This window comes from Paenarthrobacter sp. PPS72 (genome assembly GCF_048537125.1).
In the GTDB taxonomy this organism is placed as follows: Bacteria; Actinomycetota; Actinomycetes; order Actinomycetales; family Micrococcaceae; genus Arthrobacter; species Arthrobacter nitroguajacolicus_E.
Genome location: NZ_JBLYIE010000026.1, coordinates 1 through 57,671, shown reverse-complemented (window position 1 = coordinate 57,671; position 57,671 = coordinate 1). Strand labels below are relative to the sequence as shown.

At 62.1% G+C, this 57,671-nt stretch carries 48 protein-coding genes, 3 tRNA genes and 1 riboswitch (1 of these 52 running past the window's edge); of the genes, 37 read left to right on the top strand and 14 right to left on the bottom strand.

Annotated features, from left to right (window positions below; all coding sequences use genetic code 11):
• A protein-coding gene (locus ACLRGI_RS13555) for an MFS transporter (RefSeq protein WP_419202163.1) crosses the window boundary here: on the top strand, positions 1 to 109 show its 3' portion. Its footprint begins 1,322 nt before the window's first position; 109 of the gene's 1,431 nt are visible here — the last part of the coding sequence; its start codon lies off the left edge, out of view; its stop codon occupies positions 107 to 109.
• Between the two features lie 38 nt (positions 110 to 147).
• On the opposite strand, the gene ACLRGI_RS13550 is transcribed toward ACLRGI_RS13555, so the two are convergent.
• Together ACLRGI_RS13550 and ACLRGI_RS13545 are read right to left on the bottom strand one after the other, a co-directional pair.
• Positions 148 to 235, bottom strand: a tRNA-Ser gene (locus ACLRGI_RS13550).
• 65 nt (positions 236 to 300) lie between these two features.
• Positions 301 to 2,511 (bottom strand): prolyl oligopeptidase family serine peptidase, encoded by a 2,211-nt coding sequence (locus tag ACLRGI_RS13545; RefSeq protein WP_419202162.1) that lies wholly within the window; start codon positions 2,509 to 2,511, stop codon positions 301 to 303.
• Between the two features lie 59 nt (positions 2,512 to 2,570).
• Between ACLRGI_RS13545 and ACLRGI_RS13540 the strand changes: the two genes are divergently transcribed.
• Both ACLRGI_RS13540 and cycA read left to right on the top strand, forming a co-directional pair.
• Complete coding sequence (locus ACLRGI_RS13540; protein WP_419202161.1) at positions 2,571 to 4,520, top strand: FAD/NAD(P)-binding protein; 1,950 nt, start codon at positions 2,571 to 2,573, stop codon at positions 4,518 to 4,520.
• A 74-nt stretch (positions 4,521 to 4,594) separates the two neighbouring features.
• Positions 4,595 to 4,693, top strand: a riboswitch (glycine riboswitch).
• Between the two features lie 152 nt (positions 4,694 to 4,845).
• Positions 4,846 to 6,312, top strand: coding sequence for a D-serine/D-alanine/glycine transporter (cycA, locus tag ACLRGI_RS13535; RefSeq protein ID WP_419202160.1), 1,467 nt, complete (start codon positions 4,846 to 4,848; stop codon positions 6,310 to 6,312).
• A 102-nt stretch (positions 6,313 to 6,414) separates the two neighbouring features.
• Here cycA and ACLRGI_RS13530 read toward each other — a convergent pair whose 3' ends face one another.
• The 3 genes from ACLRGI_RS13530 to ACLRGI_RS13520 all read right to left on the bottom strand — a co-directional run bounded on the left by ACLRGI_RS13530 (position 6,415) and on the right by ACLRGI_RS13520 (position 12,232).
• On the bottom strand, positions 6,415 to 10,935 hold the full coding sequence (locus tag ACLRGI_RS13530; RefSeq protein WP_419202159.1) for an ExeM/NucH family extracellular endonuclease: 4,521 nt from the start codon (positions 10,933 to 10,935) through the stop codon (positions 6,415 to 6,417).
• A gap of 187 nt (positions 10,936 to 11,122) precedes the next feature.
• On the bottom strand, positions 11,123 to 11,920 hold the full coding sequence (locus ACLRGI_RS13525; RefSeq protein WP_419202158.1) for a VOC family protein: 798 nt from the start codon (positions 11,918 to 11,920) through the stop codon (positions 11,123 to 11,125).
• A gap of 224 nt (positions 11,921 to 12,144) precedes the next feature.
• Positions 12,145 to 12,232, bottom strand: a tRNA-Ser gene (locus tag ACLRGI_RS13520).
• Positions 12,233 to 12,333: 101 nt separating this feature from the next.
• Here ACLRGI_RS13520 and ACLRGI_RS13515 point away from each other — a divergent pair.
• The 10 genes from ACLRGI_RS13515 to ACLRGI_RS13470 all read left to right on the top strand — a co-directional run bounded on the left by ACLRGI_RS13515 (position 12,334) and on the right by ACLRGI_RS13470 (position 21,058).
• Positions 12,334 to 13,317: an NAD(P)H-quinone oxidoreductase gene (locus ACLRGI_RS13515; protein WP_419202157.1), complete on the top strand. Its 984-nt coding sequence runs from the start codon at positions 12,334 to 12,336 to the stop codon at positions 13,315 to 13,317.
• A 47-nt stretch (positions 13,318 to 13,364) separates the two neighbouring features.
• Positions 13,365 to 13,913, top strand: a complete 549-nt coding sequence (locus ACLRGI_RS13510; RefSeq protein ID WP_419202156.1) for a PadR family transcriptional regulator — start codon at positions 13,365 to 13,367, stop codon at positions 13,911 to 13,913.
• A gap of 147 nt (positions 13,914 to 14,060) precedes the next feature.
• Complete coding sequence (locus tag ACLRGI_RS13505; protein ID WP_419202155.1) at positions 14,061 to 16,334, top strand: carbon starvation CstA family protein; 2,274 nt, start codon at positions 14,061 to 14,063, stop codon at positions 16,332 to 16,334.
• A complete protein-coding gene (locus tag ACLRGI_RS13500; protein WP_419202154.1) occupies positions 16,331 to 16,522 on the top strand; it encodes a YbdD/YjiX family protein in 192 nt (63 codons plus the stop codon). The genes ACLRGI_RS13505 and ACLRGI_RS13500 overlap by 4 nt, the downstream gene beginning before the upstream one ends.
• A 91-nt stretch (positions 16,523 to 16,613) precedes the next feature.
• A complete protein-coding gene (locus tag ACLRGI_RS13495; RefSeq protein ID WP_419202153.1) occupies positions 16,614 to 17,267 on the top strand; it encodes a bacterial proteasome activator family protein in 654 nt (217 codons plus the stop codon).
• Between the two features lie 8 nt (positions 17,268 to 17,275).
• Complete coding sequence (locus ACLRGI_RS13490) at positions 17,276 to 17,716, top strand: hypothetical protein (RefSeq protein ID WP_419202152.1); 441 nt, start codon at positions 17,276 to 17,278, stop codon at positions 17,714 to 17,716.
• Between the two features lie 138 nt (positions 17,717 to 17,854).
• Positions 17,855 to 18,694: an aldo/keto reductase gene (locus tag ACLRGI_RS13485; protein ID WP_419202151.1), complete on the top strand. Its 840-nt coding sequence runs from the start codon at positions 17,855 to 17,857 to the stop codon at positions 18,692 to 18,694.
• A 104-nt stretch (positions 18,695 to 18,798) separates the two neighbouring features.
• The gene (locus tag ACLRGI_RS13480; protein ID WP_419202150.1) at positions 18,799 to 19,605 is read left to right on the top strand and encodes a formylglycine-generating enzyme family protein; all 807 of its coding nucleotides are present in this window, start codon (positions 18,799 to 18,801) and stop codon (positions 19,603 to 19,605) included.
• A gap of 62 nt (positions 19,606 to 19,667) precedes the next feature.
• Positions 19,668 to 20,600, top strand: coding sequence for a DUF6226 family protein (locus tag ACLRGI_RS13475; protein ID WP_419202149.1), 933 nt, complete (start codon positions 19,668 to 19,670; stop codon positions 20,598 to 20,600).
• Entirely contained in the window at positions 20,558 to 21,058 is a 501-nt protein-coding gene (locus ACLRGI_RS13470) for a DUF3592 domain-containing protein (protein WP_419202148.1), read from the top strand. Before ACLRGI_RS13475 ends, ACLRGI_RS13470 begins: the two co-directional genes overlap by 43 nt.
• Positions 21,059 to 21,113: 55 nt before the next feature.
• Here the strand turns inward: ACLRGI_RS13470 and ACLRGI_RS13465 are convergent.
• A tRNA-Thr gene (locus ACLRGI_RS13465) sits at positions 21,114 to 21,186 on the bottom strand.
• 215 nt (positions 21,187 to 21,401) lie between these two features.
• On the opposite strand from ACLRGI_RS13465, the gene ACLRGI_RS13460 reads away from it, so the two are divergent.
• The gene (locus tag ACLRGI_RS13460) at positions 21,402 to 22,148 is read left to right on the top strand and encodes an HAD family hydrolase (protein ID WP_419202147.1); all 747 of its coding nucleotides are present in this window, start codon (positions 21,402 to 21,404) and stop codon (positions 22,146 to 22,148) included.
• On the opposite strand, the gene ACLRGI_RS13455 is transcribed toward ACLRGI_RS13460, so the two are convergent.
• Genes ACLRGI_RS13455 through tmk form a run of 3 tightly spaced genes read right to left on the bottom strand, consistent with a single transcriptional unit; the run spans position 22,145 to position 25,622 of the window.
• On the bottom strand, positions 22,145 to 23,782 hold the full coding sequence (locus tag ACLRGI_RS13455; RefSeq protein ID WP_419202146.1) for an alpha/beta hydrolase: 1,638 nt from the start codon (positions 23,780 to 23,782) through the stop codon (positions 22,145 to 22,147). The two genes, ACLRGI_RS13460 and ACLRGI_RS13455, sit on opposite strands and share 4 nt — an antisense overlap.
• Positions 23,783 to 23,790: 8 nt before the next feature.
• Entirely contained in the window at positions 23,791 to 24,942 is a 1,152-nt protein-coding gene (locus ACLRGI_RS13450) for a DNA polymerase III subunit delta' (RefSeq protein WP_419202145.1), read from the bottom strand.
• Complete coding sequence (tmk, locus tag ACLRGI_RS13445) at positions 24,939 to 25,622, bottom strand: dTMP kinase (RefSeq protein ID WP_419202144.1); 684 nt, start codon at positions 25,620 to 25,622, stop codon at positions 24,939 to 24,941. The genes ACLRGI_RS13450 and tmk overlap by 4 nt, the downstream gene beginning before the upstream one ends.
• A gap of 73 nt (positions 25,623 to 25,695) precedes the next feature.
• On the opposite strand from tmk, the gene ACLRGI_RS13440 reads away from it, so the two are divergent.
• A complete protein-coding gene (locus ACLRGI_RS13440; RefSeq protein WP_419202143.1) occupies positions 25,696 to 26,880 on the top strand; it encodes a trans-sulfuration enzyme family protein in 1,185 nt (394 codons plus the stop codon).
• A 10-nt stretch (positions 26,881 to 26,890) separates the two neighbouring features.
• Positions 26,891 to 27,232 carry a DUF2516 family protein gene (locus ACLRGI_RS13435; protein WP_419202142.1) on the top strand — a complete coding sequence of 114 codons (342 nt, stop codon included), beginning with the start codon at positions 26,891 to 26,893 and terminating at the stop codon, positions 27,230 to 27,232.
• Between the two features lie 6 nt (positions 27,233 to 27,238).
• Here the strand turns inward: ACLRGI_RS13435 and ACLRGI_RS13430 are convergent, their stop codons facing one another.
• The gene (locus ACLRGI_RS13430) at positions 27,239 to 28,060 is read right to left on the bottom strand and encodes a class I SAM-dependent methyltransferase (RefSeq protein ID WP_419202141.1); all 822 of its coding nucleotides are present in this window, start codon (positions 28,058 to 28,060) and stop codon (positions 27,239 to 27,241) included.
• 132 nt (positions 28,061 to 28,192) lie between these two features.
• On the opposite strand from ACLRGI_RS13430, the gene ACLRGI_RS13425 reads away from it, so the two are divergent.
• A complete protein-coding gene (locus ACLRGI_RS13425; protein WP_419202140.1) occupies positions 28,193 to 28,939 on the top strand; it encodes a phosphoglyceromutase in 747 nt (248 codons plus the stop codon).
• 101 nt (positions 28,940 to 29,040) lie between these two features.
• Here the strand turns inward: ACLRGI_RS13425 and phoU are convergent, their stop codons facing one another.
• Positions 29,041 to 29,694: a phosphate signaling complex protein PhoU gene (phoU, locus tag ACLRGI_RS13420; protein ID WP_419202139.1), complete on the bottom strand. Its 654-nt coding sequence runs from the start codon at positions 29,692 to 29,694 to the stop codon at positions 29,041 to 29,043.
• 199 nt (positions 29,695 to 29,893) lie between these two features.
• Between phoU and ACLRGI_RS13415 the strand changes: the two genes are divergently transcribed.
• Together ACLRGI_RS13415 and ACLRGI_RS13410 are read left to right on the top strand one after the other, a co-directional pair.
• Complete coding sequence (locus ACLRGI_RS13415; protein WP_419202203.1) at positions 29,894 to 31,165, top strand: sensor histidine kinase; 1,272 nt, start codon at positions 29,894 to 29,896, stop codon at positions 31,163 to 31,165.
• Positions 31,162 to 31,842, top strand: coding sequence for a winged helix-turn-helix domain-containing protein (locus ACLRGI_RS13410; protein ID WP_020608526.1), 681 nt, complete (start codon positions 31,162 to 31,164; stop codon positions 31,840 to 31,842). Before ACLRGI_RS13415 ends, ACLRGI_RS13410 begins: the two co-directional genes overlap by 4 nt.
• A 118-nt stretch (positions 31,843 to 31,960) precedes the next feature.
• Here the strand turns inward: ACLRGI_RS13410 and ACLRGI_RS13405 are convergent, their stop codons facing one another.
• Positions 31,961 to 32,503, bottom strand: a complete 543-nt coding sequence (locus ACLRGI_RS13405; RefSeq protein ID WP_419202202.1) for a hypothetical protein — start codon at positions 32,501 to 32,503, stop codon at positions 31,961 to 31,963.
• Positions 32,504 to 32,796: 293 nt separating this feature from the next.
• On the opposite strand from ACLRGI_RS13405, the gene ACLRGI_RS13400 reads away from it, so the two are divergent.
• The 6 genes from ACLRGI_RS13400 to rlmB all read left to right on the top strand — a co-directional run bounded on the left by ACLRGI_RS13400 (position 32,797) and on the right by rlmB (position 37,642).
• On the top strand, positions 32,797 to 33,279 hold the full coding sequence (locus ACLRGI_RS13400; RefSeq protein ID WP_011690592.1) for a CarD family transcriptional regulator: 483 nt from the start codon (positions 32,797 to 32,799) through the stop codon (positions 33,277 to 33,279).
• 120 nt (positions 33,280 to 33,399) lie between these two features.
• The gene (gene ispD, locus ACLRGI_RS13395) at positions 33,400 to 34,182 is read left to right on the top strand and encodes a 2-C-methyl-D-erythritol 4-phosphate cytidylyltransferase (RefSeq protein WP_419202138.1); all 783 of its coding nucleotides are present in this window, start codon (positions 33,400 to 33,402) and stop codon (positions 34,180 to 34,182) included.
• On the top strand, positions 34,182 to 34,733 hold the full coding sequence (gene ispF / locus ACLRGI_RS13390; RefSeq protein ID WP_419202137.1) for a 2-C-methyl-D-erythritol 2,4-cyclodiphosphate synthase: 552 nt from the start codon (positions 34,182 to 34,184) through the stop codon (positions 34,731 to 34,733). The genes ispD and ispF overlap by 1 nt, the downstream gene beginning before the upstream one ends.
• Positions 34,726 to 35,079: a hypothetical protein gene (locus tag ACLRGI_RS13385; protein WP_419202136.1), complete on the top strand. Its 354-nt coding sequence runs from the start codon at positions 34,726 to 34,728 to the stop codon at positions 35,077 to 35,079. Before ispF ends, ACLRGI_RS13385 begins: the two co-directional genes overlap by 8 nt.
• Positions 35,080 to 35,114: 35 nt before the next feature.
• A complete protein-coding gene (cysS, locus tag ACLRGI_RS13380) occupies positions 35,115 to 36,569 on the top strand; it encodes a cysteine--tRNA ligase (protein WP_419202135.1) in 1,455 nt (484 codons plus the stop codon).
• Positions 36,570 to 36,649: 80 nt separating this feature from the next.
• Positions 36,650 to 37,642, top strand: coding sequence for a 23S rRNA (guanosine(2251)-2'-O)-methyltransferase RlmB (rlmB, locus tag ACLRGI_RS13375; protein ID WP_419202134.1), 993 nt, complete (start codon positions 36,650 to 36,652; stop codon positions 37,640 to 37,642).
• A gap of 276 nt (positions 37,643 to 37,918) precedes the next feature.
• Here rlmB and ACLRGI_RS13370 read toward each other — a convergent pair whose 3' ends face one another.
• Positions 37,919 to 38,728 (bottom strand): carbon-nitrogen hydrolase family protein, encoded by an 810-nt coding sequence (locus ACLRGI_RS13370; RefSeq protein WP_419202133.1) that lies wholly within the window; start codon positions 38,726 to 38,728, stop codon positions 37,919 to 37,921.
• A gap of 239 nt (positions 38,729 to 38,967) precedes the next feature.
• On the opposite strand from ACLRGI_RS13370, the gene glgX reads away from it, so the two are divergent.
• From glgX to ACLRGI_RS13325, 9 genes are all read left to right on the top strand, one after another.
• Positions 38,968 to 41,082 (top strand): glycogen debranching protein GlgX, encoded by a 2,115-nt coding sequence (glgX, locus tag ACLRGI_RS13365; RefSeq protein ID WP_419202132.1) that lies wholly within the window; start codon positions 38,968 to 38,970, stop codon positions 41,080 to 41,082.
• A gap of 29 nt (positions 41,083 to 41,111) precedes the next feature.
• Positions 41,112 to 41,600, top strand: a complete 489-nt coding sequence (locus ACLRGI_RS13360) for a guanyl-specific ribonuclease (RefSeq protein ID WP_419202131.1) — start codon at positions 41,112 to 41,114, stop codon at positions 41,598 to 41,600.
• Positions 41,601 to 41,622: 22 nt separating this feature from the next.
• Positions 41,623 to 41,982 (top strand): barstar family protein, encoded by a 360-nt coding sequence (locus ACLRGI_RS13355; protein ID WP_419202130.1) that lies wholly within the window; start codon positions 41,623 to 41,625, stop codon positions 41,980 to 41,982.
• Positions 41,983 to 42,474: 492 nt separating this feature from the next.
• A complete protein-coding gene (locus ACLRGI_RS13350; RefSeq protein WP_419202129.1) occupies positions 42,475 to 42,657 on the top strand; it encodes a hypothetical protein in 183 nt (60 codons plus the stop codon).
• 140 nt (positions 42,658 to 42,797) lie between these two features.
• A complete protein-coding gene (locus tag ACLRGI_RS13345; protein WP_419202128.1) occupies positions 42,798 to 43,694 on the top strand; it encodes a hypothetical protein in 897 nt (298 codons plus the stop codon).
• The gene (locus ACLRGI_RS13340; protein WP_419202127.1) at positions 43,691 to 44,230 is read left to right on the top strand and encodes a peptidoglycan-binding domain-containing protein; all 540 of its coding nucleotides are present in this window, start codon (positions 43,691 to 43,693) and stop codon (positions 44,228 to 44,230) included. The genes ACLRGI_RS13345 and ACLRGI_RS13340 overlap by 4 nt, the downstream gene beginning before the upstream one ends.
• The gene (locus ACLRGI_RS13335; RefSeq protein ID WP_419202126.1) at positions 44,187 to 44,897 is read left to right on the top strand and encodes an efflux RND transporter periplasmic adaptor subunit; all 711 of its coding nucleotides are present in this window, start codon (positions 44,187 to 44,189) and stop codon (positions 44,895 to 44,897) included. The genes ACLRGI_RS13340 and ACLRGI_RS13335 overlap by 44 nt, the downstream gene beginning before the upstream one ends.
• Positions 44,898 to 44,956: 59 nt before the next feature.
• Positions 44,957 to 46,438 (top strand): ABC transporter ATP-binding protein/permease, encoded by a 1,482-nt coding sequence (locus tag ACLRGI_RS13330; protein ID WP_419202125.1) that lies wholly within the window; start codon positions 44,957 to 44,959, stop codon positions 46,436 to 46,438.
• A 110-nt stretch (positions 46,439 to 46,548) separates the two neighbouring features.
• Complete coding sequence (locus tag ACLRGI_RS13325) at positions 46,549 to 46,911, top strand: ABC transporter permease (RefSeq protein WP_419202124.1); 363 nt, start codon at positions 46,549 to 46,551, stop codon at positions 46,909 to 46,911.
• 129 nt (positions 46,912 to 47,040) lie between these two features.
• Here the strand turns inward: ACLRGI_RS13325 and glgP are convergent, their stop codons facing one another.
• Positions 47,041 to 49,665, bottom strand: a complete 2,625-nt coding sequence (glgP, locus tag ACLRGI_RS13320; protein ID WP_419202123.1) for an alpha-glucan family phosphorylase — start codon at positions 49,663 to 49,665, stop codon at positions 47,041 to 47,043.
• Between the two features lie 125 nt (positions 49,666 to 49,790).
• Here glgP and ACLRGI_RS13315 point away from each other — a divergent pair, with 125 nt between their 5' ends.
• From ACLRGI_RS13315 to ACLRGI_RS13305, 3 genes are read left to right on the top strand one after another with little or no spacing between them, the layout of a single operon-like run.
• Positions 49,791 to 51,875, top strand: coding sequence for an alpha-1,4-glucan--maltose-1-phosphate maltosyltransferase (locus tag ACLRGI_RS13315; protein WP_419202201.1), 2,085 nt, complete (start codon positions 49,791 to 49,793; stop codon positions 51,873 to 51,875).
• Complete coding sequence (gene treS, locus ACLRGI_RS13310; RefSeq protein WP_419202122.1) at positions 51,875 to 53,671, top strand: maltose alpha-D-glucosyltransferase; 1,797 nt, start codon at positions 51,875 to 51,877, stop codon at positions 53,669 to 53,671. The genes ACLRGI_RS13315 and treS overlap by 1 nt, the downstream gene beginning before the upstream one ends.
• Before the next feature lies 1 nt (position 53,672).
• A complete protein-coding gene (locus tag ACLRGI_RS13305) occupies positions 53,673 to 57,353 on the top strand; it encodes a 1,4-alpha-glucan branching enzyme (protein ID WP_419202121.1) in 3,681 nt (1,226 codons plus the stop codon).
• Positions 57,354 to 57,671 lie beyond the last annotated feature (318 nt).

Here is a 57,671-nt window from a genome sequence, read left to right as displayed (position 1 = left end):
GGGTGCCTTCCTGGCCATGGCCGTTTTGATGCTGATCAGCACAGTGGACAGCCTCACCCTCCACCGTCACGCGGGAGCTGAAGTCAGCGGCGGAGCGAAGCGGGCTTAAACGCAAAAGGTCCCGGTTCGAAAACCGGGACCAATTCGCGGAGACGGGGGGATTTGAACCCCCGGTGGAGTTGTGCCCCACACTTCATTAGCAGTGAAGCCCATTCGGCCGCTCTGGCACGTCTCCCTTTGCTATTGCTAGCCCACCAAGGATACGCAGAACGTGCCGTCCAGCGCAAAACAGACGGAGTTTCAGTTGCTTCCGGCCAGCGAACGCCACAGGAAGTGATTGCTCCGAGCCTGCAACGCCGCCGACTGCCGGTTGTCTGATGCGCCGGCGTGGCCACCTTCCAAGGCTTCGTGGAACCAGACGTTCGGGATGCCCATGGCCTGCATGCGCGCCGCCATTTTGCGGGCTTGGACAGGTCCCACACGATCATCGGAGGTGGCAGTCCAGATGAAAGTCTCCGGATATTCCACACCGTCGTGAAGCAAGTGGTATGGCGAGAAGGTGCGGATGAACTCCCATTGCGCCGGGACATCAGGGTCACCATATTCTGCGATCCACGAGTATCCGGCGGAGAGCTTGGTGTAGCGGCGCATATCCAGCAGCGGCACCCCGCAGGAGACAGCCCCGAACAGTTCCGGGTACTGGGTCAGCATGTTGCCCACCAGGAGGCCACCGTTGGAGCCGCCCACGCAACCGAGCCGACGCCGGCTGGTGACGCCTCGCGAGATGAGGTCCTTCGCCACGGCGGCGAAGTCCTCGTAGGCGCGGTGCCGGTTTTCCTGGAGCGCCGCACGGTGCCAGGAGGGACCGTACTCGCCGCCGCCACGGATGTTGGCTACAACGTAGACGCCACCGCGTGAGTGCGCGGCAGCACCGTCGTCGGAGGATGCGCCCGTGGTGCGGCGCTCAAGCCAGGCCCGGCCAATAGTTCCGCTGTACGCCGGAGTCCGCGAAATTTCGAACCCGCCATAACCGGACAGCTGGGTGGGGTTTTGCCCATCCAGCACAAGATCCTTCGATGCGACCTGGAAGTAGGGAACCTTGGTCCCATCGTCAGAAACCGCAAAGTGCTGCTCCACCTTATATTCGGCGTCGTTGAAGAACGACGGCGACCGCTTCACTTGGGCGTGCCGGCTCGCCACACCATCAACGAGCGTCCCCCTCGTCAACGTTGTGGGCGTGGTGAAGCCGGTGGCCACCAGCCAGAAGTCGTTGCCTTCAGCGCCCGTGTCTTCGTCATCCACAGCGTAGGCATTGACGTCATGCAGCGGAGGGCAGGTGTCCAGGACGGTGGAAGCCCAGCCGCCCCCGGAATCGGGACGGGACGGATCCAACACGCGGATTTCGGAGGACACATCACGCAGAAGGTTCAGCAGGAGGTAGTCCTTGGTCCAACTCCAGGACTGCAGGGATGTGTGGGCATCCGGAGTGAACAGGACCAGCAATGAACGGGAACCCGCCAGATAAGACTCGAAGCCGGCAGCCAGCAAGGAACCGGCAGGGTAGAGGACACCGGCCACCTCCCAGTCCTTCTGAGGACGGAACAGCAGCCAGTCCCGATGGGCGCTGATGTTCACATCGGTGGGAACGTCGATGACCAGCCAGGAGTCGCCTCGCAACAGCGAGGTTCTCCGGTTGTAGAAGTCGATGTAGTCCACGGCGAACGTCCGCTCATAGCCCGGGGTTGAATCGTGGGCCACCATGGCCAGCATGTGGTCCTCCGGGATTTCGAAGAGCCGCTCAGCATGGGCCAGGGACTGGCCGCGACGAAGCTTCACACCGGTTCGGGCATAGGAGGACGTCGTTGCGGGAAGCCCGTCGGCAGTACTGGAGACGAGCAAAGTGTCGGCGTCCAGCCAACTGACATTGCCCTTTGCCGTCGGCAGGTCAAAGCCACCCTCCACGAAGGTGCGGGATTCGACGTCGAACTCGCGGTGGCGGTTAGCGTCACCACCGTCAGGGGAGAGCGAGACCATGGCCAGCCGGTACTCGGAGCCTTCGGCCGGTCGGAGGAAACCGGCTCCATGGAAGACCCACTCGACACCTTCGGCAGCGGCAAGGGCATCAATATCCAGCAGGACGTCCCACTCGGGTTCCTCAGTGAGATAGCTCTCCCACGTAGTGCGGCGCCACAGTCCCTTGGGGTGTTCCTGGTCTTTCCAGAAGTTGTAGTAGAAATCGCCGCGTTTGGAGACCATGGCGATGCGGTCTGTGGAGTCGAGGACCTCCAGGATTCCTGCCTCAACCGCCGCGTATTCGGCGTCCTCCAGCAGTTCCTCGGTGCGGGCGTTCTGCTCGCGGACCCACGCCAGCTGCTCTTCGCCGTGGATGTCTTCCAGCCAAACGTTCTCATCCGTGGGTTCAGGCGCGACGTCCGCTGCGTGGCGCGGGCCGGGGGCCGGCGCGGTCTCATTCTCGGAAAGTGGCGACTGATCAGCTTCTGTGGTGGTCATGGCCCCATCCAAACAACACTATTCAACGGTAAGCAAGTCATAGGAAGTTAGGCTTGAGCGTGGCTAAATCGCAAAGCAACCGTGTTGCCCTGGTCGGGGCCGGTCCCAGGGGCACCAGTGTCCTCGAGAGGTTGCTCGCGAATTGGGCTGCGGAAACCCCGGAAGGCAGCACTCTTCGCGTTGATGTCGTGGACCCTTACCCGGCCGGTTCGGGGCATGTGTGGCAACCGGAGCAGTCGCGCCTGTACTTGATGAACACCCAATCGTTCTATCCCACCCTCATCCCCGAGGACCCCGAGCTCGCACCTCCGCTCACGGGCACCTCGTTCGATCAGTGGCGGGAGGCCCGGCGTCGTGATGGCCAAGGACTGAACGACGCCGAAAAGGCAGAGTTGGCCACGCTCGAATCGCACGACTTCCCCAGCCGCGCGCTGTACGGGCGGTACCTTCGCCAGACCTTAAAGGCGTTGCTGGGACAACTGCCCGACGGCGTCGAGGTCACCTTTCATGAGGCGCTCGCTGTTGCGGCCCGCCCTGTGAAACACGAAGGGAAGGACGGGTTCGACGTCGAACTCGACAACGGTGAGACGCTCACGGTCGGTTCCGTGGTCCTCGCGCTGGGTCACATCGGGTCCCGACTGAATCCCGAGCAGCGGTCTTTCAAGAGCGCCGCGGAGGAACAGGGACTGACGTATTTCCCGCCCGCGCCGCCCGCCGACGTTGATTGGCAGGCAGTGCCGGACAATGAGCCTGTCCTGGTACGCGGAATGGGTCTGAACTTTTTTGACGTCATGGGCCAATTGACGGAGGGGCGCGGCGGCAAGTTCGTGGAGGGTGGTTCTCCGGGCGCAGGGGTCCTCGAGTACCGCGCTTCGGGCAGGGAGCCCAAGATCATTGCTGCCTCCCGCAGGGGCACGCCGTATCGCGCCAAGGCCGGGCTGGCAGGCTATTACCCGAGCAGCATCACTATGCGTTACCTGACAGAAGATGCCGTGGATCGGTTCCGTGCGGCCGGTATCCAGCCGGGGTTCGATCATGACCTCTGGCCGTTGCTTCACCGGGATGCGCTTTGGGCCTATTACTCAACGCTTGCCCGATCCCAGCCCGCCGCGATCAAGGACCCCGCACAGTTTCTGGCCGACCTTGAGGATGCGCTCCAGCCACACGCGCACACCACTGCGAACTGGGAAATCGAGGTGGGAAATGTCGTGGAAAAACACGTCGTTACCTCCCGCCGGCTGAATTTGAGGGGGCTCGCAGCGCCGCTCGCTGGCCGGACGTTCGCCTCCAGGGGTGAACTGGATGCCGTCATCACGGCCTACCTCGATGACGATGCCCGACGATCTGCGCTGGGTGAAGCTGACCCCGTCAAGATGGCCATCGGTGCCCTCCATACCGGCCGGGCGATCCTGAAGTCCGTAGTGGCGGATGGCGGAATCACCGACGAATCCTGGCTGGCGGGGTTGCGCGGCTGGTTCGAATCATTTGTCGAAGGTTTGGCCAGTGGTGCCCCTGCCCTGCGGTCGGAGCAGCTGGCCGCTTTGGCGCGTGCCGGCGTCGTAAGTTTCGTTGGACCGGACCCGAAGTTCAGCGTGGACCGGAGCGCCAAGGTGTTTCGGGCGGTGTCGCCGTGGGTACACGATGCTCCGGTTGAAGCGCGGACCCTGATCGAGGCGATGTCTCCGGCAAACAGAGTGGGCATCAACCTCTCGCCCCTGCTGGAGCAACTCATGGCCGACGGGCTGGTGCGCACCAAGATCATGATGAGCGTTGAGGGCACTCCCATGCAGACCACAGGCCTGGACGTGGAACCGCATCCTTACAGGCCGCTGGCGGCCAACGGGTCCATCACCGGGAACCTGTACGTCCTGGGCCTCCAACTCTCAGCATCGCAGTGGGGGACAGCCATCGCCGCGGAAGCGAGGCCGCGCACCGGACCGGCCTATGCGAGCGGCCAACGCACCCTTCGCGATGCCGATGAGATTGCGCGTAGCATTCTGGGGCGTTAGTGACATGGGCTTGCGGGCGCGCTCACGCTTGACTATGGTGTGAGCTGCATCACCGAATTGGTGGTGCGCGCTTTTGATCCGCGGCGGGAGAGTCCTGCCGGTACATCCCGTCAGGCGCCGTAGGAGCAAACCCTCCCCAGGAATCTCTCAGGCCCATGTACCGCCGCGGCGAGGCAACTCTGGAAAGCAGTCCGGTCACCCGGGCTCACCGAAGGTGCAAGCCTTCCTGCCCTGCAGGAAGGCGGAAACTCTCAGGTCCACGTACAGAGCGGGGAGGAACCCGAATCAACGTGGCACCCTGTGCCGCCTGAACGATGGAGTTCCTTTGACGATTCAGCGCCCGCCTTCCACTGGTCCCGATTCACCCCACCTGGAGCGACAGCTCAGCAACCGCCACATCCAGCTCATAGCCATCGGCGGAGCCATTGGCACAGGCCTCTTCATGGGCTCCGGCAAGACCATTTCTGCTGCCGGTCCGTCCGTCATCTTCGTGTACATGATCATCGGATTCATGCTCTTCTTCGTCATGCGTGCCATGGGCGAACTGCTGCTGAGCAACCTCAACTACAAGTCCTTCAGCGACTTCGCGGCCGACCTGCTGGGGCCGTGGGCGGGCTTCTTCACCGGCTGGACGTATTGGTTTTGCTGGGTCATCACCGGGATCGCGGACGTGATCGCCATCGCCGGATACTCGCAGGAACTTTGGCCGTCCCTGCCGCTCTGGGTGCCGGGACTGATCACCATCGGCATCCTGCTGCTCCTGAACCTCGCCACCGTCAAAGCGTTCGGTGAGACTGAGTTCTGGTTCGCCCTCATCAAGATTGTGGCCATCGCAGCGCTTATCATCGTGGGCTTGTTCATGATTTTCAGCGGCTTCCAATCCGACGCCGGCCCGGCCACCTTCTCCAACCTCTGGAGCCACGGCGGCTTCTTCCCGAATGAATTCATGGGCTTTGTAGCCGGCTTCCAGATCGCCGTCTTCGCATTCGTAGGCATCGAGCTCGTTGGCACCACGGCGGCCGAGGCCAAGGACCCCGAAAAGAACCTGCCCAAGGCCATCAACTCCATTCCCATCCGTGTGCTGCTCTTCTACGTCGGTGCGCTGATCATCCTCATGTCCGTTACCCCGTGGACTCAGTTCGCTGCCGGACACAGCCCTTTCATCGCCATGTTCTCCCTGGCCGGTCTTGGTGCAGCGGCTACCATCGTGAACCTCGTGGTGCTGACTTCGGCTATGTCGTCGGCAAACTCGGGCATCTACTCCACGTCGCGCATGGTGTTCGGACTGGCACAGGAGGGCGATGCGCCCAAGGTGTTCGGCGCGCTCTCCGGACGCAAAGTACCCCGCAACGCCCTGTTCCTTTCCTGCGTCCTTCTGCTGTCCGGCGTCGTCCTCATGTATGCAGGCTCGGACATCGGCAAGGCGTTCGACATGGTCACCACGGTGTCCGCTGTCTGCTTTGTCTTTGTGTGGTCCATCATTCTGGCCAGCTACCTGGCCTTCCGGAAGCGTCGACCCCACCTGCACGAATCTTCGGCGTTCAAAATGCCGGGTGGAGTGGTCATGGTGTGGGTGGTGTTCGCGTTCTTCGCCTTCGTCCTCTGGGCGCTCACAACGCAGCCGGACACGCTCGCCGCCCTGCTGGCCACGCCGGTGTGGTTCGTCATTCTGGGGGTCGCCTGGTTGATACTTCGCCGCCGACCAGCGCACCTGACCCGTTATGAAGAGTTCAAGGCTGAACTCCAGCGGGATGCTGACAGGGTTCGGGAACCGGAGCCGGCGAACAAGTAAACACGCAGCCCAAGAGGTTATGGAACACACAGCGGGGCCCCTCACGAAGAAGATCGTGAGGGGCCCCGCTGCTGGCGTTCAGGCCATGTAGGTCGGGGGCGGTCAGCCCCTCAGGCACCTCTGATATTCCAACCAGGCAAAGGCATACCGGAGCCATCCGGCGACGTCGTACCACTTGCCCGGCTTGGTAGGTGCGGTGCACTGCGGCGGGTTCGGTCCGCTCTCAGCCACCTTCACCAGTGCCTTCACCACCGTTCCACTCTCGACGGCGGTGAGCACCACTGTGCCGGTTCCTGCAGCGGCCGCTGCGGGAACCTTAAGGTCCGCTGTGGCGGCTCCCGCTGTCACCGGGACTGCACCGAGTGCCACTGCCGCGCCCTTGGCGTCAACGAACTCAGCGTTCAGCGTTGCGTTGGCGGGGCTGCCGATCGAGGTGAGGTTCAGCTTGGAGATGGCCAAGGCGATGGAGTCTCCGGCCTTCACCTCAGCTGCGGTGGTGTTCACCACGGCAGTTGAACGGCGTGCGAAGTCCGGGGACACCGGGTTGTGTTCGCGCAGGTACTGGATCCACGCATCGCGGTCCACCAAGCCTGTGTCCTTGGTGTTGGTGCCCTCCTTGAAGACCCGGAAGTTGTCACCGCCGGTGGCCAGGAAGCTGAACGTTCCGATCCTGTACTGCTTGGCAGGATCGATCACAGCGCCGTTGACCCAGATGCCGGTGACACGGTCACCTGCGGGGCGGGCGGCGTCGTAGGTGTAGTTGACGTTCTTGGATACGCCCAGCTGCTGGTAGGGGCGGCTGGGAATGGTCCCGTCGGCGTTGGTTTGCCACTGCTGCTCCAAGAGCGTCTTGAATTGCGCACCGGTGAGGGAGGTGGTCCAGAGGTTGTTGACGAACGGCAGGACCGCGTTGGCCTCAGCGTAGGTGATGGTCCCGTCCGGCGCGTAGTACAGCTCATTACGCAGACCGCCCGGGTTCACGACGCCGATCTCCGCCGCACCCAGTTCGGGCGCCTTGAGCGTGTCCACCAGGGAGTCCGCCACCAGGTTGCCGAGCGTGGATTCGCTGGCGCGATCGTCCCGCTTGGGGGCGCCGCCGGCAGTATCCGGGGTGAAGGCAGTGGTGATATCAGCGGTCACCGCGCCCACCGGCTGGCTGCCGATGACGGCAGCCTCGGCGAGGGCCTTGTCCACGATGGTCTTCACAGCCGCCACACGAGGGTACGCAGCGACGAGGCTTTCAGCGGTGTCGGTGGTCCGGTCCACGATGGCGGCCTTGTAAGCAGTCACCGATTTGCTTGCGGTGTCCACTGTGAGGGTCACGCTGCCCACGTTCTCGCCATAATTGCCGGTCTGCACAATGGGGCGGGTCTTGCCGGTCGGCTGGCCGTTAGCATCCAGTACCGGGGCGTCCCAGGCATATTCCTTGTGCGTGTGTCCGGTGAAGATTGCGGCTACATCCGGGGTAGTTTCGTTGACCAGCTTGGCGAACGGGCCGCCGGCGGCAACTTCCTGCTTCAAGGTTGCTCCCTCCGGCGTTCCGGAAGCAGCGCCGTCGTGGTTTTCGACGATGATGAGGTCCGCCAGGTTTTCAGCCTTGATCTTTGCGGCAACCCGGTTGATGGCTTCCACGGGATCGCCGAACTCCAGGTCCGCGATCCCTGCCGGCGTTACCAAGGAAGGTACTTCCTGGGTGACAGTTCCAATTACGGCCACCCGCATGCCGTTCATGTCCAGGACCTTGTACTCCGGCAGCACAGGAGTGGTGGTGCCCTTCTGATAGACGTTCGCACCGAGGTAGGCGAACTTCGCGTTGGTACCTCCAGCAATGACGCGATCCCGCAGGTCTGCCCAACCGCCGTCGAACTCGTGGTTGCCCACAGCGGAAGCCTGCAATTCAAGAGCATTCAAGACGTCAATGGTGGGCTGGTCCTTCGCTACCGAAGAAGCGAAGAGGGAGGCGCCGATGTTGTCACCGGCAGCGATGAAGGCCGTAGCGCCGGGGGCAGCAGCCGCGCGGAGCTTCTCAACCGTTCCGGCGAAGAGGACTGTGTTGGAGTCGATCCGGCCGTGGAAGTCGTTGATAGCCAAAAATTGCAGGTCAACGGTTGCAGGCTGGTCAGCAGCCAGGTTCAGGCCCACCACCACGGGATCGTGGTCGCTGGCCCGGAACTCATCCCCGGCATAGTAGTTGGTCACATTGTTGTTATACCTGCTGTATTCCAGTGCGACGGACTCCACAGAGTTGACGTTCCAGATGTCGGTTCCGGTGACCACCTTGTGGGCGGCCGGGGAAGCCAGGATGTGGTCCAGGGAACCCACCATGCCGCCGAAGAGGTACGAGTGCTTGCCTGTACCCACATCGAGGTCGGTGTACCCCGCCCCGGTGAGGGCGTTGATGGGATCTTCTTTGGCATAGGCGTTGAAGTCGCCGATCAGGAACACCTTGTCCGTGCCTTTGGAGGCTTGGAGGTCCTGGGAGAAGGCGAGCAGGGATTCAGCCTGCTTTGTGCGGGCAATGTTTGAGGCACCCTGGCCCTTGTCCGTGTCATCCGGCGTGGCGGCGGAGCCCTTGGACTTGAAGTGGTTCACGATTGCGATGAACTTTTTGTCGTCGTCTGCACCAACCGGCTTGAAGACCTGTGCCAGGGGCTTTCGGGCACTGGCGAAGGCCACAGTGTCGTTGTGGATGATGGACTCGCCCACAGGCTCGGCCACTGCCTTCTTGAAGATGAATGCGGTGCGGATCATGTCCTCGTCGCTCAGCGGGGGAGCGTTGGCTGGTGTGCGCACATAGTCCCAAACCCCTGGGGTCTTGACGTTGAGGGCGTCCACCAGTTTGGACAGGGCGTCGTCACGGTTCTTACCGAACTGCGCCGAGTTTTCGATCTCTTCGAGGGATACGACGTCGGCGCCGGACTTGGTGATGGCGGCGACGATCTTGGTCTGCTGGCGCTCGAAGTTCTCGGCATTGGCAGCACCGCGGGCGTTGCAGCCTTCCTTGACCGTGATGGGGTTGCCGTCGCGGTCGGTGTAGAAGACGCAACCGGTCAGCTGGTCACCTGTGGTGGGGAAGTAGTTCAGTACGTTAAAGGAAGTCAGCTTGAGGTTGCCTCCTACATCAGCGGGACCATCGGGCCGGGTCGCTGTAAAGCTTGCCGGCTGGGCCGTCTCCGCATTGGCCGCAGTGAGGGCGGTAAGGGGCTGGAACTTCCAGGAGTTGTTGCCGTAGCCCAGGATGACGTCGGTGCGGAACTGCGCCGGAGAGCCAACTCGTACGGGATCCGATGTGGTCAGATACGGCAGCTGCTGGGCTTTGGTGGTGGCGTCCTTGAGGAAGTTGGTGGACGCGCCGTCGTCGAGCTTGATAGCGCGCAAAGCGTTGTCCGCCACCACAGCGGCATGCTCCGGCGAACCGAAAGTGGCTACCGCCGTCGGCTGCACCAACGGGGACGTACCCGCCGCGAGGCCGATTTCGCCGTACTGGTTCAGGGAGTAATTGTCCGTGACCGTGAAGTCACCTTGGGGCGCCAGGAGCATGCCCTCCAGGCTTTCCCGTGCAGCCTCATTGGCCGGCATCGTGAACGGCGTGGACTTTACCTCCGGTGCCGCCTCGGCGAGCTTCTTCAAGCCTGCCGCCTCAACAGTGAGCTGGGTTTGGCTGGCGAACTCGCTGACCACACCGGTCAGTTGCACGTAGTCGCCCGGCTGGACTGTCGCCGTCGTCGCGGGCGAGTAGACGAACAAAGCGTCCGACGCCGTCCTTGCCGCCCCCGCGCTTTCGCCGCCGGTTCCGGCGGTCTGGACGTAATAGCCGTTGAAGCCGCCGGTAGCGTAGACAGCGGTGACCTTGCCGCTGGTGGTCACAATGCTGCCCACAAACGGACTTGCCGTACCGGTTCCCTGGATCTCGGCAATGGCCTTGACGCCGGGCTCGGGCTGGGGATCCACGGGAGGAGTTCCGCCACCGTTGGAGGCGGTGGGCGTGATGGTGTCGCTGAGGTTGAAGTCAGCGGCGTTGGAATCTGTATCGGCACCGGTGGCGCGGTTCAGGCTCTTGACGTCCGCATTGCTGGTGGGAGCAGTAGCCGCAGCCGTTTCGAAAGTGTTGGAGGCGCCGTAGCCAAGAAGGTCAGCGATGGATGCATTGCCCGTCACTGATCCTGCCGGAAGTGGAGAAACGGCAGTTGCCTGCTTGGCCAGGACCAGGGTTCCAGCGGTTCCGCTGGGGTTCAACGTGCCTGTTGCCTGAACATCGGCCGTGGGAAGTGCCGGTGCCGTGGACGTGGCGCTGTTGGTGGCACCCTGGACCAGGAAGTATCCCTTCGCGGGAATGCTGCCGGTCAGGGGAGTGATCCCTGTGGGCGCTGCCGTGGCCGTGGCGGACCGGTACTGCAGCGACCAGCCCGACAGGCTGACTGCTGCGTCCGAGGAATTGTAGAGCTCCACGAACTTGTTCTTGAAAGCGGCACCGCTGCTTCCGCCACTGAGATAGGCCTCGTTGATCACTACCGGCGAAGGGCCGACGGCGGGCTCATCAGCTGCAACGGCCGGCACTGCCGTCAGCGGGGCGGTGATTAGCCCAGCCGACAGGACAGTGCCCGCCAAGGATTTCCAATGCATAAATTTCATCCGTTCGAACTTTCATCAGTGAGCCCTTTAGAGCTCCATGAATGGCGCCCACTGTCTTGTGAAGTGGGCGGGTGCCGGAAGTTACTCCCGGGTAAAGCTGCCTCGGGCCTAGCTGAACACGAACGGATGAATAGAGGGTTGACTCTCGGTCAACAATGAGGGGGCGTACGACGGTCCACTAGTCCGCCGACCGGGTGGTCTGCCCCAAGTCCTGGATCACCTTGAAGACGGCTCCCGTGGGGTCCGACAGCGTTGCCAACCGCCCGAAGGGTGTGTCCTCTGCGGGTTGCATAACCGTGGCACCGAGGGCCGCGGCTTGCTCCACGGCGGCATCAGTGTCTTCCACTGCAAAGTACACGCTCCACATGGAGGGAACCTGTTCCGGCAGGAAGGCTGAGGCGTCCATGATGCCTGCCTTGGCGTCGTCACCGGCGACAAGGGTTGTGTAACGGAATTCAGGAGAATCACTCATGACCTCCGTATCCCAGCCGAAGACCCTCTGGTAGAAGGTGACAGCGACCTGGTAGTCCTTGGCCAGAAGTTCATGCCATGCGGGAGCCCCGGCCTCCGCGGCGACTTCGTAGCCCTTCATTTCACCGAACTGCCAAGCGCCGATAGCGGCACCGGAGGCATCCCCGTACATGGCCATGCTGCCTTGCTCCGGGACCTCCATAGGTTCCAGGAGCACCTGGCCGCCGTTGGCGGCAGCGGCCTCGGTAGTGGCCTTGATGTCATCGGTGCGCAGGTAGGTGGACCAAACGTCCGGCATGGCGCCCATGTCCGCCTGCTTCGCCATGATGCCCGCAACCATCCGGCCGTCCTTGGACGCCGTGATGTACCCGCCATACTTTTCCTGGTCTCCGGTTTCATACGTCCAGCCAAAAAGTGCCGTGTAAAAGGCCTTGGCCTTCTCCGTGTCGGACGTTACGAGGTCTATCCAGCAAGGGGAGCCGGGTGTGATGTCAGGCTTGGGCATAGGTCAGGCTCCTGTAGTTATTCCGCGGCCAAAGGTGCGGCTGGTGTCAGAGGGGTGGAGACAGAAAGAACACTATGCGGGGCCTCTGACACTTTCAATGATCTTCCGGGTGTCAGTTCTCAGTTCCGGGAAGCTTCCGAGGACACGGCGCTGGAATGCACCCAAGAGACAAGCCCGTGGACACAAAAATGCCCCGGGTTTTTGAACCCGGGGCATCTCATGTGCGGAAGGTAAGGGATTTGAACCCTTGGTGCGGGGTTACCGCACACTGGTTTTCAAGACCAGCTCCTTAGGCCGCTCGGACAACCTTCCTCGCCTAGTAGTGTTTCATAGGGAGTTCGCTGTTCCAAAACATCACGTATTCCAGCCCCTGCCCCGGGGTTGGAGGACAAGCAAGAAACCGGGAGTTCTTCATGAAAGCCGTCTACATCTCAGAGCCGGGCGGGCCCGAAGTCCTCGACGTCCGCGAGGTCCCGTCTCCGGTGCCGGGCGAGGGCGAGGTCCTGATCGACGTCGTGGCCGCGGGTTTGAACCGTGCCGATGTCCAGCAGCGCCGCGGGTTCTACCCGCCACCTCCAGGGGCATCGGAAGTTCCCGGCCTTGAGGTTTCCGGCCGCATTGCAGCTTTCGGCCCCGGCGTCACCAAAGCATTCTCCGTAGGGGACAAAGTAGTGGCACTGTTGTCCGGCGGTGGATACGCCCAGCAGGTGGCTGTCCCGGCTGAGCAAGTGCTCCGCATCCCCGAGGGCGTAGATCTGATCACAGCCGCCGCCTTGCCCGAAGTTGCCGCCACCGTGTACTCGAACCTGATCATGACGGCACAACTGCAACCCGGTGAAACTGTACTCATCCACGGGGCCACCGGTGGCATCGGCACCATGGCCATCCAGCTCGCCAAAGCCTACGGGGCAAAGGTGGCAACCACGGCCGGTACCGACGAGAAAGTCGGCACCGCCAAAGCCTTCCTGGGCGCCGATATCGCCATCAACTACACCGAAGAAGACTTCGCTGAGAGTCTCAAGGCGCACAACGGAGGCAAAGGCGCGGACGTGATCCTCGACGTCGTGGGTGCCAAATACCTGCAACAGAACATCGAGGCGCTCGCCGATTACGGACGACTCATCGTCATCGGTTTGCAAGGCGGAATAAAGGGCGAGATCAATTTGGGGCAGCTCCTCAGCAAACGGGCAGCCGTCATTGGAACTGCCCTCCGGCCACGATCGGTCGCTGAGAAGGGAATCATCATGTCCGCCGTGCGCGAGTTCGTGTGGCCCATGCTCAGCGACGGCAGGATCAGGCCCCTCGTCGCCAAGTCCTTCCCCTTGGAGGAAGTTAGTCAGGCCCACGAGTACTTTGACTCCGGTGAGCACGTGGGCAAGGTCCTGCTGCTCCTCTGATCACCGTTCTGCCTGCGTCCATCCGTCCCACTGCAGCGAGGAGCCACATGTCCATCCGGCACAGCCTGCTGGCCCTGCTCCAGGACCAGCCGCGGTACGGGTACGAGTTACGTGTCGAATTCGAGGACCGTACAGGTGCCGCCTGGCCGTTGAACATCGGCCAGGTTTACACCACTTTGGACAGGCTTGAGCGCGACGGTTTAGTCAGCAAAGACGGCGACGACGGCGGCGGGCACGTCATTTACAGCATTACTGACGCCGGGGCCGAGGAAGTCGAGGCCTGGTTCGCCGGTGCAGTGGACCGCGGCAATCCGCCGCGGAACGAAATCGCCATCAAGTTGGCCATGGCGGTGACGCTTCCCGGCGTGGACACGTCAGCGGTGATTCAGTCCCAGCGCGAGGTCTCGGTCAAGGCCCTGCAGGAGCACACGCAGGCGAGAAAGGCGGTCTCCGCCAACCAACGATCGTCGGACACGGCCTGGCTCCTGGTACTCGATTCACTGATTTTTCAGGCTGAAGCGGAAGTTCGCTGGTTGGATCTCTGTGAGGCCCGCATGGTTCAGGGGCGCGGTAATGGCGGGCCGGTTGGTGGTTAGGCAACCGTTCATCGCACAATAGCTACCGTTCATCGCAGTTGATTCGTTCTTGCGGTGAGTTTCGCCATACCCGGGGGAACCTCCTTGCTAGCTTGCCCGTGACGCGCGTCCGTGCCACGGCAGCGCAGCAGCTCTCAAGGAGGAGATATGGGCAAGATTCCTGACCAGGCCGGACTCGTGGAAGAACTGGATCCTTCGCTCCCTCCTCCGGCTGTGGACGACGCCGTTCGCGAAGCGGAGGATCGCCGGTGGACTCCGGCCAAGATCGGCCTCTGGATCGCCATTTCGCTCCTGGGAGCCGTGGCGTGGTTCATGCTGGCACTGGTGCGCGGCGAAACCGTCAACGCCATATGGTTCGTTTTTGCCGCCGTGTGCACCTACCTGATCGGCTACCGCTTCTACTCCAAAGTCATTGAGCGTTACCTGCTCAAGCCGGACGATCGCCGCGCTACTCCTGCCGAATACAAAGCCGATGGCAAGGACTACGTCCGCACTGACAGGAACGTGTTGTTCGGCCACCACTTCGCCGCCATTGCCGGCGCCGGACCGCTGGTGGGACCAGTCATCGCGGCCCAGATGGGTTATCTTCCCGGCACTATCTGGATCATCATCGGCGTCGTTCTGGCAGGCGCCGTCCAGGACTACCTGGTGATGTTCTTCTCCATGCGGCGCGGTGGCCGTTCGCTCGGCCAGATGGCACGCGAGGAACTCGGCGTCATCGGCGGCACGGCAGCCCTGGTGGCCACGCTGCTCATCATGATCATCATCGTGGCAATCCTCGCCCTGGTTGTGGTCAACGCCCTCGGCGAGAGCCCCTGGGGCGTGTTCTCTGTAGGCATGACCATCCCCATCGCCTTGTTCATGGGCGTCTACCTCCGCTTTATCCGCCCGGGCAAGGTGATGGAGGTATCCATCATCGGCTTCGTGCTTCTGATGGCAGCCATCATTGGTGGCGGCGCCGTAGCCGGTACTGAGTGGGGTGCGGAATTCTTCCACCTGGACAAGGTCACCATTGCCTGGGGCATCATCATTTACGGTTTCATCGCCGCAATCCTGCCCGTTTGGCTCCTCCTGGCTCCGCGCGATTACCTCTCCACCTTCATGAAGATCGGCGTGATCGTGATGCTGGCGGTCGCCATCATCGTAGTGCGCCCGGAAATCACCGTCCCGGCCTTCAGCGAGTTCGCCGGCCGGGAGAACGGCCCAGTGTTCTCCGGCGCCCTCTTCCCGTTCCTGTTCGTCACCATCGCGTGTGGCGCCCTGTCCGGGTTCCACGCACTCATTTCCTCAGGAACAACGCCCAAGCTGATCGAGAAGGAGCGGCAGACCCGCTTCATCGGTTACGGCGGAATGTTGATGGAATCCTTCGTGGCCATCATGGCCTTGTTGGCTGCCATCTCGATCGACCGCGGTATCTACTTCGCCATGAACGCGCCTCTGGCGCTTACCGGGGGCACCGTGGAATCTGCAGCGCAGTGGGTGAACAGCCTTGGCCTGGCCAATGTGAACATCACCCCCGACGTGCTGGCACAGACCGCGAAGGACGTCGGCGAGGAAAGCATCATTTCCCGTTCCGGTGGCGCTCCTACGCTGGCAGTCGGTTTGGCGCACATCATGCAGCAGTTCATTGGCGGACCGGGAATGATGGCTTTCTGGTACCACTTCGCCATCATGTTCGAGGCTCTTTTCATCCTTACCGCAGTGGACGCGGGCACCCGTGTTGCCCGCTTCATGCTGCAGGATTCCATCGGCAACTTTGTTCCCAAGTTCAAGGAAGCCTCATGGCGGCCCGGTGCTTGGCTCTGCACCGCCATCATGGTGGGTGCCTGGGGTGCCGTGCTCCTGATGGGTGTCACGGATCCATTGGGTGGAATCAACACGCTCTTCCCGCTGTTCGGCATTGCCAACCAGCTGTTGGCAGCCATTGCGCTGGCAGTCTGCCTTGCCATCACGGCCAAACGTGGAGTATTCAAATGGCTCTGGATCGTCGCAGTTCCGCTGACTTTCGCCGCCGTCGTGACCATTACCGCCAGCTTCCACAAAATCTTCTCGCCGGTCCCGGCAGTGGGCTACTTCGCCAACAACCAGGCGTTCTCCAAGGCGCTGGCTGACGGCAAGACCGAGTTTGGCACGGCCAAGACCGTCGCAGCTATGGAAGCCGTGGTCCGCAACACCATGATCCAAGGGGTGCTTTCGGTGATCTTCGTGACCCTGAGCATCATCGTGATCGTCGCCGCCATACTGGCAACCATCAAGGCAATCCGCGCCGGCGGAGGCCAGGACCACGAAGACGCGGCTGTGCCTTCCAAGGTGTACGCGCCGGCCGGGTTGTTCCCGACGGCGGCAGAGAAGGCCTTGCTCGCAGAATGGAACGCCCTGCCTGCTGAGAAACGAACACAGAAGGCCGGCCACCCCTCATGAGCACCGTCCTTAAGGGCCTTCGGGGCTTCGCCACCTACATGGGCTCGCTCATGGGTGCGGATGCGTACCGGAAGTACCTTGAGCATTTTGAAGCTTCCGGCCATTCCGGTCCCGCCATGACTGAACGCGAGTTCTGGCGGGACCGGATGGACCGGCAGGACAACAACCCCCAAGGAAGGTGCTGCTGAGCCGGCATGCACAACGAAGTTTCGCTACGAACGAAGTCCAAAACCAAAGCTTGGACAACGGTTCGCATGAAGCACGTGAGAGTATGAACGAATGAGCGATCTGAACAACATTCAGCCCACGGATGAGGCTTCGGACGACACCCCCGTGGAGGGAACCACGCTGGACGAGGGCCTTGAGAAGCCCGAGGTACAGCAGCCTTTGGCGGAAGAGGTGGCGAAGGACGCCAAACCCAAGGGCGGCAATCTCCACGAACTCGTTGATGAGCCGGCCAAGGTGATGAGGATCGGCACCATGGTCAGGCAGCTCCTGGAAGAGGTGAAGTCCGCGCCTTTGGATGACGCTGCACGCGGTCGCCTTGCAGAGATTCATGAGCGTTCCATCAAGGAACTTGAAGACGGGCTGGCTCCGGAACTCATTGAGGAGCTGGAACGAATCAGTCTGCCTTTCCCTGACGAGAAGGCGCCTTCCGATGCGGAGCTTCGCATCGCGCAGGCCCAGCTGGTGGGTTGGCTGGAGGGACTGTTCCATGGCATTCAGGCCGCGATTGCCGCACAGCAGGCTGCCAAAGAGCACGCTGCGGCCCAGATGCAACTCCGCCAGCTCCCGCCTGGAACTGTCATCGCGCCGGGCATTGTGATCGGCGAGAACGGCCAACCGCAGCGAGCCGCAGCCCCGGGTGCTCCCGGCGCTGCTCCCCAGGGCCGCAGGGAAGACCCCGACCACGGTCCGGGTCAGTACCTCTGAGTTCGACCGTGGGTTTCTTTGGGGCCGTCCGGCAGGGGCGGAAGGATGATCTGGAGCTTGGAAAGGGGCTGTGGCGGCGTGCCCATGACCGTTTTCACCGGGGACTGGACCGCTACCACCAGGTCCTTGAGGGCGTCGATGATGAGCAGCTCTATAACGAACTCGTGCAGATAGCCAATGAACTTGCCGAATTATCATCACGGGTAAGGACCGTCTGCGTCGAGGCGCAGAAAAGGTCTCCCAGCGACGGTTTGGATGTCCCGGGAGGACTTGCAGGAGTGCACCGGGCTCTGTCCAAAGCGGGGAATTCCCTTGCCACCACGGCGGAAGCGGCGGCCATGTTGAGGCTGGCCGTGGGACCCGTTCCGGTGGGCGCGTTGTCAGTTCGGCGCCGGGCCGAATCCGTCTTCGAGCAGGTTGCCGACGCGGAGCGCCAGCTAGGGGCCTGAGCCGGCGAGGCGATGAATGCCGCGCGTTGGCAACTACCAGCGCGCGCGCTTATTCCTTGCATGCAAGAAGTTAAGCGCATAGCTGATCTGCGTAATATTCGGCGCTGTTGGTCACTGCTTGCTGGCAGGATGGCAAACATGACTTCGTCACCAACACTTACATTCAACGACGGCAACACCATCCCCCAGCTCGGCTACGGGGTGTGGCAAGTTGAAGACGATGTAGCCGAAAAGGTGGTGCGCCAAGCTTTCGAAGCCGGGTTCCGCCACATCGATACCGCCAAGATCTACGGCAACGAGGCAGGCGTCGGCCGTGCCATTGCCTCCTCCGGCCTTTCCCACGAGGAAATCTTCATCACCACCAAGCTGTGGAACGCCGATCAAGGCTACGAATCCACACTCGCGGCCTTCGAGGAGTCCATGGACCGTCTCGGCCTCGAGACCCTGGACCTGTACTTGATTCACTGGCAGCAGCCCAAGCAGGAAAAGTACGTCGACACCTGGAAGGCCCTGATCGAGCTCAAGAAGCGCGGCCGGGTCAAGTCCATCGGCGTCTCCAACTTCACCAAGGAAGGCCTGCAACACATCATCGATGAAACCGGTGTTGTTCCGGCCATCAACCAGGTTGAGCTGCACCCGTTCTTCAACCAGGCCGACCTTCGCGAATTCAATGCTTCCAAAGGCATCCTGACGCAGGCCTGGTCCCCGCTGGGTCAGGGCGGCGAACTGCTCGAAAGCGCCACCGTGGCTGAGATCGCCGCCAAGCACGATGCTACCCCGGCGCAGGTCATCATCGCCTGGCACCTGGCCATAGGCAACGTGGTGATCCCCAAGTCCGTCACCGAGTCCCGCATCCAGGAGAACTTCGCGGCTCTCAACGTCAAGCTGGACGCCACCGACGTCGAGGCCATCAACGGTCTGGATCGCGGCGCTGAAGGCCGCATCGGACCCGACCCGGCAGTCTCCGACTTCGCCTAACTCCCAAGCTTTGCCGCGGTGCCCCGTCCCTCTTTGGGGGCGGGGCACCTGCCGTTAACGCCCGACGACGGTACCTCGCCTTCGCAGCGGGCTAGCATCGACACATGACTACGCCCGTCCCCATCAACAGGCTGACCGCAGAGCGTCTTGCGGCAATTCCTGCGGGAACCGTTGCATTGCGGGATGCCCGTTCCGGAGCGACCCGTGATGTTGCGCTTGAGTCCTTCTCAATGGGAAGGACGCCGGTGACCAAGGCCGAATGGGATTCAGCGTTCGCCGGGAACCGGAGCCTGAACGGGAATGGGAGCCGCAATACCCCGGCGCACCCTGTGACCTGGTTCGACGCCATCAAATGGTGCAACCAAGCGTCCGGGGCTGCGGGCCTAACCCTCGCGTATTCAGTACAGGACCGCGACGTCGTCTGGCACTTGGATGCTGATGGCTTCCGGCTGCCGACAGAGGCCGAGTGGGAATGGTCCTGCCGTGCGGGAACCACCGGTCCGCGGTATGGAGAGCTCAAAGACATCGCGTGGACGGCGGCAGACCAGGTGGAAGGGCCTCAGCAGGTCGCGGGGAAGGCGCCCAACACATTTGGTCTCTTCGACATGATCGGCAACGTCTGGGAATGGTGCTGGGACTTTGCAGACACTGCCCGCTACGGCGACTATAGGAGCCTGCGGGGCGGTGGTTGGGCTGACCCTGGCTGGAGCTGCAGGGCGTCCGTCCGCCGCGGGAGCGCGCCGGACGCCGTGCTCGAAGACGTCGGGTTCCGGGTTGCCCGCGGGGCCGTTGGCACCTCCGGTGAGCAGGCGGCGCAAGGCTGGTCCGCCGTCGAGGACTGGCGACGGGCTCAAATCCGAGGGCCTTTGCCCATCGGGTGGACGCCGCACCGGGAGCTGCGGAAGCCCTAATGATCCAAGACTTAGTCCTGCGTTCCGGGTCCAAACAACTGTGGGCGCCCTAGGATGAGCCCATGGGGGACATTGAAGGGCCTGCATCAGGACTGCCAACGCCATTTTCCAACAAGCCTGCGCTGTACCGGCCGGCGGCAGAGGAAGCGGCTCCGGTCAAGCACCTTGCCGGTTACGGGCACTTCGTGCAGTTCTGCGGGAGCAGCGGAGTTCGGGGCGAGGAGCTGGCCTCCGACGCAGCCAAGCTGTTTGCCTACTTGCGGATCAACGTCCGCCGGATCTCGGATGACCCCAAGCTACGCAATGCCGCCGTGGTTTTCGTTGGCAACGTCATTGCGGCGATGCGCCCGGAAGCACACTGGAGGGTCTTGGCGGACGGATCCCGCGAGGCCGGAGGCCGCGGCATGATGATCGCGGTGGACCGTCTGTTTGACGGCCTGGCGGAGGTGGACGACGCAATGGTGGCCGGACTCGTTGCCGGTCTTGGGGAGTGGTCAGCTGACGAGCCGAGCGAATCTGCGCTTCCTGAGTTGCGTCCCGTTCCTGTGGGGCAAGCCCGTAGCACGTTTGTGCGGCCGGACCTTCCGTCGCGTGAGTATCGCGAGGTCGACGGCCAAGTGATCGTATACGGAAACAGATGGGGCGCCGATTCTCCTCCCGAAGACAGCTATAGCGTGCAAACCCACGTTGAACGCTTTGAAGGACTCCACCTGATAGCCCGCGCGCTTATTGAGTACCTGGAAAGCGTGTACGAGGTCGATGTCAGTTGGAATCCAGCCCACGCTGAGGACGTGTCCATGAACACCGGCGAGGTGTTCGAGGTGGCGCGACTGACACCCCGCGAGCCGCTGGCGGCGCCATTGACCTTCGCCTGGACCAGTTTTCCCGGTGTCGTGGTCCATGCGGGTGCACTGCACGACTTTCCGTTGGCCGTCCCCGACGGCTGGAGGCCATGGACACTCAGAAACTACCGGGGGAGCCAGCCACTGGACTGACCGCGCCGCTGATCTGGGGGACACTTGTGAAAATCGTGCTGTACGTTGTGTGGGCGCTGTTTGTGATCGCCGTGATATGGACACTTTTCCGCGCCATCAGAGACATGAAGCGCAGGGAGACGCTGGTTGCCAGGTGGTCAAAAGTCCTCGCGACTGTGACCGGTAACCGCTCGGGATGGACCAATGGTGCGGGCAACTCCTCCCGCAACCGCCGCTTCCGGCCGTACTACCAATACAGCGACGCCCGTGGTGACGTATATGGAGGAGAATCGGACGTCTCAACTGTCGCCGAAACCGAGCTCGGGTCCCCGCTGGCTGTAGCCTACAATCCGTCTGATCCGGCGGAGTCCTATCAGCTGGTGAGGCAGTCCAAGAAGCTGGTTGGTTGCCTGATTCCCGCCTTCGCAGTATTTGCTGCGAGCTCATTGTGGTTCATCGGGATTTACCCGGTGGGCTGACCCGAGGCAATAAAAAACCCCGCCGATTCAGCGAACCGGCGGGGCTTTTTCTCTGAGCTTCCTATCAGAATCGAACTGATGACCTTTTCATTACGAGTGAAACGCTCTACCGACTGAGCTAAGGAAGCACCGCGTTCACCAGGGTTTCCCGGGCGATCACGCAAGACATAACTGTAATAGAGGCACCGCACCCGGGTCAAAACGAGGGCGGTGGCGGCCGTTGCGGGGATGTTCACCCGAGCGTCGGGCCGGGTTCAGGCGGTGGTTTCCCGGCAGCCGGAAGCTGGGGAATCAACTGTGGTGGGATTCAGCCGCCATGCACACAAATTGAAGGAGCCGCTCCATGACCGGGGACGCATTGAACGGGGACGAAATCAGCAGGGACGCCAGCCACACACCCAATCGGCTGAGGCTCGCCGTGGTGGACATGGTGGGCACCACCATCACCGATGATGGCCGCACAGAGCGGGCCATCTCCAGGGCCCTTGTGGAACACGGCATCGAACCGGGCACCAGCAAGTTCGAGAGCATGCTCGGCTATGCCCGGGACACCATGGGCTTCTCCAAACTGACCGTTTTCAGCCACCTTTTCGACGACCCGGCAGTGGCCGAAAGCGCCAACAAGGTTTTCGAGAACAGCTACGACGAACTCATCGCAGATGGCGGGGTCCGCGCCATTGCAGGGGCGGAGGACGCAATCCTGTGGATGCGGGAGTCCGGAATGCAGATTTGCTTGGCCACGGGATTTGGTCGGCACACGCAGAACATGGTGCTGGAATCCCTCGGGTGGATGGGCCTTGCGGACCTCAGCCTGTGCCCAGCTGATGCCGGACGCGGCCGGCCCTACCCGGACATGATCCTGACGGCCGTGCTCGCCCTGGATCTCGACGATGTGCGTGAGGTGGCAGTGGTGGGCGATACCAGTTCGGACATGCTGTCCGGGGTCCGTTCCGGTGCATCCCTCGTGGCCGGCGTCCTGACGGGCTCCCACTCGGAGGCGACGCTACGCGCGGCCGGAGCCACCGTCGTCGTGGATTCCATCAAGCAGCTCCCGCTCCTGGTGGAGAAGCGGGAAGCCCGGCATCTCTAGCACTTGAGGCCGTCCTGCGGCAGCTTGCCGTCTACGAAGTAGTCGTCGACGGCGGTGCTGACGCACGAGTTAGCGCGGCCGTAGGCTGTGTGCCCCTCACCTTCCCACGTTACGAGCGAAGCATTCTCCAACTGCTTGCGCAGGGACTGGGACCACTCAATCGGGGTGGCCGGATCACCGGTTGTACCGACCACCACAATGGGGGCAGATCCGTTGTACTCCACCGGTGCAGGGGTGCGGGTGCTGGGGTAGGGCCAGTCCTTGCACGTGACACCGCCATAAGCGAAGAAGGCACCGAACGTGGGGGAGTCCTGCAAGAGGCGGATTTCCTCGGCCCTCATGCCGGCAGTATCTGTCACCATCGGGTAGTCCAGGCAGTTGATGGCTTGGAACGCGAAAGCGGAGTTGGAGCTGTACGTGCCGTTGGGCTCGCGGTCTGCGCCAAGGTCGGCGAGCCTCATCATTTGCGAGACGTCACCGGAGAATGCGCTCTCCAACGCCTGGGTCAAGGCCGGCCAGCTTTGGTCATTGTAGAGGGGCAGGATGAGGCCATTGACGAAGTCATTGGCTGTGACCAAACGGCCGTCCTTGGCGGTCTGCGGATTCTGGTCCACGGCATTGATGAGGTCACGGATTTCCTGCACACCGTTGTCCACGGAACCGCTCAGGGGACACTGTTGCTGTCCCTGGCAGCTGGCCACATAAGTGCCCAGGGCCTTCTCGAAGGCCCGCGCCTGCCCGGCCGTCAGTTCCTCGTTGCTGATGGCCGGGTCAACGGCTCCGTCAAGTACCACGCGGCCCACGTTGTCCGGGAAGAGCGAAGCATAAGTGGATCCCAGGAACGTGCCATAGGAGAAGCCCAGGTAGTTAAGTTTGGCATCGTTGGCCACGGCGCGCAGGACGTCCAGGTCCTTGGCAGAACTCACGGTGTCGATGTGTCCCAGAACATCACCGGTCTGCTGGGCGCACTGCTCAGCGAATGCTTTGTTGAACGCCAGGGCGGCAGCCAATCCTTCGTCAGTGTTCTTTCGGAACACCTTTTCGCGGGCAGCGTCACGTTCGGCGTCGGTCATGCACGTCACCGGAGCGGAGCGACCCACTCCACGAGGATCAAAACCGATCACATCGTAGTTGGCCCGCAACTTCTCAGTGAAGTGGGTGTTGCCGGCATCCTTGATGAAATCCACGCCGGAGCCACCAGGTCCGCCCGGGTTTATCAGGATGGATCCCTGCTTGTTGCCGGTGCTGGGCAACTTGATCACGGAAAGCGTGATGTCCCCGGCCGCCGGATTGGCGTAGTCCTTAGGCACCTGGACCTTGCCGCAGTGAAGACCGTCCTCACAAGAGCTCCACTCCACGGACTGTGAGTAGAACTTTTCCAAACCTTCCGGAGCCGAGGCCGCGATGGATGGATCCACCGTGCTGGTGGACGGCTTGGCCGTGGGAGTTGGCAGGAAAGGGACGGTGCACGCGCTGAGTACCAGCATGGAAGCAAGGGCAACGAACAGCGCCGCAAAGCCACCACGGGATCCCCGCCGTGCAACACCCCGGCTTGCCGAACCACCACCCGCATCAAGCTGGGCAGACCGGTCCCTTGAAGGGGTACCGGCGGACCGGCGGGGTGCGGACTTCATGCATTCTCCTATTGCTGGATGAGGCTGGTGGCCATGGACTCGACCGCCAACAGCGGCGCTACGTTGGTGGTGGTAATTCGGACACGGGCTTTGTTGATGGCGTCCATTCGGGCCAAGGTGGTTTCCGGCGTTGAATGGCGCGCGTATTCTTCCAATTCGCTCTTGAGTTCAACGTTGACCAGTTCCACGGCGTTCCCCAGCTGAATGATCAGGACATCCCGGTAGAAGGACAGCAGATCCGTCAGCGTGCGGTCCAGCGAGTCTGTGATGGAGCGCTTGGCGCGCCGTTTCTGGTCATCCTCAAGCTGCTTGACCTGGCTGCGCATGGATGGGGGGAGCGTACCGGATTCCGGCGCGCCGAGGCTCGCCAGTAGTGCAATCTTCTCTGCGGCATCGCGTTCGTCGTTGGAACTGTTGGCTTCTTCGGTGGCGATCCTGACCAACTTTTCAGCCATCATCACCGCAGCGGTGACACCCCGTAGACCAAGCGGGATACGAACGGTATCCAACCGACGTTGCCGGGCATCGGCGTCGCGGGCCAATCGGCGGGCTATCCCTATATGGCTTTGCGCCGCACGCGCGGCACGGTCCGCGAGTTGTCGTTCGACGCCGTCGCGCCTCACCAAAAGGTCAGCGACGTCGGAGGCCGGCGGCAGGCGCAGGCTCACCGGGCGGCATCGCGAGCGGATGGTGACCAGGACGTCGGCGGGAGAGGGGGCACACAGCATCCAGATGGTCCTGGGAGTGGGTTCCTCGATGGCTTTCAGCAGTACGTTGGTGGTGCGCTCGGCCATGCGGTCAGCGTCTTCGACCACGATGATCCGCCACCGTCCCGTGGCGGGGCGGTCACCTGCCTTGGAGACGAGTTCGCGGGCTTCGTCGATGGTAATGGTGACCTTTTCGGTGCGTACGAACGTCACATCCGAGTGCGTCTCACCGAGGATTGTGTGGCAGGCCGCGCATTCGCCGCAGCCACGCATGGTGACGTCGTCCTGCTCGCAGTTCAAGGCGGCGGCGAAGGCCTTGGCTGCGTTGGAACGGCCGGATCCCGGCGGTCCAGTGAAGAGCCACGCGTGGGTGAGGCCTGTACCGCCCTGTGCCGCCTGCTTGAGCTGGGCAACCACGGGCGCCTGCCCTTGGAGGTCGTCCCAGACGCTCACGGACGCTCGCCTGAAGTAGGTTCGCCCACTACCGGCACGCCGTTATCTACGAGCAGCGACTCCACCCGCTCCAGAATCCGGGCGGCCAGTGTTTCAATGTCCGCACTCGCGGGCAGCACCAGATAGCTGGAGGGTGCGGCCGCGGCGAGGTCCAGGAAAGCGTGCCGGATGGCGGAATGAAACTCGTCGGGCTCGGACTCCAGCCTGTCCTCGGTGGCGTCCCCGGCGGTCCGGCGTTGGCGGCCGTCGGAGGGGTCGACGTCGAGCAGTACCGTCAGGTCCGGATGCAGGCCTTCGGTAGCCCACTCGTTGAGCGACAAAACGCCTTCGGCGCCGAGGCCGCGGCCCGTACCTTGGTAGGCAACGGAAGAATCGATGTAGCGGTCCGTGATGACAACGGTTCCGTCGGCCAGCGCGGGCCGGATCACCTGGCTGGCATGGGCGGCGCGGGCTGCGGCGAACATAAGGGCCTCGGTCCGGGGATCAATGGTGCCGTGCCCGTGGTCCAGGACCAGGGAACGCAGTTTCTCGCCAATGGGGGTGCCCCCTGGTTCGCGGGTGCGCAGCACGGAAAGGCCCCGTGACTCGAGGGCGCCGGAGAGCCGGGCGGCCTGGGTGGACTTGCCCGCTCCGTCCCCGCCTTCGAAGGCGATGAAAAGGCCTGGGCTCTTGATACTCACTGGACTAGCCTACCGATCACCGGCATGCGAGACGCCTTTTATCCACAGCATTGCCCGCGACTACGCTGAATCCATGAGCCTCTCCGATCAGCACGCCGCCGATTTGTCTCCGGAAACCGTCGTAGTTGCAGTCGGCCGCCCGGACCGCGCCCATGACGAGCCGGTGAACCCGCCCATCGTCCTGTCCTCCACATACTTCGGAACAGGCTCATTAGGCGAGGGAGACCGCGGTTACGGGCGCTACGCGAACCCCACGTGGGATCCCTTCGAGGACGCGTTGGCCAAACTGGAAGGCGCCACCCTGCCGGGGCTGCTTTATGCCTCCGGATTGGCAGCGGTCAGCTCAGCGTTGTCGCTGGTTCCCGCCGGCGGTGTAGTGGTGATGCCCTCCCACAGTTACGCAGGGTCCTTGGTCATGGCCACTGAACTGGCAGGGAAGGGTTTCCTTGAACTTCGCACCGTAGACATCACGGACACGGACGCCGTGAAGGCGCTCATCAGCCCTGAAAACGGCAAGAAGGCGGACCTGCTCTGGCTGGAAAGCCCCACCAACCCCATGCTTGGCATCGCCGATGTCCGTGCGCTCACTGAGGCTGCGCACGCAGTCGGCGCAATCGTGGTCACGGACAATACCTTTTCCACGCCTTTGGTGCAGCAGCCCCTCAGCCTGGGTTCCGACGTCGTGCTCCACTCGGTGACCAAGTACCTGGCCGGCCATTCGGACGTTGTTCTTGGAGCCTTGGTGACGTCCAACCCTGAACTGCGCGCCACCCTGCTCCACCACCGGATCATCCACGGCGGCATCGCCGGACCGTTTGAGGCCTGGCTGGCGCTGCGCGGTCTGCGTACCCTGGCGCTGCGGATCGAGCGCTCCCAGGCGTCTGCTGCGACGCTGGCTGAACGCCTCAGCAGCCACCCTCGCGTGGAAGCCATCCGCTTCCCCGGGCTCCCCACGGATCCGGGCCACGAGCGTGCAAAGACGCAGATGAAGGGTTTCGGTTCCATCCTCTGCATCCAGATCGCCGGCGATGAACAGCGCAGCGGTGCCGATGCTGCGGACGAATTGGTCCGCGCCTTGCAGCTGTGGCTGCCTGCAACATCCCTTGGCGGGGTCGAGTCACTGATTGAACGCCGACGCCGGCACACAGCCGAGCCGCTCAGCGTTCCGGAGAATCTGGTCCGGTTGAGCGTCGGGATCGAGAACGTGGAAGACCTCTGGTCCGACCTTGAGCAAGCACTGAAGTCGCTGGACGGTTAGGCTAAAGGGCGTGGACGGAAAAATTTTGATCGCTTACGTTACCAGCGGGGTTTACTTCATCCTGGGCCTGGTAGCCCTTGCGTTGGAACTGTGGGCTTTCGCGGACTGCCTGCGCCATAAGCCGACGCTCTTCGTCGCGGCCTCCAAACGCACCAAGACGTTCTGGTTGGCACTCACCGGCGTGGCACTGGCGATCGGCGCCCTGACGGTCCTCACGGGCGGCAGCGGCCTTGGTCTGTTCGGCATCGCGGCGGTCACCGCAGCCTGCGTGTACCTTGCCGATGTCCGTCCCGCCCTGCGCGAGGCCGGCAGCGGTGGCAACCGCAACGTCGGTCCCTACGGCCCCTGGTAAAGAACCCTACTTCGGCGCAACCGCGTCCCACGCAACCGTAACTTCACCCAAGCGCCACCGTGCGGGACCATCCTGAAGCGGCCACCCGGCGTCGCGCAGTGAACGGCACATGCCCGTCCACCGTTGACGGTTTCCGAACGACGCCAGGGGCGCTGCGTCCAGCCACGCCTTATCCATGGCCTGCAGGAAGGCATGGATCGGTTCACCCGGGACATTCCTGTGAATCAGGGCTTTGGGTAGCCGCTCTGCCACCTCGGATGGCAGCTCGAAACTGCCGAACCGTACTGAAAAACTGAGGCTCAACGGACGCTCGGCGTCCAAAGCCACCCACGTGACGCGCCGGCCGATTTCATCGCAGGTGCCATCAATGAATAAACCGCCGGATGCCAGGCGCGACTGCACCAGCCGCCAGATCCCGGCAACGTCCGCTTCCTCGTATTGCCGCAGCACGTTGAAGGCCCGCACCAACACCGGGTCACCGGGTACAGGGATTTCGAAACCTCCCACGTGAAAGCTCAGCCCGGGCCGTTCAAGTGCTTTTGCAGTCCGTACCCGCTCCGGTTCAATCTCGATACCGCAGACCCTGACGTCCGCCCTCACAGCCTTCAGCCGTTCGAAAAGCTCGACGGCGGTGGTCGGTGAGGCGCCATAGCCAAGGTCCACGACAAGGGGGTCGACGGCGGTGCGCAGCCGCCATGCCTGCGGGCCAGCCAGCCAGCGGTCCAGGCGGCGCATGCGATTCGGATTGGTGGTGCCCCGGGTGATGTTGCCAACAGGCTTTCCACCCCGACTGCGGGGAGAGCCCACCCGTTCCGCTTTTTGCACCACGGCCTCCACTTTATCCTGCAACGCGGGGTCACTTATGGCCCCTTCAAAGGCTCCGAAAGGGCCAAAAGTGACCCCGCGTTGCTCTTCGTAACGCCGGGCAGGGCACGTAACTGCTCAGCTAGGATAAAAACCATGACTTACAAGCTGATTCTGCTGCGCCATGGCCACAGCGAATGGAACGCCAAGAACCTGTTCACCGGTTGGGTGGACGTTGACCTGAACGATCAAGGCCGCGAAGAAGCAGTCCGCGGTGGGGAACTCCTGGTTGAGAACGACATCCTGCCGGACGTCCTTTACACCTCGCTCCTGAAGCGTGCCATCAACACCGCCAACATGGCCCTGGACAAGGCCGACCGCGGCTGGATCCCGGTCAAGCGCGACTGGCGCCTGAACGAGCGCCACTACGGCGCACTGCAGGGCAAGGACAAGGCCCAGACCTTGGCCGAGTTCGGCGAAGAGCAGTTCATGGAATGGCGTCGGAGCTATGACACCCCGCCGCCGCCCCTCTCCGATGACAGCGAGTTCTCCCAGGCCCACGACGTCCGCTACAAGGATCTCGGCGACGCCCTGCCGCGCACCGAATGCCTCAAGGATGTCCTGGTCCGCCTGCTCCCTTACTGGGAATCGGACATCAAGGAAGACCTCAAGGCCGGCAAGACCGTCCTGGTCACCGCCCACGGCAACTCGCTGCGGGCGCTCGTGAAGCACCTGGACGGCATCAGCGACGACGCCATCGCCGGGCTCAACATCCCCACGGGCATCCCGCTGGTGTACCAACTGGACGAGGACTTCCAGCCCATCAACCCCGGTGGAACCTACCTGGACCCCGACGCAGCAGCACAGGCCATCCTGGCTGTGGCCAACCAGGGCAAAAAATAAAGCTTGACGAGATCACGACGGCGGGGGGGGGGAGGGGGGGGGGGGGGGGGGGGGNNCCCTCCCCCCCCCCCCCCGCCGTCGTATGTTCTGAGAAGTAGGAGCTAGAAGCCTTCAGGCTGCCATTCGCCCGTCACCAGGTAGGTGACCTTGCGGGCAACGGAGACGCCGTGATCGGCGAAGCGCTCGAAGTAGCGGCTGGCGAGGGCGACATCCACGGTGGTGGAAGGGCTTTCGTTCCACTCGGGGGAGGCGATCGCCTTGAAGACGCTGAGGTGGAGGTCGTCCACGGCGATGTTGATCTTGAGGATGTCCCGGGCAACTTCAAGGTCGCGGGTCTCAAGGAGCTCGATGACCTTCGCGGTGATGTCGATGTCGTGCTGGGCCATGGCCTTGAAGGTCTGGGTCAGCGAAGCGGGGATAACGGTGGCCGGGTAGCGCAGGCGCGCCAGCTGGGCTACGTGGCGGGCGAGGTCGCCCATGCGTTCCAGCGACGCGCTCATGCGCAGCGAACCCACAATCATGCGGAGGTCGCTCGCAACAGGGCCCTGCAAGGCAAGGATGTCGATGGCACGCTCGTCCAAGCTGTTCTGCAGGAAGTCGATGCGTGCGTCTGCCGCGATGACGTCCTGGGCAAGATCCACGTCGGCGCCTTCGAAGGAAGTAGTAGCCTTCGTGATTGCTTCATGAACCAGCTTGGAGATCTCGATGAGGTCGTCACCTACCTGGGTGAGCTCCTCCTGAAAAACCTTGCGCACTAAGGCGTCCTTTCCTTGGAAATCCGGTTCCCATGATGGGGGTCGGATTTCAAAACCATTGACAGTCCAACCAGTAACTGTGTCAGGGGCCAATGAACTGTTCGGCTCCTTTAGATGAACGTTAGTTGAACCGTCCGCGTTTGGCGCCGGATCACTGCTTGCCCGTCTTTCCACAGCATAAGCTGGACACGTGGATCCATTGCTCATAGGTGTCGTCGCAGGTCTCGTAGGCCTGTCTTTGGGCGTCTTTGGCATGCTCGCATTCAGGATCAGCGAGCGGCAACGCAGCATTGTGGACCTGGACGTGACTGAGCCCCTGCTTCCTGAGGGTGCAGCGGAAGTCCTGGCCGTCGTCGGGCGTGCCTTTGTTGTAGTGGACGCGATCGACGGCGTTGTCCGTGCAAGTCCCGCAGCGTATGCCTACGGCCTGGTGCGCGGCCACACAGTAGTGCATAAGCAACTCCTGGATATGACTGCGAAGGTCCGCCGCGACGGCGTGATCCTGGAGGAGCAGTACGAACTGCCGCGTGGACCTCTGGGCAAGGGCACCATTGTGGTCCAGGTCCGGGCAGCCATGCTTGGGTGGGAATACATCGTGCTCCTGGCCGACGACCGCACGGAGATCACCCGCACCGAAGAGATCCGCAACGACTTCGTGGCCAACGTGTCCCACGAACTCAAAACCCCCGTCGGCGCAATCTCGCTCCTGGCCGAGGCCTTGGAAGCGTCGCCCGACGACGAAGAAGCGGTGCGCAGGTTCGCCAAGCGCATGCATAAGGAATCCGGCCGCCTGGCCGCCTTGGTTCAAGACATTATTGAACTGTCCCGCCTGCAGGGGGCCAACGTTGCCCAACAGGGTCACCCGGTTGATATCAATACGGTGATCACCGAGGCCGTGGACCGCTCGCAGCTGCCGGCCGAAAGCAAGAACATCCAGATCGTAGTGGGTGGCCACTCCGAGTCGCTGGTCTTCGGTGACCGGGACCTCCTGGTGACGGCCCTGCGCAACCTTATCGACAACGCCATCCGCTATTCACCCGAGAACACACGGGTGGGGGTGGGGGTCCGGACGCGCGAGGGCGTCGTTGCCATCTCTGTCACGGACCAGGGCGAGGGCCTGACTCCGGAGGACCAGGAGCGCGTGTTCGAACGTTTCTACCGGGTGGATGCGGCACGGTCCCGGCACACCGGCGGCACGGGCCTCGGACTCAGCATAGTCAAGCACGTCGTGTCCAATCACGGCGGTGAGGTGACCGTTTGGTCCCAGCCCGGTCAGGGGTCCACTTTCACTATCCGACTGCCCGAGATGGAAGGCCAGGACGACGACGCCGGCCTTCCGACTCCCGCTGCGTCGTCCGAACTTCCGGCGGCTGCTGCCGCCGTCGAACCTCATCACGCGATTCAACAACCACGTCACGTGAATCACCAAGGGGGCGCCAGTGGTGCCCAAGAGCAAGGAGCAAGCGCTTGAGCCGCATTTTGATAGTGGAGGACGAAGAGTCCTTCAGCGACCCCCTGTCCTATCTCCTGGGCAAAGAGGGTTTTGACGTCGAGGTAGTGGACAACGGTAGCGACGCCTTGGTGGAATTTGACCGGAACGGTGCCGACCTCGTCCTCCTGGACCTGCAGTTGCCCGGAACGCCGGGCACCGAAGTGTGCCGGCAGCTCCGCCAGCGCTCCAGCGTCCCCGTCATCATGCTGACGGCCAAGGATTCGGAAATTGACAAGGTGGTTGGCCTGGAACTTGGCGCAGATGACTATGTGACCAAGCCATATTCCTCCCGCGAGCTCGTGGCCCGCGTCCGTGCCGTGCTGCGTCGGCAGGGCGAACCTGAGGAACTCATCACCTCCACAGTGCAGGCCGGTCCCGTCCGCATGGACATAGAGCGCCATGTGGTGAGCGTCAACGGCGAGCAGGTTTCCTTGCCGCTGAAGGAGTTCGAGCTGTTGGAGATGCTCCTCCGGAACTCGGGCCGCGTGCTGACGCGTGGCCAGTTGATCGACCGGGTGTGGGGTTCTGACTATGTGGGGGATACCAAGACCCTTGATGTCCACGTGAAGCGGCTTCGCAGCAAGATCGAACCCGATCCGTCCGCGCCGCGTTACCTGGTGACCGTGCGGGGCCTCGGGTACAAGTTCGAGCCGTAAGATTTGCCGGGGGCGACGCGCATATTCGTTGGCGCCACGGAAAGCGTCTGACGACGCTCGGATTTGGGTGTCGCCAGCCTTTCAGAGTGGCCGGGGCGAAAGAGGGTGTCCGGGCCGGCTAGTGGCCGGCGGCCGGAGCCTCCGCAGTAGTAGCCGTAGAGGTCGACGTCGGTGTTGCCGTAGGGCTTGACGTGGTCGGCAGGTACTTGGCGTACTCGGGGAGCGTGCCGTCAACCACCGGCACGTTGACTGTGGCGGAGTCTGATCCACTTCGGATGGTGATCGGGGTCAGCCCGCCAGGGATGACACCCGCAGTGCTGAGGATCGCCGCATCGGCGGTGTCGTTCAGGTACGTCTCGGAGTTGGCCTTGACCGGAATCTCGGTCTGGGCGCCGTTGGCACCACTCATGGTGAGCGTGGCGTCGGTAGCGGAGCTGTTGAAGACGGCGCCGATGACGCGGCCGGGCTCATTCTCGCCCGAGGCAACAATCAGGATGTTGCGCAACTGCAGGGAACCGAGATCAGCTTTGATCCCGTCCGATGCCGAGTATTGGTGGGTAGTCTGCTGGGCGTTGACGAATCCACAGCCGGTGACGGACAGAAGACCGACGCCGATTGCAGCCGCCGCAATTGCCAGCTTGCCGCGCTGGACAGGGTTCATCGCAGTATTGCGCACGACACCTACTCCTCAAGAGTCATTGGAACACTTTTCAGCCATAGCCTATCGGCAAACCCCCCGAAATACGGATTCGGTAAGGCTATGTGGCGCCACCAACGGGGGAGATCTTGCTCCCACGTGGCTTGCCCGAAGCATCTTTCGCGGAATACGTCAAGACCTTGGAGGAAGTCGTTTAAGGCCGTGTTCCCTTTATTGGCGCGGCAGAAGGCCCTGTCTGATGCCAGTCGTATGCCTTAATCGTGATAGACTGATCTGCGGGAAAGGGGAAAGTCCACATGGTTTTTGAGGTCGGCGAGACAGTAGTTTACCCTCACCACGGTGCAGCAAAAATTGAGGAAATCAAGATGCGCACCATCAAGGGCGAAGAGAAGATGTATCTCAAGCTCAAGGTGGCTCAGGGTGATCTGACCATTGAAGTTCCAGCAGAGAACGTTGACCTTGTTGGGGTCCGGGACGTAGTGGGCAAAGAAGGCTTGGAGCACGTGTTCGACGTTCTCCGCGCCGAGTTCACTGAAGAGCCTACCAACTGGTCGCGTCGTTACAAGGCGAACCTGGAGAAGCTTGCTTCAGGCGATGTCATCAAGGTGGCAGAGGTCGTTCGCGATCTTTGGCGTCGTGATCACGATCGCGGCCTTTCCGCAGGTGAGAAGCGGATGCTGGCCAAGGCGCGGCAGATTCTGATTTCAGAACTGGCCCTGGCTGAGAAGACAGACGAAGAGAAGGCTGCAAGCGTTCTCGACGAGGTCTTGGCTTCCTAAGAATTGAACCCGGTGGTGCGAAAGCGCCGCCGGGTTTCTTTTTGCCACGATCCTGCCGCGGCGTCGCGGAATTACCCGGTATGTGGGTATTCTCTGCACATTCCGCATAATCTTGGGCCCATGAGTATTCCTTCCAAGCGCGCCGTTACGGCCGTGATCGTGGTTGCTGCCGGCTCCGGTGAACGCCTCGGCTACGGCATGCCCAAGGCCCAGGTTCCGCTGGGCGGCGAAACCATCCTGATGCATGCACTCCGTGGTGTGGTCGCCTCTGATGTGGCGCGCCAAATCTGCGTCGCAGTGCCCAGAGGAGACACGGCCCTGCGCGAGTCGATCTCCGAGTTCACCATTGACCTGGTGGATGGCGGCCCGGAAATCTCAGTGGTCGACGGCGGTTCCTCCCGCGCTGATTCGGTCCGTGCCGCCATGGCTGCGCTGGAGGAAGGAACCGAGCTGGTCCTGGTCCACGACGCCGCACGTGCCCTGACCCCGGAGCGCGTTTTCCAGCGCGTATCGGACGCCTTGGCCTGCGGTGCGAAGGCTGTCATTCCCACCATGCCGGTAGTGGACACCATCAAGACGGTTGCCGAAACGAACGGCTCAGACTCCTCTATCGCCCCGGAAGTCGTCACAGGTACGGCTCCCCGCGAACAGCTCCGTGCCGTGCAGACCCCTCAGGGTTTCGAATTGGACGTGCTGCGCAGGGCGCATGAAGCTGCAGGACTCTTCGACGACAAGCAGTCGGCAGCCGTTACTGACGACGCCATGTTGGTGGAGCTCCTCGGTGTTCCGGTCCACGCCGTCCGCGGAGCCAGCCAATCCCTCAAGATCACCACGCCCCTGGACCTCATCATTGCCGAGGGCTTGCTGGAAGGCCCGCTGGGAATTCGTTGGGTGGAAGGCTGATGACAACGAACATGGTCCTTCCACGCACCGGTATCGGCATAGATGTCCACGCATTTGCTCCGGAAGATGATCCTCAGCCGCTTTGGTTGGGCGGGCTGTTCTGGGAAGGGGAGCAAGGACTTTCAGGCCATTCCGACGGCGACTGCGTAGCCCACGCCGCTGCCGACGCCCTTTTTTCCGCCTGTGGAATCGGTGACCTGGGCACACACTTCGGCACCGACCGCCCCGAGTTCGCGGGAGCCTCGGGAGTCAAGCTCCTCGGTGAAGCGGCCCGCATCGTGCGCGCGGCAGGCTTCGGGATCGGCAACGTCGCAGTGCAGTTCGTGGCCAACCGTCCCAAGTTCGGACCGCGCCGGGAAGAGTCCCAGCGGGTGCTGAGCGAAGCCGCCGGGGCGCCGGTCAGTGTCACGGCAACCACCAGCGACGGACTTGGTTTCACTGGCCGCGGCGAAGGGATCTCCGCCGTTGCCACAGCCCTCGTGTACCGGGTTTCCGATCATGAAGAGCCGGCAACCGAGCCTGGTCCCGCGAAAGGTGCTCCACATGGTTAAGCCGTGCGCCGGCGTCGTGCGTTCCGCTGTGGTGACAGCAGGCCTGGCCGCGTCGCTGCTGTTGAGCGGTTGCAGCGGGACCCAAACGATGGATGTGGCTGCCAGCTGCGAGTTCCTGAACAACGACACCTTCAAGCCGGACGGCAACCAGCAGCAGCAGTCCAAACAGATCGCCGGGCATTATCACGAGATCGCCGGCAAACTGGCTCCGGAGATCGGCAATCCCATCAAGGAGATGGCTGCGATCATGGACGAAGCGGCGGCTTCATCCCTCGGGGCAGCTACCCAGGACCAGCAAGAGAAGCTCAAGGTTCAGTTCAACAAGATCGGCGAATACTGCAAGTAGGCAGGTCACGCCGCGTCATCGGCTAATCTGGAGCGGTGACCCTGCGCTTCTATGACACCGCCTCCGCCGAAGTCCGCGACTTCGTTCCCCTCGAAGACGGCAAGGCCAGCGTGTACTACTGCGGGGCCACCGTCCAAGGAATGCCGCACGTGGGCCACGTCAGGTCTGCCATCGCCTTTGACCAACTGACGCGTTGGCTCGAGTTCAGAGGCCTCCGCGTTACCGTGGTGCGCAACGTGACGGACATCGACGACAAGATCCTGGCAAAGTCTGCGCAGTCGTTCGGCCCGGACTGGGATGCCGAGCCCTCGGCACGCCAAGCCGAAGAGTGGTGGGCGTTGGCGTACCGCTACGAGCAGGAATTCGAGTATGCCTACGAATCCCTCGGCGTCCAACGGCCAACGTATGAACCCCGCGCCACCGGCCACATCCCGGAAATGCACGCGCTCATCCAGCGCCTCATCGACCGCGGCCATGCCTACCCCGCACTGGATGATTCCGGCGACGTCTACTTCGACGTCCGTTCCTGGAGCAAGTACGGCTCGCTGACGCGGCAAAATATTGATGACATGCAGGGAGCGCCCGACGCCGACCCTCGGGGCAAGCGCGATCCCCGCGACTTCGCGCTGTGGAAGGGTTTCAAGGAAGGCGAGCCTGTTACCGCCAAGTGGGAGTCGCCTTGGGGTGCCGGGCGTCCCGGATGGCACCTGGAGTGCTCCGCCATGGTTACCAAGTACCTTGGCCCGCGGTTTGATATCCACGGTGGAGGACTGGACCTTCGCTTCCCGCACCACGAGAACGAGATGGCCCAGTCCCAGGCAGCGGGCGACGAGTTCGCCAACTTCTGGATGCACAACGGCATGGTCACCTACGAGGGCGAAAAGATGTCCAAATCCATTGGCAACACGGTGAGCCCGGCCGAGATGCTTGAGCTCGCCTCGCCGCGCGTGGTTCGCTACTACCTCGGCCAGGCGCACTACCGCTCCGTCCTGGACTACCGGCCCACCTCGCTGCAGGAGGCCGCTGCCGCCGTGGAGCGCATTGACGGGTTCATCCACAAGGCATCTGCGAAGGTGGGCACGGAAGCCTCTGACGTTTCCCCGCAAGCGAACATGCCCGCTGCTTTCATCGCGGCCATGGACGACGACCTCAACGTGCCCCAAGCCCTCGGTGTGCTGCACGAAACCGTGCGGGCAGGAAACACGGCCCTGGCTTCAGGCGACGCGGACAGTGCGAAGACCGCTCTCTACAGCGTGTTGTCCATGACCGAAGTCCTTGGGCTGGATTCGGTGAAACGTCCGGAAGCTGTACAGGGCCGCGAGCACGCCGCCCTGGAAGTGTTGATTGAAGCCCAACTCGAAGCCCGCGCTGCCGCCAGGGCCAACAAGGACTGGGCCGCATCCGATGCGATCCGCGACACTCTCGCCGCTGCTGGCGTCGTCGTCGAAGATGGTGCCGAGGGCGCCACCTGGAGCCTTAAACGCGACTGACATACCGGCGCGACGGCCGAATTGCATCGGGTCAGTAGACTTGATTCCAGACTTACTCACAAAATCAAGGATGGAATCTCATGGCCAACAATGGTCGCCGGTCGGTCAAGCAGAAGAAGGGCCCCACCACCGGAACCGGTGGCCACGGCCGCAAGGCCCTGGAAGGCAAGGGTCCCACGCCCAAGGCGGAGGAACGCACCTACCACAAGGCATACAAGAACAAGCAGCTGGCTGAGCGCTCGGCTGCCAAGCGCGGACCGGGCACCCGACCCGGTGGCGCCGGCGCCCGCTCGGGCCCCAAGGGCCGTGCCACTGAAGAGCTGGTGACGGGCCGCAACTCGGTGGTCGAAGCCCTGCGCGCAGGCATCCCGGCCAAGGCCCTGCACGTGGCCATCCGCATTGAGATGGACGACCGCGTCAAGGAATCCCTGAAACTCGCGGCCGAGCGCGGCATCCCGCTGCTCGAAACCGGCAAGGTCGAGCTGGACCGCATGACCGAGGACGCCGTCCATCAGGGCCTCGTGCTGCAGATCCCGCCGTACGAATACGAGGACGCTTACGAGCTCGCCGAGGAAACCCTCGCTAAATGGAAGAAGGGGCACATCTCCAACGCTCCGATCTTCGTGGCGCTGGACGGCATCACCGACCCCCGCAACCTCGGCGCGATCATCCGCTCCGTGTCCGCGTTCAGCGGCCATGGCGTCATCGTTCCCGAGCGTCGCTCCGTGGGTGTCACGGCGTCCGCCTGGAAGACCAGCGCCGGTGCCGCTGTCCGCGTTCCCGTTGCCCGTGCCGCGAACCTCAACAACGCGCTCAAGCAGTTCAAGAACATGGGCATTTACGTCCTTGGCTTGGACGGCGACGGCGACGTCTCGCTGCCCGACCTCACGGTTGCAACCGAGCCGGTCTGCATTGTGGTCGGCTCCGAAGGCAAGGGCCTCAGCAGGCTCGTCCGCGAAAACTGCGACCAAATCGTCTCGATCCCCATCGATTCAGCCATGGAGTCGCTCAACGCATCCATGGCCGTCGGTATCTCGCTGTACGAAGTGTCAAGGCAGCGCGCCGCCAAGTAGTCCTCGCTAAGGCGCCGCAAGCACCATCCTCCTCGGATGGCGGTTGCGGCGCCTTTCGCTTGCCTGCACCGATCGCTCTCTCATATCCCTCGGGCTTGAGCCGCACGCTCTAGCATGTCCCTCGGGCTTGAGCCGCACGCTCTAGTGCGCTCGGGCTTGAGATCCTCGGCCTGCGTCCGGAACGCAAACGAACAACGGCGGAATTCACCCGGGGGGACTGCTGGCCGAGGGATGTGCGAGAGGGTTCGCGCGAAGGGCTAGTGATGTGAGAGACGATCAGAGGTCGCGGCGGTTGGCCAGCACCGGGAGCTTCGCCCGGGCTTCTTCCACCACGGCCGGGTCAAGATCGTAGAAAACGAGGCCGGGTTCACCTTCGAGGGCTTCCAACACCTGGCCGAACGGAGACACGACGGCGGAGTACCCCACGCCCGTGGGTGCGGCGCCTTTGACCTCTACTCCTTGGGTAGCCGGGTCTCCCTGGCCGCAGGCAAGCACGAACGTGGTGGTATCCACTGCGCGGGCACGCGCCAGGAGCTGCCACTGATCGGCTTTGCCCGGCCCGGATCCCCATGAAGCGGAAACGATGTTCACCAGGGCTCCGCGCTGGGCGTTGGCCGTGAACAGGGCAGGGAAACGGATGTCGTAGCAGGTGGCCAAACCAAAGGTGAGGCCACCGGCGTCGAACGTTACCGGATCTGTTCCCGCCTCAACGGTGTCCGATTCCGCGAAGCCGAACGCGTCAAAAAGATGAATCTTGTCGTAGCTGGTTTCCACGCCGGGCCCGGTGGCCAAAAGCGTGTTCCGTACGCGCGGTGACCCGGAATCGGAGGGGCTGCCCGGGGTGAACATGCCGGCCACGATCACCAACTGAAGTTCGTCCGCAAGTGATCGCACCTGGCTGGCCCATGGCCCATCAAGTGGTTCGGCGATGTCCAGCAACGAGTTTCCGAACGCCCGCATCATCGCCTCAGGGAAGACCACCAACCCGGCACCCCCGTCCTTGGCCCGGCGGGCGTACTTCTCCAGGAGCCGCAGGTTATCGGCCGGATCCCGGCCGGTGATGACTTGGGCGAGTGCCACACGCACGATAAAACCTCCAGTTGTCTCCGTCCCAGTATGCCAAGCGGACTGGCCCTGGACGGTGGAACGCGACACAATCGGTCCACCCAAACCCGACCGGTTACAGCGAACATGGAGCATCGCAGCACGTGAGCGTCAGATAAAATCCCGCCACCTGCGGGCAAGAAATGAAAAAGCAATGCTGAACGTCGTCACATGGGAGGCCCGCGCGGTACATACTTTGCGTGGAACTAAACTTGCAAGCAATGGTTATGCCTATTTTTGACACAGCAGCTGCCCTGGACGCGTCGCAGCCCAGGCCCCTCGGACTGAGCACGCCCCAGCCCGGAGTTTTCGACGCCGAATCCGGACGTAACCATGCGGTGAATGTGGCCGTATTCGCGCCGGAACTTGAGCGGGTGGAGGTGGTGTTCCAAACTCCAGGGGAACCTTGGCGCGCGCATATCCTGTCCAACATCCAGGATGGCGTGCATTTCGGCCTCGTGGACGGCATGGCTCCGGGCACCCGCTACGGCTTCCGCGCTGCTCCCGGCGAGGGCGGTCTCCCTCTTTCCATCCCAGCTCTGGATATGGACGACGACGGCCACCAGCCGCTGCTGCTCGATCCCTACGGTCGCGCAGTGGACCAGCGGGGCGAGTTCCTCACGAGCGTGCACGTGCAGACCGGTTTCGATTGGGGTGACGACCGTCCCCCGAGAACGCCTATGCGCACCTCGGTAATCTATGAGGCGCACGTCCGTGGCCAGACAATGCTTCACCCGGACATCCCGGAACATCTCCGCGGCACGTACGCGGGCATGGCGCACCCTGTGATGATTCAGCACCTCAGCGAACTTGGGATCACTGCCGTCCAGCTCCTGCCGATTCATTTCCACCTGGATGAGTCGCACCTCCAGGACCTGGGCATGACCAATTACTGGGGCTACAACACTGCGGCGTTCTTTGCACCGCACGCGGACTACGCCACGGAAGCGGCACGGAATGCCGGTCCCCACGCGGTGCAGGATGAGCTCAAAGGCATGATCAAGCTGCTTCATGCGGCGGGGATCGAGGTCATCCTGGATGTGGTTTACAACCACACGGCCGAAGCAGGGCCCGACGGACCGCCGCTGAGCTTCCGCGGTCTGGCAGAGAAGCGCTACTACCGGCACGACGCCCACGGTCGTTACCTGGACACCACTGGGTGCGGAAACACCTTGGATTTCAGTGATCCCATAGTGGTGGATCTGACCTTGGATTCCTTGCGGTACTGGGTGAACGACTTCCACGTGGACGGGTTCCGCTTCGACCTCGCAGTTACCCTGTGCCGGGACGCGAGCAACACCTTCGATCCCCAGCATCCTTTCCTGAAAGCCATAGCCGAGGACCCGGTACTTTCTGAGGTCAAGCTCATCGCCGAGCCGTGGGATGTTGGCTACGGTGGCTGGCAAACCGGCCGTTTCCCGCAGGGCTGGTCGGATTGGAATGACCACTTCCGCGACGGCGTCCGGAGCTTCTGGTTGTCCGACCGGGCAGCCATCGAGGCCGGCGGCCAGGGTGGCTCGGTGGCGTCTTTGGCTGAGCTCATGGCGGGCTCGGCGAACCTTTTCGCATCGTCTGGCCGCACCCGACTGGCCAGCGTCAACTTCATCACCGCGCATGACGGCTTTACCCTCAAGGACCTGGTCAGCTATGACCGCAAGCACAACGAGGCCAACGGCGAACAGAACCGCGACGGACACGGCGACAACCGAAGCTACAACCATGGTTTCGAGGGCCGCAGCGAGAACGAGGCCATTGTGGCTGCGCGGGCGCTGTCCATCCGCAACCTCATGGCCACGCTCCTGCTTTCCATTGGCGTTCCCATGATCACGGCAGGCGACGAGATCGGCCGCACGCAGCAGGGCAACAACAACGCCTACTGCCAGGACAACCCCACGGCATGGCTGGACTGGAGCCGGACGCAGGAAGCCAACGCCATGTTCAGGACTACCCGTGAACTGGTCCGTCTCCGCCGCTGGTTCCTGCGTCACCAGCCAGAGAGCTTCCCGGGCCAGGCCAATGACTCCAGCCTTCAGTGGTTTGACGATAAAGGCAAAAAGATGACTCCGGCGCGCTGGAATGATCCCAACGTCCGCTCAGTCCAACTCTTGATGGGTCACGAGGACAGTGAGATCCGCGGCTTGATCTCGGTGAACGGAAGTAACCAGGACGTCAAAATGGTCTTGCCGGAGATCCTGAGCGAGTCGGGCATCGGCAAGCGCATGTTTGAGCTGCGATTCACCACCTCCGTGTTGCACGACCGACGGAAAGGCGCGTTGGTGGCCTCGGGCGAGCGGGATATCCTGCAAGCCAACACCATCAACATCTACCGCACATAGCCAACCGATCATCGAGGGGAGCCCACCGGATGAACCGTAACCGCAACAAACTGGTGGCCTTCGCGGGGCTGGTGATCGGCGTCGTCGTGCTGGTGGTCGCCATGGTCGGCGGCGGCTCGCTGACAGCGCCAACCACGACGACGGCGCCTGGCTCGGCCACAGCGTCACCTGCTGCTGCCGGTCCGGCAGCTACCAACCAGTCCAGCACAAACCCGTCCAGCACAAACCCTTCCACGCTGCCCGCAATGAACGCTTCGCAGTTACCCAAGGAAGCGCGCCAAACGCTTGCCCTGATCGCGAAGGGCGGCCCGTACCCTTACGACCGTGACGGCGTGAACTTCGGCAACTTCGAGGGACTGCTGCCCAAGAAGTCGGGTGGTTTCTACAAGGAATACACCGTGCCCACACCGGGGGAGTCAGACCGCGGTGCCCGACGGATCATCGTGGGCAAGGACTCAGCCAAGTACTACACCCCTGACCATTACGAGTCGTTCACGTTCATCGTCGAAGACAAATAGTCGAAGACAAATAGAGGAGCCCATGAAGATCTTTTCCGCAGACACCTGGACGCTCGAAGAGTTGCGAGAGCAGATCTCCGACGCCGGCCGCCGGACCCTCCTGGTGCCGCCCGCAACCACAAAGCAGGCAGTCCTCGAGGTCTTCGGCCAGGTCCTCGATTTCCCCGAGTACTACGGCGTGAACCTCGACGCCCTCAACGACTCCCTGCACGACTACGCCGATGCCCTCTCAGAGGACGACGGAAGCCCAGTGACCATGATCTGGCAGGTCCCCGCGGCCTACCGTACGGACCGTTCCTTCGGAGTAGTCTGCGAAATCCTCCAAGACGCAGAGCGCTACGCCGGCCGGGACCTGGCAGTTATCGCAGTCTTCGAGAATTAGTCGGCCCAGCGGGCCCTAACTGCGCCGGCGTCCTACCCGTATGGGCAGGCGCCCGAAGAGGCAACTTCATTGGCTGGTCTTACGGGCAGCTGAGATGTAATCAGCGTTGGTTCCACATGAGCTATGACTACCGCCGAAATCCGCTTAAGTGGTGCGTTCAACTCAATCGTGACGCGAAACATTGAATATTTCTATAACTACCCCCATTATTTCAAAAGTTTGAAATCAAAAGTGTTGAGCGATATGTTCTTGGCGAGGCACGCTTTCTGCCTCGCCACTTGCGTATTGGGGAACACGCGGAGTTAATTGATGGCCTCAAGTCGCACCAGCCAGATGAGGACCAAGATATGAAAAAAGCTCACACGGGCCGCTGCCGTCGTCGCATTATCCACCGCAGCGCTCTTTGCTGCCAGCCAATCTGCGAATGCCAGTATTTTCTATGACAACAATGACTACGGCGGCGCTACGTACGGAGCCGACAATTCGACTTGGATGGGATCGTTTGACAACGAGGCAAGTTCGGTAAAGAACTTCGGCTACTACGTAACTTGGTGGGAAAACATCAACTACGGCGGCGCTGGATTGGGTAGCGCTAACGATTACAGCGCCTTGGGTTGGTACGTGCCCTTCCTGGGAACGTGGAATGACAACATCAGCAGTTTTCACCGTGGCTAAACATAGCATGCGCTTCGATTAACACTAACTGAGCGCGGTTGTGCTTTGACCTGCCGACTAAAGTTTCGGCAGGTCAAAGTTGCTTTCCGGGGCAGGCCCGGGTACCCAATCGAGGCACAAAAAGAGATTGGACGCGAAAAGTGTCGAAAAGAATTCCTGAACGACGGGCACGCTGGAATAGCTACATCGCTCCCGCTCTTGCCATAGGCGTAGCCCTGGCTATCTCATCTTGTTCCGGAACTCCGGATGCATCAATCACGCCGGATCCATCTGGGAAAGTGAAGCTGGATTATGAGAACTCCCTGATAATTTTCCCAGTTGATGTATATAGAATTTCGGCTAGTGATCGCTCGCAAATTCTCCTTGCGAGAGAAGTCATCATGACTACATGCATGAAGAAATTTGGCTTCATAGATGATCCGAATGCAGCTTATCCAAAGGCGGAAAATCGGAACTTCGGGGTATGGAACGTCGACCGTGTGAGGCAGCACGGCTTCCGGCTTATCGGAGAAGATGGTCCATCGAACCAGAAGCATGATGAGGCAGGCGAGTGGGGGGACACCCGATATAAGTGTCTCGCCAGCGAAAAGAGCAGGATCGAAGAAATCACTCCCCCCGACGATCTGATGAATGGCGGGGCAGCGGCTGAGATCGCGTTGAAAAGCCTCAGCATGGCATCAGAAACTGATGCTTGGAAGGATGCCAAGGACAGCTGGGACAAGTGCATCTCAGCGGCAGGCTTGACGCCGGGGCGGGACGCCGATAAAGCCAAGTGGTCGAGCCAGCAGTCCTTCGACCTGCAGATGAGGGCAGATCAGCAAAACCCGTCGACATCGGATACCGCCGAGGGCATCCGAATCGCTACGGTTGAGGCCGAATGCAATCAAAAAGTCCGGCTAACCCAAACGCTTGGTGATATTCAGGCAAGCTACCAGCTGCCCCTCATCAGACAGAACGAGGCAGTTCTTACTGAACTCAAGAAGAAGAGCCAGAAGTACGTGGACGTCGCTCAGAAGTTCTTGAAAGAGACGCAGTGATCCATAAACAACCTCGGCAGGGGGCGGCAGCCGTCGGCTTATCTCGAATCTCGCGACGGTGGCTTGTCGTCCTGTTGGCAGTCACCGCAGCCATGTCCGCCGGAGTGGGCTTGCTGGCTGGAGGAATCTTTGGTCGTTCAGAGATCATTCGGCCAGAGGACTCGATGGCTGACGTCCCGGTCTATGCAAAGGTTGAGAACCGCATCGTCGATGACCGTCTTGCATTCTCCGGAGTTATAAAATCCGGCCCGGCAGTGCCAATCCAGATCGATCTGGAGGGACAAGAACCGATTGTCGTGCGGCAGACACTTCAGGCTGGGGAGGCGCTAAAGTGGGGCGATCTGGCTGGTGTAGTCTCTGGCAAGCCCTATTTCGTGCTGCCAGGTCCGCTCCCGTTGTATCGTGATCTCTCACTAGGCGATGAGGGAGATGACGTCTCGGCTTTGCAACGGGCGCTGATGCGGGTGGGGTATCTCCTACGAAACTGGTCGCATGGACAGCGCAACCATGGAAGCTGCATCCTCGTTCTTTGCTAGCGAGGGATTCACCTTGAGCAGCGGAAGAAAAACTGCCATGAAAAATCATCAGGTCGAACCTGGTGCTACACCCGAATCCCCTGCACTAGACGACTCGAAAAACCCTGAGGTGACGATCCCGTTCAGGCAACTGTTAGTCCTCCCCGTCGCCAGTACGACCGTCGTCTCCTCTCTGGAGGTAGGGCAGAAGGTTACGGCCGAAAGCCCTCTCGCCAGGTTCCAGGCCGAAGACAACTTCGTCGAGTTCATCGCTGAGGTCCAGCAGGCTGGATTCCTCAAGACTGGGCAGGAAGTCTCTGTCAGGGTCGTTGAGAAGCTAGTGACGGGACGGATAACTTCAGTAGGCCCATTCACGGATGTGGGGAATGGCCAGCGTGCGGGACATGCCGTGATGGTGGAGCCTACGAACAAGGCAGATCTTGCCCTATTGACTCCCAACCTAAGCGTCACTGTGGCTGGCCAGGGTACTGCGGAGCAGGCCCTCGCTGTACCGATATCTGGCATTCGACAGGATGCCGAAGGGACCTACGTTCTTAGAAGCTCGCCGGACGATAGAGCTTCGAAGGTGTCTGCTACGCGTGTCCCTGTTACGGTTCTTCGGTCAGGGGGAGGTTTCGCCGCAGTCTCCGGCGACCTCGCCCAAGGAGACGAGGTCCAAATATCGTGACGGTTCTACGATCTAAGCGACTAGCTGGTACAGCGGAATCTACGGACTCAGATGACGCATTGGCCATCAGCCTGCAGAGAGTTTCCCGCACCTTTCCCGGCGCCGAGGCCCCGGCTCTATTGGACGTCTCACTGGCTATTGAGTGCGGTGAGTTCGTTTCCATTGTGGGCCCTTCCGGCTCTGGGAAATCGACACTTTTGAACATCATGGGCTTGTTGGATAGAGCAAGCTCGGGGAGTGTCGCTATTCGTGGGCAAGCCGTCGAAACCGCATCGGAACGAAGCCATGACACGGTGCGGCTACATCGGATTGGGTTCGTTTTCCAGTCCGCGAACGTCATCGGTGACGACAGTGTGATCAGTAACGCAGCAATCGGATTGCGTGTCCAAGGCGTGCCGATGGATGAACGGGCCGTAGCTGCCTTGGAGGCGCTGGAGTTCGTTGGGCTGGTGCATAAGCGCAAGGTCCAAGCGAAGCTCCTCTCAGGCGGTGAGCGACAACGACTTGCCATAGCACGAGCGATTGCGACGCACCCGCAGATCATCCTTGCCGACGAACCGACAGGCAATCTTGATTCCAACAACAGCAGTCGGGTCATCGAATACCTTCGGAAGCTCAACTCCGGAGGCGTCACAGTGATCATCATCACCCACGATTTGGATGTGGCGAATCAAACAGATCGCCAGATTGAAATCCGGGACGGTCGAATCAGCCGTGATGTCCGGGACAATTCTCAAATAAGACGGAATCTTATGGTCCCGTCCGCCCCAGAGGCTCCCGATGCATCAAGCCAGCAGACTTGGGTATCCCGCATCGCGCGCTCCCTACTGGATGATTGGGGCGATGCATTTACCGCCCTCTCCGCCCGTGCTCTCCGAACGATGCTTCTTATCACCGCATTCGCGATTGCTATTGGCGGGATGACGGGTGCCCTTGGCATCAGTTCGACCACTTCGAATGCCATAAATAATCGGCTGGCAATCGCGTCACAGGATCGGCTGTCCATCTCCGTCGGAGGCGGACCTGCTGTGCTTCGAGACGATTTCGATGGACTTCGTTCCGGGGTAGATCGAATCGCCAACCTTCCTCATGTAGTTGGCGCATCCTATGTGTACTCAGCTGTACCGGCAGACGTACGTATTACGCGAGTTGGACCCACCGACCTGGAACCCGAAACACCTTTGTCACTTCATTCCTCCTCGAAGACCTACTTCAATGACTTCGAAATGCAGCTAATTCCCCACAACAGCCGAAGTGCCCTCGGCGATTCAGGAGCGGGTCCTCTCGCTGTAGTCTCGACCAAGGCAGCAATTGCGCTCGACGTCCCGTACAGCAAGCAAACCGGACCGTCGGCAGGGGCGAGCATTTGGATCGATGACCGACTTGTATCGGTTGTTGGCGTATTCGACCCCGGCTCAAATTTTCCTGAGTACACTAACTCCGTATTCGTGGATGCCAGTGTCATGAGTGCTGTCTCCAGAGCAGAACTAAAAATTCAAGTTCGAACCGAAAAGGGCTCCCCGCTGCGATCGCGCGAGTAGCTCCGCTGGCATACTCGCCGAGCGACCCAGGGCAGGCAAGAGTAGACGTCACGGCCGATATTCAGTCGATCAGGCAGGGTGTCTCAAATGATCTAGGGTCACTCATCGCATTGCTATCCCTTGTCCTGATGCTCCTGGCTGTCATCACGGCGGCGTCCGCGATGTACCTGACCGTTCAGAACCGATCGGAGGAGATAGCGCTGCGACGAGCGATCGGTTCAAGTCGATGGCTAATTTGCCGCTCCTTTATCTTGGAGGGCTTAATCGTGGGAATTACAGCAGGTTCACTCGGCGGCATTATCGGAAACTTGACCACGCTTTGTGTCTCTTGGATCCAGACCTGGCCGCCCGTGTTGCCCCCAGAGCTTTGGCTGGTTGGACTCTTCCTCGGGGCGGCCACCGGCATTCTAAGCGCCATATACCCTGCATGGGTCGCCAGTCGTAAAGATCCCGCTATTGCCATTCGCGGCTAGAGAATGAGGGTGAAAAGGAGTCATGCTGCCCTGAGATAGGCCAACGTCGCTGGCCCGCTGTTCCGTCGTTGTACAACGACGGAACAGCGGGCCAGGAACGTTCATGCGCCCAACGGGCGGACAACGGGCTTAGGCGTTCGCGATCAACCCCAGCTCAGCTTTGGAAGCCAGCGCGGAGTGCTTCGGGAACACGCGGACGGTATAGCCGAAGGACCCTGAGCGGTTGATCACCAGGGAGCCGCTGAACAGGTGGCGTCCGCCGCCGAGGTCTTCCAGGGAGTCCAGTTCGGCTACCACGATGTCCTCGAGCTCGTCGGAGTCCTCGGCGCGGCCGAAGGCCACTTCCACGGAAACGTCGTCCGGGGTGAGGTTGTTGAGGGCCACATAGGCGTTCACTTGTAGCGAGTCGCCTACCTGGGGTTCCTCGGAGACGCCCACGGAGTCAACGTGCTCCACCACTACCTCGGGCCACGAATTCCGGACCTTGGTGGTCCAGGCGGCGAGTTCTTTGGCTTCCTTGAAGGACTCGGCAACGGCGCGTCGCCCGGACACAGCGGCCGGGCAGTAGAGGTTGTTGACGTAGTCGTGGAGCATGCGTTCAGCCGAAACGGCGGGACCCAGGTTAGCCAGGGTGTGCTTGATCATGGACACCCAGTGGGTGGGCACGGTTTCACGGCTGGATTCGGACGGGCCCGCTGCTCCGGCGCCTTGGGCCACGGTGGTGCCATAGAAGCGCGGTGCTACCTGGGTCTCCAGCAGCTCGTAAAGAGCTGAGGCCTCGATGTCGTCGCGTTCCTCGGAGGTTGCGTTGTTGTTGGCCGTTGGGATTGCCCAGCCGTTTTCGCCGTCGTACATCTCGTCCCACCAACCGTCCAGGACGGAGAGGTTGAGCGAGCCGTTGATGGCGGCCTTCATGCCGGAGGTGCCGCACGCTTCCAGCGGGCGGAGCGGGTTGTTGAGCCAAACGTCGCAGCCGGGGAACAGAGTCCGTGCCATGGCGATGTCGTAGTTGGGCAGGAACACGATCCTGTGCCGGACCTGGGGATCGTCCGTGAACTTAACCAGGTCTTGGATCATTTTCTTGCCGGCATCGTCTGCGGGGTGCGACTTGCCTGCGATGACCAGCTGGATGGGGTGTTTGGGATCCAGCAGCAGGGCCTTCAAACGTGCGGGGTCGCGCAGCATGAGCGTGAGCCGCTTGTACGTGGGTACACGGCGTGCGAATCCGATGGTAAGGACGTCGGGGTCCAGCACGGAGTCGGTCCAGCCGAGTTCAGCATCGGCAGCGCCGCGCTTCTTCCAGGAGGCCCGGAGCCGGCGTCGAACGTCTTCGATGAGTTGGGCGCGAAGGTCGCGACGGAGGGCCCAGACGTCTTCGTCGCTGACGTTGTAGGCCAGGTCCCAGCGTCCCAGTGCTTCGGCTTCCGCGCCGAACTGGGTCCGTGCCAGGGACGAGATGCGGGGGTCCACCCATGTAGGAACGTGGACGCCGTTGGTAACGGAGGTGATGGGAATTTCGGCGTGGTCGAACCCCGGCCAGAGGCCTGAGAACATTTCGCGGGACACCACGCCATGGAGCTTGGCCACACCGTTGGCTCGCTGCGCCAGGCGCAAGCCCATCACTGCCATGTTGAACACGGAAGGGTTGCCGCCGTCGAAGTTTTCGCGGCCGAGTTCAAGGATCCGTTCGGTGGGCACGGCAGGCGCCAGCCCGGCCTCGAAGAAGTGCTTGATCTGCACAGTCTCGAAGCGGTCAATGCCGGCGGGCACGGGAGTGTGCGTCGTGAAGACGGTGGACGCACGGCCGGCGGCGAGGGCTTCGTCCCAACTGAGGGGCTCGTTGGGATCGGACATCGCTTCCTGGATGCGCTCGATCCCCAGGAAACCTGCGTGGCCCTCATTGGTGTGGAACACCTCCGGCGCTGGTGTGCCGGTGAGCTCCTGGTAGACGCGCAGCGCTTTGACCCCGCCCATGCCCAGGAGGAGTTCCTGCTGGAGCCGGTGGTCGCCTCCACCGCCGTACAGGCGGTCGGTGATGCCGCGCGCAGCTTCGTCGTTGGAGGGGACGTTGGAGTCCAGCAGCAGCAGCGGAACACGTCCGACGTCGGCACGCCACACGTGCGCGTGGAGCTCGCGGCCGTTGGGCAGCGGCAGGGAAATGTGGACCGGCTTGCCTTGGGCGCCGTCCTTGGCCGGATGACGGAGCAGCGTCAGCGGCAGGCCGTCGGGGTCCAGAACAGGGTAGGTTTCCTGCTGCCAGGCATCGCGGGAGAGCGACTGCTTGAAGTATCCGGCCTGGTACAGGAGTCCGACGCCGATCAGCGGCACGCCGAGGTCCGAGGCGGCTTTGAGGTGGTCGCCGGCGAGTATGCCGAGGCCGCCGGAGTACTGGGGCAGAACCTCAGTGATGCCGAATTCGGGGGAGAAGTACGCGATGCAGGCCGGGGCGTCTTCGCCGAGGCCTTGGTACCAGCGTGGTTCGCTGAGATAGCGGTCCAGGTCTGCTGCGGCGTCCTGGACACGATTTACCAGCTCGCCGTCATTGGCCAGGTCCTGCAACTGTTCGCGGCTGATCGATCCCAGCAGGGCTATGGGGTCGTGCTGTGATTCCTCCCAGAGAGCCGGATTGAGGCTCGCAAAAAGTTCCCGTGTGGGCCGGTGCCAGGACCAGCGCAAATTGGTGGCCAAACGGGCCAGGGGCCTGATGGGCTCGGGGAGGACGGTACGGACTGTAAACCTTCGAATAGCCTTCACGAGCGCCACACTAACGGACTCACATCGCAGCCGGAACTGGATTGGGTTTCTTTTAGGTAAAAGTCATCTTGCGTCGAGGAGATAGGTCGTGTGCTTAGCATTCTGTGATTTTTGTCGCTAACGTCGTGGTTGTGACGAAAACCGCGCGAACCATCACAGCTCTGAAATCCAAGACGACTACGGACATCACCGAGGGACTTCGCTTCGGCCGGTTCCCCATCACGGCCGTGCAGCCGGTAGTTGAGGGTGGCCGTTTCCCGGCGAAGGCCTTGCCGGGCGAGGACCTCGTTGTCGGCGCCACGGTCTTCCGTGAAGGCCATGACCAGCTCGGCGTCTCCGCTGTGCTGCTCGATCCCAGGGGCAAGGAGCGTCAGCGCGTCCGCCTGACCCCGGCCCAGGGGGAGCAGTGGAAGGGCCTTGACCGCTGGGAAGGCCTGATCACGCCCACCGGCACCGGTGCCTGGTCCTTCGTGATTGAGGCCTGGCATGACCGCTACGGCACGTGGCACCACAACGCCGAGGTCAAGGTAGGTGCCGGCATTGACGTGGAGTTGATGCTCGCCGAGGGCGCTGCCCTCCTCGCCGAGGCAGCCGACGACGCCGGGCGCAGCGCTACGGAGAAGCGCACCCTGCGTGCCGCTTCCGTCGTGCTGGCCGACACCACCAAGACAGCCGAGGAGCGCCTTGGCGCCGGTTTCAGCCCGGAGGTGTTGGCCGCCGTCGGGCGCGTTCCGATCCGCGAACTGGTGACCGTTTCCGAAGGTTTCCCGCTGCAGGTGGAACGCGACCTCGCGGGCCGCGGCTCCTGGTATGAGTTCTTCCCCCGCTCAGAGGGTGCCGTGCTGGATCACTCCACCGGTGTGTGGACCTCGGGCAACTTCCGTACAGCGGCCAAGAGGCTCGACGCCGTGGCGGAGATGGGCTTCGACATCATCTACCTGCCACCCATCCACCCGATCGGCTACCAGCACCGCAAGGGCCGCAACAACACCTTGACGCCGGGTCCGCAGGATCCGGGTTCGCCGTGGGCCATTGGTTCCAAGGACGGTGGACATGACGCCATCCACCCTGAATTGGGTACGTTTGAGGACTTTGATGCGTTCGTGGCGCGTGCCAACGAGTTGGGACTCGAAGTCGCCCTTGACCTCGCCCTGCAGGCAGCCCCGGACCACCCCTGGGTGACCTCGAACCCGGAATGGTTCACCACCCGCGTGGACGGCTCCATTGCTTACGCCGAGAACCCGCCGAAGAAGTACCAGGACATTTATCCCCTGAACTTCGACAATGACCCGGCCGGACTTTCCAAGGAAATCCTGCGGATCGTGCAGCTGTGGATCAGCCACGGCGTCAAGGTTTTCCGCGTGGACAATCCCCACACCAAGCCTGTGTGGTTCTGGGAATGGCTGATCGGCAAGATCAACAAGAAGAACCCCGAGGTCGTCTTCCTGGCGGAAGCCTTCACACGCCCGCCGATGATGCATGCTCTGGGCCGCGCAGGATTCCAGCAGTCCTACACTTACTTCACCTGGCGGAACACCAAGACCGAGTTGGAGCAGTACTTCCACGAGGTCAGCCACGAGACAGCGGCATTCTTCCGGCCGAACTTCTTCGTGAACACTCCGGACATCCTTACCGAGTACCTGCAGTACGGAGGACCGGCCGCGTTCCGCATCCGGGCCGTTTTGGCCGCTACGGCAAGCCCGCTGTGGGGTGTCTACGCCGGCTATGAGTTGTACGAGCACGTGGCCCGCCCGGGCGCCGAGGAGTACATCGACAACGAAAAGTACGAGTACAAGGCGAGGGACTGGGAAGGTGCGGCCGAGTCAGGGCGCACCTTGGCGCCGTACATCACCCGGCTCAATACCATCCGGAAGAACCACCTGGCCCTGGGCGATCTGCAGAACCTGACGCTGCACAGCAGCACAGACGACGCCACCATCGTCTACTCCAAGCACAAAACGCTTCCGGACGGCACCAAGGACACCTTGATCATTGTGGTCAACGTGGATCCTCACAGCACCCGCGAAAGCACCGTGTCCCTGAACCTGGAGGCCCTGCAGCTGGACCCCTCGGACTTCAACGAGGACGGCCGGTTCCGGGTGGACGACCTGATCAGCGGCCAGAGCTGGGAATGGGGCGAGCACAACTACGTCCGGCTGGATGCCCATGTTGAACCCGCACACATCCTGAGCATCCGGAGGCAGCCTTAGTGAGTTTTTCTCCGCAGAACCCCAGCCAGTACTTCACTCCGAAGAACACCTTCGAGTTGAGCGCCCCAGGTCTCCAGCATGATCCGCACTGGTACCGCAAGGCAGTCTTCTATGAGGTACTGGTGCGGGCCTTTGCGGACGCCAACGGGGATGGTTCCGGCGACTTCCACGGACTGATCGAGAAGCTGGATTACCTCCAGTGGCTCGGTGTCGACTGCCTGTGGTTGCCGCCGTTCTTCCATTCCCCGTTGCGCGATGGCGGTTATGACATCGCCGACTACACGTCCGTGCTGGATGAGTTCGGCACCATCAGCGATTTCAAGCGATTGGTTGCCGAGGCCCACGCCCGCGGTGTCCGGGTGATCATCGACCTCCCGTTGAACCACACCTCGGACCAGCATCCGTGGTTCCAGGAGTCGCGAAAGGATCCAACGGGTCCCTACGGCGATTTCTATGTGTGGAGCGATACGGACGAGAAGTACCAGGACGCGCGCATCATCTTCGTTGACACCGAAGAATCCAACTGGACGTTCGATCCCATCCGCCGGCAGTTCTTCTGGCACCGCTTTTTCAGCCACCAGCCGGACTTGAATTTCGAGAACCCCAAGGTGATCGAGGCCCTCTATGACGTGGTCCGGTTCTGGCTGGACCAGGGCATCGACGGTTTCCGCGCGGACGCCATTCCCTATCTGTTCGAAGAGGACGGCACCAACTGCGAGAACCTGCCGGCCACGCACACCTTCCTGCAGGACCTCCGGCGGATGGTGGACTCCAACTATCCCGGCAGGGTGATCATTGCCGAGGCAAACCAGCCTCCGCATGAAGTGGTGGAGTACTTCGGCACCGAGGAAGCCCCGGAATGCCACATGGCCTTCCACTTCCCCATCATGCCGCGGCTGTACTACGCCCTCCGGGACCAGAAGGCTGCACCGATCATCGAGACCCTGCGGAACACCCCGGAGATCCCCAAGGGGGCGCAGTGGGGGACCTTCCTGAGGAACCACGACGAATTGACGTTGGAGATGGTGCCCGCGGAAGAACGTGCCGCCATGCTCGGTTGGTACGCCCCGGACCCCCGAATGCGGGCCAACATCGGTATCCGCCGACGTTTGGCTCCGCTGCTGGATAACTCCCGCTCCGAGATCGAACTCATCAACGCGTTGCTGCTGTCGCTGCCGGGAAGCCCCTTCCTGTACTACGGGGACGAGATCGGCATGGGAGACAACATCTGGCTCGATGACCGCGATGCCGTCCGAACCCCGATGCAGTGGAACCCGGACCGCAACGCAGGTTTCTCCGGGGCAGATCCGGGCAAGCTCTACCTTCCGGTCATACAGTCGCTGGTTTACAACTACAGCATGGCCAACGTTGAGGCTGAGGCTGCACACTCGGGTTCCCTGCTGCGCTGGACCCGCCAGATCCTCAGCGTCAGGAAGAACCACCCGGTGTTTGGCTTGGGCGGCTTCCGGCATATCGAGGCAGACCATGAGGTGGTCCTGGCCTACGTGCGGGAACTGCCGCCGGGCAACACGGAAGGGGAGGACGCAGAGACGATTCTGTGCGTCTTCAACCTCTCCCAGCACCCTGTGGCGGCCACCTTGGACGTTCCTGAGTTTGCAGGCCGTGGCCTGCGAGATATTTTCGGCGGCCAGCCTTTTCCGGCGGTCGGCGATAACGGTCACTTGACCGTGATGCTGGGCAGCCACAGCTTCTATTGGCTGCGGGTCCGCTCGGCATTTTCTAATCCCTCGTCGCCTTTTACCCAGGCGATTCCCGTGGTGACCTCCAAAGGATGAGATGAGCAAGGAAAACTTGAACCCCTCCATTGAAGGACTTCTCCGGAACTGGCTGCCAGGCAAGCGCTGGTTTCCGGTCAAGAGCCCCGACTTTGCCCTGGAGCAGGTGGGCGGCTTCAGGCTGCCGGATACCGGCGGGGACGCCGGGCTGGAAGTGGTGCTGTTCGCGGTGACCCACAGAACCGTCGACGGCGGTTCACGGACCGACGTCGTCCAGGTTCCTTTGAGTTACCGGAGCCAGCCCCTGGCAGAGGCTCCCACGGCGTTGCTTGGTGAGTTAACGGATCCTGATCTTGGGCTGCGGCTTGTGTACGACGCCGTGTTCGACCCGGACTTCGTCACCGCATGGATGGACCTTATGCGCAGCGAAGCAACCTTGGCTGCCCAAGGAACTGCGGGCGGTGCTCAGGGGCACCTCACGCGTGGCCGTGTTGCGCTTCCGAAAAATCCCACCTCCGTAAAGGTCTTGTCCGGCGAGCAGTCCAACACGTCCGTCATCGTGGACGACGGCGACTCCGCAGCGATCCTAAAAATCTTCCGCGTGCTCGCCGCCGGCAAGAACCCCGAAGTGGAGCTTGGTGCCGCCCTGACGGCAGCGGGGACCAGCGAGGTTCCCGCGACGCTCGGCTGGATTACCGGCTCGTGGGACGTGCCGGCGTCGAACGGTTCCACAACGGCCACCGGTGAGCTGACCGTCGCCCACGAATTCCTCGCCGGAGGGATGGACGCCTGGCGCCTGGCGGTAGAGGCAGCGGCAGCCGGCAAGGATTTCACGGCGGAAGCGCGCGGGCTCGGCGCTGCTACTGCCACGGTTCACGCCAGGCTCGCAGAAACGTTCGGCACCCACGACGGACAGGAACAGGGGCCGGACATCATCGCGACTGTGGCCCGGCGCGTCCGCGGCTCCTGGGCGGAAGCCTCCTCCGCCGTCGGGCCCTATGACGACAATTTGGAGGAGTTACTGGCAGCCCTGGATCCCGGGGACGTGGGCCAGCTGCAACGTGTCCATGGCGACCTGCATCTGGGACAGATCCTGTTGGTGCCCGGCGCGGAGGGGCAGCCGGGACGGTGGGCCATCCTCGACTTCGAGGGCGAGCCGCTCCGGACAATCGACGAACGGAATACTCCTGATCTTCCCCTTCGGGATGTCACGGGCATGCTGCGCTCCTTCGACTATGCAGCAGGTGCCGCCACGCGGGAAAACGTAGCGGCAGCCGTCAGAGTGCCCGAAACCTGGGTAGATGATTGTGCTGCAGCGTTCCTTGAGGGCTACAGCCGAGTCACCCCGGGAACCATAGACCGCCGCTCGCCGCTCTTTGTGGCATTGTGGCTGGACAAGGCCTTATACGAGGTTGTTTACGAGCTGCGGAACCGGCCCGACTGGCTGTCGATACCGGTAAACGCATCGCGACGAATCCTCGACAACACAAGCCGCGGCAAGCATGCGGCAGCTACAGCGGAAGGTAATGACATGACTGGCTCAGCACGCACCGAACGGCCCCGAGTTCCCCTGCACGTGGACTCCGAGACCTTGGAACGCGTGGCGGCCGCGGCTTACCACGCACCACACTCAGTCCTTGGCGCGCACTTGGACGATCATGGCCACGTCACTATCCGAACAGTGAAACACCTCGCGAAGTCCGTGGTTGTGGTGACCGAAGCCGGGCGCACGGAAATGACCCATGAAGCCCACGGTATCTGGGCCGCGGTCTTGGAACCGCTGCAGGCCGGCCACGTGCCGGATTACCGTTTGGAAGTGGTGTACGACGCCGAACCCGTCACCATCGATGACCCGTACCACTACCTGCCTACCGTGGGTGAGGTGGACCTGCACCTGATCGGCGAAGGCCGCCACGAGCGCCTCTGGGATGTCCTTGGCGCGCACGTCCAGCACTACCGCTCCGCATTGAGTGATGTGGACGGTGTCTCCTTCGCCGTCTGGGCCCCGAATGCCCAAGCCGTGCGCCTGAAGGGCGACTTCAACGGCTGGGACGGACGTTCCCACGGAATGCGTTCCCTCGGCTCCTCGGGTGTGTGGGAACTTTTCATCCCGGGCGTTGTAGCAGGGGCGTGCTACAAATACGAGATCCTGACGAAGGCTGGTCACTGGATTGAAAAGGCGGACCCGTTGGCCTTTGGGACCGAAGTTCCGCCGCTGACCGCCTCGCGTGTGGTGGACGCCAGCTACCGGTTCAAGGACGAAGAATGGATGACTGAGCGCGCCCGGAAGGACCCGCACAACTCACCCATGAGCGTTTACGAAGTCCACCTGGGCTCCTGGCGCCTTGGCCTTGGCTACAAGGAACTCGCCAAGGAACTGGTGGACTACGTGAAGTGGCTTGGGTTCTCCCACGTGGAGTTCATGCCCGTGGCGGAGCACCCCTTCGGCGGTTCGTGGGGCTACCAGGTAACGTCCTACTTTGCGCCGACCTCGCGCTTCGGACACCCGGACGAGTTCCGGTTCCTGGTTGATTCACTGCACCAGGCCGGCATCGGTGTGCTCCTCGACTGGGTCCCGGCACACTTCCCCAAAGACTCTTGGGCGCTGGCGCAGTTCGACGGCCAGCCGCTCTACGAGCACTCGGACCCGGCCCTGGGCGAACACCCCGACTGGGGAACCCTGATCTTCGACTTCGGGCGCAGTGAGGTCCGCAACTTCCTGGTGGCCAACGCGCTGTACTGGTTGGAGGAATTCCACATCGACGGCCTGCGCGTGGATGCCGTGGCTTCGATGATCTACTTGGACTACTCCCGTGAAGAAGGACACTGGAGGCCCAACAAGTTCGGTGGCCGCGAAAACCTCGAAGCTATTTCCTTCATGCAGGAAGTCAACGCAACCGTTTACAAGTCCCACCCGGGCGCCATCATCATCGCCGAGGAATCCACGGCTTTCCCGGGTGTCACGGCGCCCACCAACCATGGTGGGCTGGGCTTCGGGCTCAAGTGGAACATGGGCTGGATGCACGACTCGCTCAAGTACATTTCGGAAGACCCCATCAACCGCAAGTGGCACCACGGCACCATCACGTTCTCCATGGTCTACGCCTTCACCGAGAACTTCCTTCTGCCCATCAGCCATGACGAGGTAGTGCATGGCAAAGGCTCCATGTTGCGCAAGATGCCCGGTGACCGCTGGCAGCAGTTGGCCAACCTTCGTGCATTCTTTGCCTACCAGTGGGCGCACCCGGGGAAGCAGCTCATCTTCATGGGTACGGAGTTTGGCCAGGAAGCAGAATGGTCCGAGCAGTACGGACTGGATTGGTACCTCGCCGATATCCCTGCACACCGCGGACTGCAGCTCTTGGTCAAGGACCTCAATGAGCTCTACACGTCCACGCCTGCCCTTTACCAGCGGGACAACGAAGCCGGCGGCTTCCAGTGGATCAATGGTGCAGATGCCGATCACAACGTTCTGACTTTCATCCGCTGGGACCAGGAAGGCAAGCCCTTGGTTTGTGCAGTGAACTTCTCGGGCGGCCCGCACAAGGACTACATCCTGGGTGTTCCGGCAGCAGGGGAGTGGACCGAAGTCCTGAACACCGACTCGGAATCGTATGGTGGCTCGGGAGTTGTCAACGCCGGAGCCTTGAAGGCATCCACGCCCGGGACAGATGGCCAGCCTGCGGCCTTGACCGTCACGCTTCCTCCGCTTGGTGCTTCCTGGTTCGCGCCGGCTGAGTAGGTTCTTCAGTCCGAAGAGGGTCCGGAGCCTTGGCTTCGGGCCCTCTTCGCTGCGTTGCATGGGACGGTTCGCCCCGTGTTTCCGGGGTTTGGGCCTGCAAGAGAGGTGTGTCGCTACCGGGTTTTGCCATCTCTGCGAAGTAGGGGTATAGTTAGTACCCGCGCTGGTCCCCGAGTGGAGATCGCCGAGCAGACAAGATGCCGCAAGGAAAAATCAAGTCCTGCTTGCCGATTTGACTCAGAGAGATCCAGCCGGTAACTTTGAAAAGTTGCTCCGGAGCGATCCAGGCCCCTTGTGGGGGTTTGGTGGTGCCGGGTG

Excerpts from the sequence above, each read along its gene's own strand:
- ACLRGI_RS13545 (WP_419202162.1), bottom strand. The coding sequence starts at position 2,511 with ATGACCACCACAGAAGCTGATCAGTCGCCACTTTCCGAGAATGAGACC.
- ACLRGI_RS13530 (WP_419202159.1), bottom strand. The coding sequence starts at position 10,935 with ATGCATTGGAAATCCTTGGCGGGCACTGTCCTGTCGGCTGGGCTAATC.
- ACLRGI_RS13525 (WP_419202158.1), bottom strand. The coding sequence starts at position 11,920 with ATGCCCAAGCCTGACATCACACCCGGCTCCCCTTGCTGGATAGACCTC.
- ACLRGI_RS13515 (WP_419202157.1), top strand. The coding sequence starts at position 12,334 with ATGAAAGCCGTCTACATCTCAGAGCCGGGCGGGCCCGAAGTCCTCGAC.
- ACLRGI_RS13510 (WP_419202156.1), top strand. The coding sequence starts at position 13,365 with ATGTCCATCCGGCACAGCCTGCTGGCCCTGCTCCAGGACCAGCCGCGG.
- ACLRGI_RS13505 (WP_419202155.1), top strand. The coding sequence starts at position 14,061 with ATGGGCAAGATTCCTGACCAGGCCGGACTCGTGGAAGAACTGGATCCT.
- ACLRGI_RS13500 (WP_419202154.1), top strand. The coding sequence starts at position 16,331 with ATGAGCACCGTCCTTAAGGGCCTTCGGGGCTTCGCCACCTACATGGGC.
- ACLRGI_RS13495 (WP_419202153.1), top strand. The coding sequence starts at position 16,614 with ATGAGCGATCTGAACAACATTCAGCCCACGGATGAGGCTTCGGACGAC.
- ACLRGI_RS13485 (WP_419202151.1), top strand. The coding sequence starts at position 17,855 with ATGACTTCGTCACCAACACTTACATTCAACGACGGCAACACCATCCCC.
- ACLRGI_RS13480 (WP_419202150.1), top strand. The coding sequence starts at position 18,799 with ATGACTACGCCCGTCCCCATCAACAGGCTGACCGCAGAGCGTCTTGCG.
- ACLRGI_RS13475 (WP_419202149.1), top strand. The coding sequence starts at position 19,668 with ATGGGGGACATTGAAGGGCCTGCATCAGGACTGCCAACGCCATTTTCC.
- ACLRGI_RS13470 (WP_419202148.1), top strand. The coding sequence starts at position 20,558 with ATGGACACTCAGAAACTACCGGGGGAGCCAGCCACTGGACTGACCGCG.
- ACLRGI_RS13460 (WP_419202147.1), top strand. The coding sequence starts at position 21,402 with ATGACCGGGGACGCATTGAACGGGGACGAAATCAGCAGGGACGCCAGC.
- ACLRGI_RS13455 (WP_419202146.1), bottom strand. The coding sequence starts at position 23,782 with ATGAAGTCCGCACCCCGCCGGTCCGCCGGTACCCCTTCAAGGGACCGG.
- ACLRGI_RS13440 (WP_419202143.1), top strand. The coding sequence starts at position 25,696 with ATGAGCCTCTCCGATCAGCACGCCGCCGATTTGTCTCCGGAAACCGTC.
- ACLRGI_RS13425 (WP_419202140.1), top strand. The coding sequence starts at position 28,193 with ATGACTTACAAGCTGATTCTGCTGCGCCATGGCCACAGCGAATGGAAC.
- ACLRGI_RS13405 (WP_419202202.1), bottom strand. The coding sequence starts at position 32,503 with ATGAACCCTGTCCAGCGCGGCAAGCTGGCAATTGCGGCGGCTGCAATC.
- ACLRGI_RS13400 (WP_011690592.1), top strand. The coding sequence starts at position 32,797 with ATGGTTTTTGAGGTCGGCGAGACAGTAGTTTACCCTCACCACGGTGCA.
- ispD (WP_419202138.1), top strand. The coding sequence starts at position 33,400 with ATGAGTATTCCTTCCAAGCGCGCCGTTACGGCCGTGATCGTGGTTGCT.
- ispF (WP_419202137.1), top strand. The coding sequence starts at position 34,182 with ATGACAACGAACATGGTCCTTCCACGCACCGGTATCGGCATAGATGTC.
- ACLRGI_RS13385 (WP_419202136.1), top strand. The coding sequence starts at position 34,726 with ATGGTTAAGCCGTGCGCCGGCGTCGTGCGTTCCGCTGTGGTGACAGCA.
- rlmB (WP_419202134.1), top strand. The coding sequence starts at position 36,650 with ATGGCCAACAATGGTCGCCGGTCGGTCAAGCAGAAGAAGGGCCCCACC.
- glgX (WP_419202132.1), top strand. The coding sequence starts at position 38,968 with ATGGTTATGCCTATTTTTGACACAGCAGCTGCCCTGGACGCGTCGCAG.
- ACLRGI_RS13360 (WP_419202131.1), top strand. The coding sequence starts at position 41,112 with ATGAACCGTAACCGCAACAAACTGGTGGCCTTCGCGGGGCTGGTGATC.
- ACLRGI_RS13355 (WP_419202130.1), top strand. The coding sequence starts at position 41,623 with ATGAAGATCTTTTCCGCAGACACCTGGACGCTCGAAGAGTTGCGAGAG.
- ACLRGI_RS13350 (WP_419202129.1), top strand. The coding sequence starts at position 42,475 with ATGGGATCGTTTGACAACGAGGCAAGTTCGGTAAAGAACTTCGGCTAC.
- ACLRGI_RS13335 (WP_419202126.1), top strand. The coding sequence starts at position 44,187 with ATGGACAGCGCAACCATGGAAGCTGCATCCTCGTTCTTTGCTAGCGAG.
- ACLRGI_RS13305 (WP_419202121.1), top strand. The coding sequence starts at position 53,673 with ATGAGCAAGGAAAACTTGAACCCCTCCATTGAAGGACTTCTCCGGAAC.